Genomic DNA, 56,796 nt, shown 5'->3' on the forward strand with positions numbered 1-56,796 from the left:
GCCCCCCCGCCCCCCCCCGCCCCCCGCCCCCCGCGCCGCCCCCCCCCCCCCCCCCCCCCCCCCCCCCCCCCCCCCCCCCCCCCCCCCCCCCCCCCCCCCCCCCCCCCCCCCCCCCCCCCCCCTGCACCGGGACTTCATCCTTGACGATCACGTGCAGACAGATCGTTGGCTTCACGGGTACCGTCCAACTCCACGACAGCAAATGACCGATGAGTGATGGCACGCAGTCACTTGAGGTCACACAAAGAAGCCGGACCGAAGCCGCCGTATTTCTCGCTCTGAAGAACCGGCCGCGGCAGCGGACCTATCAGCAGAAGAGCTAGCCGAAGAACCACCCAATGACCTGATGAGCACGCCGGGTTCGCGGGGTCGCTTCCGCGAGGCACCCTCCTGGTTACGTGCATTCGAGTGGTCTGCTGTCCCCAAGCGCCTGCCGAACGGTGGCGTCGTCGAGGTGTCCTCGTAACGTCGGGGGAAATAAGGGTGTTTCGGACTCGGGTACCTCCGGCACCGGCATATTCTTTTCGGTGTCAGCCACTTGAGATCGTCCGCACCCGCGTGTCCTCACCACTCCGACGAGATGTGACCAAGTGAAACGTAGGAAATTGTGGGCAGGGTTCGCCGGACTGGCGGCCGTATTCACCGGGGTGACCACCTGGGCGATTGCATCCCGGTCGGCGGAGCCCCCTTCGGATTCCAAGTCGTCGTCAGCGATGCGGCCGAACGAAGACCCCGATGTGCTTCTGCAGACGGCCCTGGTGGAGATCCAACAGTTCCACGACTCACAGGGGGCCTCCCGTACCTACAGGCACATTCTGAAGCTGGACCCTCACAACAAGGTCGCCTGGTACAACCTGGGGGTCATCGCGCAGCAGGACGACAGGAAGTCCGATGCCCGTGAGGCCTACGAAAAGGCTCTCAAGATCGACCCACAGTACGAGTCGGCTCTCTTCAACGAGGCGATTCTGCTGAGGCCGAGCGAGCCCGACCGGGCCATGGGACTGCTGAAGCGTGTCATCGCCGTTGACCCGAAAGCGGGCACCGCCCATCTGAATCTCGGACACATCCTGGCGGACAAGCACCAGGTCGATGGTGCGAAGGAGGAGTTCCGCCGTGCCGTCGAGATCGATCCCTCGCTGCGTTCCTCAGTACCGGACCGCTTCCAGGGTTCCATCAGCCCCTCCTCGGCATCGGACCAAGCAGGGAGCACGAGATGACGTCGCCTGCGACACCGAGATGCTCCATGTTCACCCCGAGCCACCAGCCTCGCTTTCTCGATGAGTGCCTGGCGTCCCTGCAGGCGCAGACCTGTTCGGACTGGGAGTGGATCGTCCTGCTCAACATCGCGATGAAGGAGGGCGCTGCGAGGTGCGGAGGACCGTTGCTGGTGTAGGCCCCAGGAGGCGCCGTGCAGGACCGCCGCGAGGTCCCGCACGGCGCCTCCTGCGTGCGCCGGGTCGCCGCGTGCTCGTCCGTCTCACCGACCCCGGCCGAAGCGCGCGCCGCTCACGTCGGCCCCGCACCACCACCGCATCCGCGGCGCCCAGGCCTGCCGCATGCCCGCCCCGCCTCCGCAGGAGCACGCCACGTGACCACGCTCATCAGCGCCCCCGAGTCCCAGAAAGCCGGCGGGAAGGAGGTGTGCGCGTCGGACGTTGCGAAGGCGCCCGGCCGGATGCGTCGTGTCCTCGCCCACGAGTGGACCCTTGCGGCCACCGGCAGCGTGCTGCTGGCGGTCCTGCTGACCTGGCCGACCGCCCGGTACCTCACCACCACGATCCCGCAGGACGTCTATGACCCGCTGCTGCAGGCGTGGCAGCTCGCATGGGGAGGCCACGCTCTCACCACCGACCCGGCCGCCGTCTGGGACACCAACGCGTTCTTCCCCGAGCGGCTGAGCCTGGCGTACTCGGACAGCCTCCTCGGCTACGCCCCCTTGGGGATGGTCGGCTCCGGCGCGACAGCCGCCGTGGCCCGCTACAACCTGCTCTACGTCCTCGTGCACGCGCTGGCCTTCTTCGGCGCGTACGCACTGACCCGGCAACTGGGCTCACGCATCCCCGGTGCGCTGGTGGCCGGAACGGCATTCGCCTACGCCCCCTGGCGCCTGGCCCATGGCGGGCACTTGAACATCCTGTCCACCGGCGGGATCGCGCTCGCCCTGGCCATGCTGACGCGGGGGCACGGATTCAGTCTCCGCGACGGCTACCGGGCCGGGCGCGCCAGGCCCGGCTGGATCCTCGCCGGCTGGGCCGTCGCCGCCTGGCAGATCACCCTCGGCTTCGGGCTCGGCATCGCCTTCGGGTATGTCCTCCTGGTCATTGGGGTGATCATGGCGATCGCCCGGCTGCGCGGACACCGGCCGGACGCGCCGCGCCGGGTGCTGATCGGCGACCTGGCGGGCGGCGCACTGTTCACCGTGACCACCGCGCTGATGGCCCGGCCGTACCTGCACCTGGCGGAGATCTACCCGACCGCGCGGCGCACCGTGACCGACCTCGCCTTCTATTCGCCCCCGCTCCGCGGCATGCTGACCGCCCCGGCCGAGTCCTGGCTCTGGGGCCACTCCCACCAGGAGGTCCGGGCCACGCTGGCCGCCCCGGCGGAGATGACGTTGCTGCCGGGCTTCTTCCTCATCGGTGCGGCGGTGGTGGGCCTGGGCCTGTCCGTCTGGCGCCCGCGCACCCGGCTGTGGCTGGCCGGAGCGACCGTGCTCGCCGGATACCTGGCGCTGGGTACCCAGGCCTGGGGCCAGGGGGAGTACGGCTATGTGTTCCTCTTCCGGCACCTGCCCGGACTGGACGCGATCCGCACCCCCGGCCGACTGGTGGTCTGGGTGACCCTGCTGCTGGCCGTCCAGGCCGCTGGTGCGGTCAGTGCCTTCTGCGACCGGATGGACGCGGTCGCCAGGAGGGAGCGCGGCAGCGGACGGAACATCCTCGTACGACTGGCCATGCTCGCCCCGGCGTTGCTCGTCGCCGTCGAATGCTTCAACGTCACCCCGCACCCCCGCGTGCCGACCGCCCCGGCCGCCCTGCTCGGTGCCCGAGGGCCGGTGCTGGTACTGCCCAGTGACCTGATGACCGACCCTGCGGTCATGCTGTGGTCGACGAACGGCTTCCCGCAGATCGCCAACGGCAGCAGCGGTTACTCCCCCGCGAGCCAGGAGCAGACCCGGGCCGTCACCGCGGGGTTCCCCGGTGCGGAAAGCATCGCCTACTTGCGCACGATCGGAGTGAGGACCGTGGTCGTGTTGCGTGACCGCATTCCCGGCACCCGGTGGCAGTACGCACTCGGCGAGCCGGGGGCCGGGTCCGGCGTCAGTCGGCGGGACGTCGGCCCGGCCACGGTCTTCACCTGGTGAGTTCCCCGGGCCGCGCCGCGGTGGCCAGCGCGGCGAGGGCAGGGGTCTTCAGGGCCGCGACGAGCTGGTCGTCCCACTGTGGGAGGGGCACAAGACCGGCCCGCGACCAGTTGTCGTGCCCGAGTACACCGAACGCCGGGCGGGCGGCAGGACGCGGGAACCTCTCCGAGCCGACCGGGCGGATCCGCTCGGGATCGAGGCCGCTGAGACGGAAGGTCTCACGGGCCAGGCCGCACCACGTGGTGCGGCCGGCTGCCGTGCCGTGGTAGATGCCCGCGGGTGCCCGCCCGGCCAGCGCGGCACGGCCGAGGGCCCGCAGTTGCCCTGCGAGCGCCCGGGACCAGGTCGGCTGGCCGTGCTGGTCGGCCACGACGTCCAAGGTCTCGCGCCGCGAGGCGAGTTGCAGCATGGTGCCCACGAAGCTGGGGCCGTGCTCGCCGTAGAGCCAGGCGGTGCGCACGATGTAACCGGTGCGCGGCAGTAGCTCGACGACCGCCCGCTCCCCTGCCAGCTTGCTCCGCCCGTACGCGTTGACCGGACCTGTCGGAGCATCTTCGGGATACGGCCGACGGGCGTCACCCGGGAACACGTAGTCGGTGGAGACATGAAGCAGGATCGCGCCGCTGTCCGCGCAGGCACGCGAGAGGTGGCGGACTCCGTGGCCGTTCACGGCTGTGGCCGCCGCCTCGGAGCGCTCGGCGCCGTCGACGTCCGTCCAGGCGGCGCAATTGACGACCACCTGGTGCCCGTCGACGGCCGCGCCCACGGCGGTCGGGTCGGTGATGTCGAGCTGATCACGAGTCAGTCCCGTCACCCGCGCGTCCGGATCACCGGCCAGCTCTGCCAGCACGTCCTGGCCGAGGAGCCCGCGTGCGCCGGTCACCAGCCAACTCGTGGTCATCGCAACTCGGCCCTCTTCTTGAGCGGCTCCCACCAGGAGCGGTGGGTGCGGTACCAGTCGACCGTGGCGGCCAGGCCCTCCGTGAAGGGCACCTGTGGTGTGTAGCCGAGCTGTTCGCGGATCTTGCTGTCGTCCAGCGAGTAGCGCAGGTCGTGACCCTTTCGGTCGGGCACGTGTTCGACGCGATCCCAGTCCGCCCCGGCCGCGTCCAGCAGCAGGCCGGTGAGTTTGTGGTTGCTCAGCTCGGTCCCGCCACCGATGTGGTAGACCTCCCCTGCCCTGCCGCCGTGCAGGACCAGCTCGATACCCCGGCAGTGGTCGGAGACGTGCAGCCAGTCGCGGATGTTGCGGCCGTCCCCGTACAGGGGAACCGTCCTTCCGTCGAGCAGGTTGGTGATGAAGAGCGGGATGACCTTCTCGGGGAACTGGTACGGCCCGTAGTTGTTGGAGCACCGGGTGACCACGACGTCCAGGCCGTGGGTGCGGTGGTAGGCGAGCGCCAGCAGATCGGAGCCGGCCTTCGACGCCGAGTACGGGGAGTTCGGCGAGAGCGGCCACCCCTCGGTCCATGAGCCTTCGCCGATCGAGCCGTACACCTCGTCGGTGGACACGTGGACGAAGCGGCCGACGCCGTGTCGATGGGCCGCGTCCAGAAGTACCTGCGTGCCCATCACATTGGTGCGGACGAACGGCTCGGCTCCGTCGATCGACCGGTCCACGTGCGACTCGGCGGCGAAGTGCACCACCGCGTCCTGGCCCGCCATCACCTGGTCGACCACGTCCGGGTCACAGATGTCGCCCTGGACGAATGTGTGGTCCGGATACTCCGCCACCGGGGCCAGATTGGCCTCGACCCCCGAGTAGGTGAGTTTGTCGAGGACGGTGATCCGCGCTGACGGATCCGAGCTCAGCCGTCGGCGGACGTACTCCGAGCCGATGAATCCGGCGCCGCCGGTCACGAGGATGCGCATGGTTCTCCAATTTCCTGCTGCCGGGGTTCAGCACCGGGGCTTTGCCTTCCGGCCCCGGGTTCGCGGGTGCCTGGACATGCGGACGGTGCCCGCAAGGCCGAAGCCTCGGGGGCACCGTCGCTTGTTCTCAGGTGGAGCGGGCGGCCCGCACATCACCGCCGCTCGCGTGGGAGTCAGGTCTTGGCGCAGACCACGTAGGCAGTGATCGTGGCGCTGCCAACAGGCGTGCCCACGGTGGCCGGGGTTCCAGCCTGCCACCCGTGGGGGATGACTCCATCGGGGCTGAAGGGGAGGGGCCTGTTGATCGAGATCTGGGCGCCCCCGGGCTCGGTCTCGTATCCGCCCCCGGTGGCGACGTCGCCGGTGTCGCAGAAGACTTCCGCGTGGTGCACGTTTTGGTCGACAGTACTGCTCACGACGTACGTGTGGACGCCGGTGCCGCCCTGCGCACCCTGACTACCCTGCGCGCCCTGCGCGCCCTGGGCACCCTGCGCGCCCTGCGCGCCCTGGGCACCCTGCGCGCCCTGCGCGCCCTGCGGGCCCTGGAAGCCCTGGAAGCCCTGGAAACCTTGTGCGCCCTGCGCGCCCTGAGCACCCTGGAAGCCCTGTGCGCCTTGCACGCCCTGGAATCCTCGGGGGCCTCGCGGACCCTGCGGACCCTGCGGACCCTGCGGACCCTGCGGGCCCTGGAAGCCCTGGGCGCCCTGGAAGCCCTGGGCGCCCTGGAAGCCCTGGGGGCCCCGAGGACCTTGGGGGCCCTGCGGACCCTGAGGGCCACGCTTGCACTTCTCGTGCCTGTCGTCCCTATCGCACTTGTCGCCCTTGTCGCCCCGGCCATGGCCACCCCCGCTCATGGCGCCCTTCGGGCCAGGCAGTGCCGCAGCGCTGTCACCGCCCGACCTGTTGATCGCGTCGGCGATGGCCGTCGTGCTCGGGGCCAGGTTGAGCGCTACGGCGAGCGCGCTGGCCGACACCAGGGTGGCGGACCTGACGCGCGAACTTCGCATCGTTCTACGGCTCACAGAGAACCTTCCTCATGGACTTTGAGGGATCGGACCGCAAGTGCGCACATTCGGTGCGCTTTCATCGCATGCGTGTCACGTCACCTTCGGCTACGACAACGCAAGTCTTAACACTCTGCGATTGAATGAAAGCGATTCGGTCCGTGTCATAGGCGAAGATCACCCGAGCGGCCTCCATGCGCTTTCCCCGGCCCCCTTACAGGTGCATTTCAGAGGCGGCCAGGCTTGCGTTCCTACGCAGCAACGAGTTTCTTGACGCGCCGTCATGAAGGCTTGATGTCTCGGATGGGCGGCCCCACTCCCGCCGTCCGGCCGACGGTTCTCTCTCGATGTCCACGAACGCCGAGAAGTCCCGCCGCGCAGGCTGCGCTCCAGCAGAGGCCGGCCATCTCAGTTACTGCTCACCAGACTTCTGCGATACACGGCGCAGTCCTCGAAGGAAGGCAACAGGCCTTCCCGTCCGGCTTCCTGCAGCGTGGGCGCCGTCGCGTCTTTGTCGGAAAGGCACGGCGCGAGATCCTCGGGCCAGGCGATGGCCAACTCGGGGTCGAGCGGGTTGATCCCGAACTCTCGGTGCGGCGCGTATCCCTGCGAACACAGGTAGACGACGGTGGAGTTGTCCTCCAATGCCATGAAGGCGTGGCCCAGCCCTTCCGACAGATAGACGCTGCGATGCGTCCTGTCGTCGAGCTGAACCGCCTCCCACTTTCCGAAGGTTGGGGATCCGGCGCGGATGTCGACCACCACGTCGAGAACGGCGCCGCCGACGCACGTGACGTACTTGGCCTGGCCCGGCGGGACCGACGCGTAGTGGATTCCACGGAGCGTACCGCGGACGGAGCGGGAGCAGTTGGCCTGCTCGAGTCGAAATCCCTGACCGAGGGAATCGTGGAACCTGTCATTTTTGAACCACTCGTGAAACCGTCCCCTGTTGTCGGCGAATACCTTGGGCATATCCACCCAGGCCCCTTCGATGCCAAGTGGCTGCACGCGATCACTCCCTTCCACGAGGCTGATTGTTTTTCCGTTCGCCAAGCATGGTCATTACGCGGGACACCGCTCTTCGACGCCCGGAAAGGCAGCAACAGCCGAACGCAGAATGTCCGTCGCGGAACGGCCCCGCATGATCGACTGCCCGGCTCGGGCTCGTGCTCGACGCTCATGGTCACGACCGACGTAGTAACGGCAGATGTCGGCGATCTCGCAGTACTCACCGAAGACCAGCCCTGGGGCGAACAAGGCTTCCTCTTCGGGGCAGCAGCCGCGCTCGGACACGACGAACCTACTGTTGGCCAGAAGGTAGGACACCCTCACGGCCTCGAACACCTTCGCTCGGTAGAAGTGGATGTTCAGCACGATCTTCGCCCTGGCGATCAGAGCATCGCGGTCCTCTCCGTAGACGCCGAAGCGCGCCACGGCGTTGAGGCCGATCGAGTCGAGTTGCCGGATCACCTCGAGACGACGCTCGTTCAATGAGCCGACGAGCAGCACGTCGATGTCTTCTTCGGGTGACTGCTGAATCACTTCCAGCTCGGGAACGTGACCGATCGGGACGTGATGGACGCTGTCCACACCCATGCGGCGGAGTTCGAGAACATTGCGAGCGCTGTAGTCCCAAACCGTATACCGCCGAAAGAGGTTCAGCAGTTCTTCACCGACCCAGACCGAATCTCCCGAGACCTGCTCAAGATTATACAGAATGGAATCTTCCGGAATATCGAAAGGGGACGACGGAAGCAGGTTGCATCCGAAGACGATGTGCCTGCGTCCGGCGAGTCGGGGTTCATGCGTCAGCACACTGTCATGACCGAGGCGCAGCAGTGCGAGGTGCACCGTCGCGGCGACCTCCCTGAACGCCTGCCAGTGCTGATAGCCGGGAGGGCGGAGGATGGTGACCGCGAATCGCATGACTGTCCCTCCTGTAATCCGATGGAAGTCCTACACAGAAGCGTCCGGCGCCGAATGCAACAGTTTTTCGCGATCCGGTCCGGGGCCCCTCTGCGGCATGACGAGGCACCGGGAATCCTCCAGCAGCCCCAGCAGATAGTGGCCGTATCCGCTCTTGAGCAGCGGTTGGGCCAGTTCACGGAGGCGGTCGTCGTCGATCAGGCCTGCCCGCCAGACCGCCTCCTCGACGCAGCCCACCTTGAGGCCCTGACGCTCCTCGATCACCCGGACGAACTCCGAAGCCTCCACCATGGAGGTAAAGGTTCCGGTGTCCAGCCACGCGGTACCCCTGTCCAGCCGGGTGACGTGCAGCGCCCCGGCTTCCAGATAGACGCGGTTGAGGTCGGTGATCTCCAACTCACCCCTCGGGCTCGGTCGCAGACCGCGAGCGATGTCCACGACGTGGTTGTCGTAGAAGTACAGGCCGGGCACGGCGTACTTGGACCTGGGCCGGGCCGGCTTCTCCTCGATGGACAGCGCCTGGCCCTGATCGTCGAACTCCACCACGCCATAGGCCGATGGATCGGCGACCTGGTAGGCGAACACCCGGCCGCCCTTCGTATCCTCGTGAGCGGCCAGCCGTCTCCCCAGGCCGCTTCCGTGCAAGATGTTGTCGCCCAGGATCAGGGCGACGGACTCCTTGCCGATGAAGTCGGCCCCGAGCACAAACGCCTGGGCAATGCCCTCCGGGCGCTCCTGCACCATGTACCTGAGACGCAGGCCCCATTGACTGCCGTCTCCGAGCAGACGGCGGAACTGGCTCTGGTCCTCATGTGTGGTGATGATCAGGATCTCTCGAACTCCGGCCATCACCAGCGTGGAAAGCGGGTAATAGACCATGGGCTTGTCGAAGACCGGCAGCAGTTGTTTCGACACCGACCGGGTCAACGGCCACAGCCGCGAGCCGGTACCCCCGGCCAACAGGATTCCGCGCATGACTGCACCATAGGCGGATTTCCCTTGAATGCCGCATTTCCCGGTGCTCGCGGCGCGTGCGGGACAGGCGTGCGGCCATTCGGTGGATTCTGACCACACGGGAGTTTGGTCGCGGTCGAATACGGCTCGTTGCTGGCATCTTGATGGCCGCAAGTCCCCGGTTTCCCGAAGGGCTCTCGATGCAAGCACTGCCCGTCACAGGCGCAACCGTCCCTGCACAACAAGCGGCTTCCGAGAAAGAGGCGGTGACGGCGCCGCCGCGCAACGGTCGCTTCGACGGTACATGGTGGATCTGGGCCATGGCCGCAGCGTTGTTCCTGATGTACGCGGCAGTTTCGCTGCGTCTCCACCAACGCTTGCTCACGAGCAGCTACGACCTGGGAATCTTCGATCAGGTCGTCCGCTCGTACGCGGAAGGGCATCTGCCCGTCTCCGAGGTGAAGGGACGCGATTTCCCTGTCCTGGGAGATCACTTCTCTCCCATCCTGGCGCTCGCGGCGCCCTTCTATTGGGTGTGGCGGGGAGCCGAGACACTCCTCGTCGTACAGGCTGCGCTCCTCGCCGTGAGCGTCGTCCCGCTGACCCTCTGGGCGCGCCGCGCCCTGGGCGGCCCGGCCGGTGCGGTCATCGGCGCCTGCTACGGGCTCTCCTGGGGAATTGCGAGTGGCGTCGGCTACGACTTCCACGAAGTGGCGTTCGCCGTTCCCCTCCTGGCGTTCTCACTGACCGCCCTCGGGAACGACCGGCTGATCGCCGCGGCGTGCTGGGCTCTGCCGCTGCTGCTCGTGAAGGAGGACCTCGGACTGACGGTCGCCGTCATCGGTCTCGTCATCGCCTGGCGAGGTGACCGCGCGCTCGGGGTGCTGACAGCCGTATCCGGTCTCGTCGGAGCGGCGTTGACGGTGCTCGTGATTCTGCCGGCCTTCAGCCCGAGTGGATCCTTCGCCTATTGGTTCCTGGTGGAGACGCCTCAGGGAGCGCCTCGAGTCCCGGGTGATCCGGGAACGACCGGCGGCAGTGCGGGCAGTCTGCTGGACATGCTCTATCGAGGCACGATCGGTCTTGTCACCCCCCAGCTCAAGGTGACGACCTTCGCACTCACGCTGGCGCCCAGCGTGTTCCTGGCCCTGCGCTCCCCCTTGCTGTGGGTCGCCCTGCCGACCCTGGTGTGGCGCTTCATGTCGAACAACGGGCTGCACTGGGGGACCGCCTACCACTACTCGCTCGTCCTGATGCCGATCGTCTTCGCGGCCTTCATCGACGCCTTGGTGCGACGTGGGACGAGCGGGCGCAGTCTGCGCCGTTACCTCGCCGGCTGCGCCGCGATCGCCCTAGTGATCCTGCCGAGCTTCCCTCTGTTCCAGTTGGTCCAGCCGGAGACCTGGCAGACCGAGCCTCGCGTCGCCGTCGCCCAGCGTCTGATGGACAAGATCCCCGACGGTGTCACGGTCCAGGCGTCCAACTCGCTGGTGCCTCACCTGACCGGTCGTGACAGCGTCAGCCTGTACGGAGCGCCCGACAGCCGCCCCGACCCCCAGTGGATCATGGTGGAGACCTCGGTGCCGGACAACTCGCGATGGTGGCCTGGCGAGCCGTTGAGCGCCGAAGTGGAAGGGCAGCGTCTGGCGGAGGACCGCCGTAACGGGTACGAACTGGTGGCGGATCAAGAGGGCTTCGTGCTGCTGCACCGCCAGAGGTGAGCACCGCGTCCCTGCGCGAGACGGAGGCGCGTCGGCAGGAGACCCACACGAGTTGTCCGGAGGACCGCTCCCCCGTGAGCGTATGGGCCAGGCCCCGCACGCCATTGTGCGGGGCCCGGCCCGTGTGGTGCTGGCACCGCGGCCGGCCTTCGTGACGACTTCGCAGGTCAGGGCTAGTCGGACCGGCCGCGGAGTTCTTGGGGGGCTCAGCCCAGGCGCTGCACCAGCGCGCGGTACTGGTCCCACAGCTCCTTCGGCGTGTGGTCGCCGAAGGTGTTGAGGTGCTCGGGCACCAGCGCCGCTTCCTCACGCCACACGTCCTTGTCGACGGTGAGCAGGAAGTCGAGGTCGGACTCCGACAGCTCCAGGCCGTGCGTGTCCAGCGCCTCCTTCGTCGGCAGGATGCCGATCGGGGTCTCGACGCCCTCGGCCTTGCCCGCCAGGCGCTCGACGATCCACTTCAGGACGCGGCTGTTCTCACCGAAGCCGGGCCAGACGAACTTGCCCTCGTCGTTCTTGCGGAACCAGTTGACGTAGTAGATCTTCGGCAGCTTGGCCTGGTCCTTGCCCTTGGCCACATCGACCCAGTGGCCCATGTAGTCGCCCATGTTGTAGCCGCAGAACGGCAGCATGGCAAACGGGTCGCGGCGCAGCTCGCCGACCTTGCCCTCGGCCGCGGCGGTCTTCTCGGAGGCGACGTTCGCACCGAGGAACACACCGTGGTTCCAGTCGAAGGACTCCGTCACCAGCGGCACCGCGCTGGCGCGGCGGCCACCGAAGAGGATCGCCGAGATCGGCACGCCCTTCGGGTCCTCCCACTCCGGCGCGATGATCGGGCACTGCGAGGCGGGGACGGTGAATCGGGCGTTGGGGTGGGCGGCCGGGGTCCCGGACTCCGGCGTCCAGTCGTTGCCCTTCCAGTCGGTGAGGTGGGCCGGAGTCTCCTCCGTCATGCCCTCCCACCAGATGTCGTTGTCGTCGGTCAGGGCGACGTTGGTGAAGACGGAGTTGCCCCACAGCGTCTTCATCGCGTTGGCGTTGGTGTGCTCGCCGGTGCCGGGCGCGACACCGAAGAAACCGGCCTCGGGGTTGATCGCGTACAGCCGGCCGTCCTCGCCGAACCGCATCCACGCGATGTCGTCGCCGATCGTCTCGACCGTCCAGCCGGAGATCGTCGGCTCCAGCATGGCGAGGTTCGTCTTGCCGCAGGCGCTCGGGAAGGCCGCCGCGACGTACTTCGACTCGCCCTGCGGGGGCGTCAGTTTGAGGATCAGCATGTGCTCGGCGAGCCAGCCCTCGTCGCGCGCCATCACGGAGGCGATGCGCAGCGCGTAGCACTTCTTGCCCAGCAGCGCGTTGCCGCCGTAGCCGGAGCCGTAGGACCAGATCTCACGGGTCTCGGGGAAGTGCGAGATGTACTTGGTCTGGTTGCAGGGCCAGGGGACGTCCTCCTGGCCGGGCTCCAGCGGGGCACCCAGGGTGTGCACGGCCTTGACGAAGAAGCCCTCGGTGCCGAGTTCGTCGAGGACCGCCTGCCCCATACGCGTCATCGTGCGCATGGAGACGGCCACATACGCGGAGTCCGTGATCTCGACGCCGATCGCGGAGAGCGGCGAGCCCAGCGGGCCCATGCAGAACGGCACGACGTACATCGTGCGGCCGCGCATGGAACCGCGGAACAGGCCCTTCTCGCCCTGGAAGATCTCCCGCATCTCGGCGGGCGCCTTCCAGTGGTTGGTCGGGCCGGCGTCCTGCTCGCGCTCGGAGCATATGAAGGTCCGGTCCTCGACCCGGGCGACATCGGTCGGGTCGGAGGCCGCGTAGTAGGAGTTCGGGCGCTTGATCGGGTCGAGCTTCTTGAACGTGCCCTTGTCGACCAGTTCCTCGCACAGGCGCTCGTATTCGGCCTCGGAGCCGTCACACCAGACCACGTTGTCCGGCTGCGTCAGTTCGACGATCTCGTTGACCCACGAGATCAGGTCCTTGTGCTCGGTGGGGACGGTTGAGGGAGCCGCGATGTCGCGCGCCACGATCGCTCCTAGATGAGGGGTTTTCTGTTGGTTGCCCCGTGGGGGCTGCGACCCGGATGCTTCGTAGCCGCTCATCCGGTGCCGACCGCACTCATTTGATCATCCGACGAGATTGCGCATCTGTCCAGAGGGCGTCACAGCTGAGCGGAGTGAGGATCGCCACGTGCCCCCGCGTTTCTTCGCGTGCACGCAGGATTCGGCAAAAGGATTTTTTGCGTTGGCGCGGCTTCCGCACAGGGCGGGCAGCCCGGGTGATAACGGTCGCACTTTGATCCGCAACTTACGGTTCCGTAGGTACGATGCCGCGCATGACTGCGTCCGTCCCCGACGCGCCCACGGACTCGCCGGCAGCCGGCCGCGGTCCCGTCGCGCTATCCCTGCCCCATCCGGTCAAGCCGAAGCTGCGCGGGTGGCTGCACCTCGGAATGTTCCCGGCCGTTCTCATCGCGGGCCTGGTGCTCACGGCCCTCGCGGACTCGACCCGCGGCCGAATCGCCTGTGGCATCTACGTTCTGACGGCCTGTCTGCTCTTCGGCGTCAGCGCGCTCTACCACCGCGGCAACTGGAGCCCACGCATGGACGGCGTACTGCGCCGGCTCGACCATGCCAACATCTTCCTGATCATCGCGGGCACCTACACCCCCCTGACCATGCTGCTTCTGCCGGGCGCCAAGGGTCAGTGGCTGCTGTGGGGCATCTGGGCCGCGGCGGCGGCCGGCATCGTCTTCCGCGTCTTCTGGGTCGGCGCCCCCCGCTGGCTCTACACCCCCTGCTACATCGCGATGGGCTGGGCCGCGGTGTTCTTCCTCCCCGACTTCATGCGCACGGGCGGGATCGCCGTCCTGGTACTGGTGATCGTCGGCGGACTGCTCTACAGCGCGGGCGGTGTGATCTACGGCATCAAGCGACCGAACCCGTCGCCCCGCTGGTTCGGCTTCCACGAGGTCTTCCACTCGTTCACCCTCGCGGCGTTCGTCGTGCACTACGTGGGGATCTCCCTGGTGGCGTACCAGCACGCGTAACCCTCCCCCTCAGCCTGTTCCCCAAGGCCGCGGCTCCAGAGCCGCGGCCTTTCGTCATGTCCGGGGCCGGTCGGCCTTCGGGCCTGAACGCTCCCCTCCATTTATTGGCAGTCACCATTTATTGACTAACACCGTCTTTTGAGAGTTACTTTCATTTCATGGTTACTGCCACTCAAGACGAAGAGGTGCGGCGAGACCCTCGCCGCTGGTGGGCCCTCGGGGCGCTGGTCGCGAGCATGCTCGTGCTCGGTTTCGACATGACGATCCTCAACGTGGCGCTGCCGACGATGGCCCGGGATCTCGGCGCATCCACCGGCCAGCAGCAGTGGATGGCGGACGCGTACGTCGTCGTCTTCGCCTCGCTGATGCTCCCGGCCGGCCTGCTCGGCGACCGGTTCGGGCGCCGCCGGATGCTGATCGCGGGCCTCACGGTGTTCCTGGCCGGTTCGCTGGTCGGGGCGCTGGTCGACGACGTGACGCCGGTGATCCTCGCCCGCGCGGTCATGGGCGTCGGAGGAGCACTGGTGATGCCGCTCGCGATGGCCGTGCTGCCCTCGCTGTTCGGGCCCGACGAGCGCACCAAGGCGGTCGGCGCGGTCTCGGCGGCGTCCGCGCTGGGCCTGCCCCTCGGGCCGATCACCGGCGGCTGGCTGCTGGACCACTTCTGGTGGGGCTCGGTCTTCCTGATCAACGTGCCGATGGCCGCGATCGGCATCACCGCCTGCGTCTTCCTGCTGCCCGAGACCCGCGACCCCGCCTCCCCCAGGGTCGACGCCGTCTCCACGGCGCTCACCGCGGCCGGGCTCGCCATCCTGATCTACGCGATCATCGAGGCCCCCGACCGCGGCTGGGGCGACCCGCTGATCCTGGGCCTCTTCGCCGCCTCCGCCGTACTCATCGCGCTGCTCGTCGTGCGGGAACGCCGCAGTGCCCGCCCGATGTTGGACCTCTCGCTGCTCGCCCAGCGGGGCTTCCTGCTCAACACGCTCGCCGCGACCCTCGTGATGTTCGTGCTGTCCGGACTCATGTTCGTGCTGCCGCAGTATCTGCAGGCGGTGCTCGGACACGACGCGTTCGCCACCGGGGTGCGGATGCTGCCGATGATGGGCGGACTGCTGGTCGCGGCGCGCGGTGCGGCGCCGGTGGCCGCGAGGTTCGGAGCACGCGCGGTGATCAGCTCGGGGCTCGTGGTCCTCGCCTTCGCCGCGCTCCTCGGCAGCCGTACGAGCGTCCACGACGGGTACGGCTTCACCGCGCTGTGGCTGTCGATCGCGGGTGTCGGCTTCGGTTTCGCGGTGGTCCCGGCGATGGACGCGGCGCTCGGCGCGCTGCCCAGGGACCGGGCGGGCAGCGGCTCCGGGCTGCTGATGACGGTCCGCCAGGTGGGCGGCGCCGTCGGTATCGCCCTGCTCGGCTCGCTGCTGGCGAGCGCGTACTCCGGCAGGCTCGACACCTCCGCCCTGCCGCACGCGGCGGCACGGGCCGCATCCGACTCGGTGGTGGGCGCCCATGTGGTCGCCGAGCGGCTCGGCGACCAGGCGCTCGCCGTGTCCGCGAACGCCGCGTACATCCACGGCATGGGCTCGGTACTGCTGGTCAGCGGTATCGCCGCGCTGCTCACGGCACTGCTCGCGGCGGTCCTCCTGCCGAGCCCGAAGGCCGCGGGGACCCTGCCCGAGGAGAACCCCGGCATGGTCTCCGCCCGGGAGAATGCCCGACAATGACGACCATGGCCGCCCGCACCGCAAACAGCCCGACCCCCGCCGCCGAACCCCGTCTGGGGCTCCGCGAGCGGAAGAAGATCAAGACTCGTACGGCGATCCGCAAGGCGACGTACCGGCTGGTCCAAGAACAGGGGTACGACGCCACCACCATCGAGCAGATCGCGGAAGCGGCCGAGGTCTCCCCCTCCACGGTGTTCCGGTACTTCCCCACCAAGGAGGACATCGTCATCACCGACGAGTACGACCCGATCCTGGAGGAGGAGCTGCGCGCGCGGCCCGCGGACGAGCCGCTGACGCGGTCGCTGCGGCACGTGGTGGCCATCGCCGTCGAGCGGAGCATGTCGGGCGAGTACGAGACGGCCGACGAGATGCGGCTGCGTGGGCGCCTCATGGTCGAGGTACCCGCGGTCCGCTCCCGGATGAACGAGAGCATGTCCGTGACCGGTCAGATGATGTGCCGGGTGGTGGCCGAACGCACCGGGCGCGACCCCGGCGACCTGGAAGTACGCGTGTACTGCATGGCGGTGGTCGGCGCGCTGATGGAGGCCTCCCGCTACTGGGCCGAGCGCGAACAGCGGGGCGACCTCGCCGAGTACGTCGCACGCGCCCTGGACGTGCTGGAGCACGGTCTCGAGCGCCGGAAATCCGAGGCCCCCTGACCCTTCCCCGTGCCATCCTGGCCAGGTGAACGGACCCGAGATCCACATCGCGTTCGCCCCCGAACTGGGGCTCTTCGTCCCGCATGCGCGGCGCGGACGCGCCACCGCGGTCGTCACCGACGGGGCCTCCACACTCGGCCATGTCGTCGAGTCGCTGGGCGTGCCGCTGACCGAGGTCGGGGCGCTCCTCGTGGACGGCCGCACCTCGCCCTTCTCCCACGTCCCGGCGGCCGGCGAGCGGGTCGAGGTGTGCCCCGTGGAGCGGCCCCAGCAGGTGCCCGGGGCCCCGCTCCGCTTCCTCCTGGACGTCCACCTCGGAACCCTGGCCCGCCGGCTGCGGCTGCTCGGCGTGGACGCGGCCTACGAGTCGACGGACATCGGCGACCCGGCCCTCGCCGCCCGCTCGGCGGCCGAGCAGCGCGTCATGCTCAGCCGCGACCGGGGGCTGCTGCGCCGCCGCGAGCTGTGGGCGGGCGCGTTCGTCTACAGCACCCGGCCGGACGACCAACTCCGTGACGTGCTCGCCCGGTTCGCGCCCGCGCTGCGGCCGTGGACACGGTGCACCGCCTGCAACGGCCTGCTCCGCGACGCCACCAAGGAGGAGGTCGCCGACCAGCTCCACCACGGCACGCGCCGCTCGTACGACGTCTTCGCGCGCTGCCGCACCTGTGGCCGCGCGTACTGGAAGGGCGCGCACCACGACCAGCTGGAGGCCATCGTGGAGCGCGCCCTGACCGAGTTCCCGAGCCGGGCCTAGGTCCCGGGGCTACCGGAAGGCCGCGACGTTGCGCCGGGCCCAGTCGGCGTAGCCGCGGGCCGGGCGGCCGAGGATCCGCTCGACGTCGGGGCTGACGCGCTGCTCGGCGGGGGTGGGCCGGCCCAGGATGTCCAGCGTGGTGTCCACCACCGGCTCGGGCATGAACCGCAGCATCTGCGCGCGGGCCTCGTCGCGGGTCTGCTCGACGAAGGCGACGGGCTCTCCCAGCGCCTCCCCGAGCGCCGCCGCACACTGCCGGGGTGTGACGGGCGCCGCCCCGGTCAGCTCGTGGATCCGGCCCGTGTGACCGTCCTCGCGCAGGGTCGCGGCGGCGACCTCGGCGATGTCGTCCGGGTCGATCAGGGGCAGCCCCACATCGCCGAAGGGTGCCTCGACGGTCCGCCGGGCACGCACCCCGTCGGCCCAGGCGTAGGTGTTGGAGTGGAAACCGCCCGGCCGCAGGATCGTCCAGTCCAGGCCCGACTGCCGTACGGCGTCCTCGATGGCGAGGCCGATCGCCCCGTGCGAGGCCGACTCCGGCCGGGTCGCGACCCCTTGCGAGGACAGCAGCACGACCCGTTCGACTCCGGCGGCCTTGGCGACATCGAGGATGTCCCCCGGGTTCAGCAGATGCGCGGCGGCGCCCCCGTTCTGCAGGAAGAGCGCCTCGGCGCCGTCGAACACGGGCCGCAGGCTCTCCGCGTCGGCCAGGTCGGCCCGCCGCTGCCGGACACCCTCCGGCACGTCCGCCTCCGAGATCCCCCGGGAGGTCGCGGTGACCTGTCCACCGGCCGCCGCGAGGGTCCGTACCAGCGATCGGCCGACCTTGCCGGTCGCCCCCGTTACTACGATCATCAGTAACTCCCTGTCATACACGCGTGGTTGTGGATGCCCGAGTGGGCGAGAGCGCCTCGGAGAACTGCTCTCCGGGGCGACACAGGGACGCTAACACCGCGGGTATAGTAGGTACCTACAGGAAAGTGGCTCTCCCGGAGGGATGCACATGGCCGGTGAAGCGACCCGGACGGCGCCCGCCGCGACCGACCCTGAGGCCGCCTGTCCCATCAGCCCCGTCGTGGACATCGTGTTCAGCCGCTGGACCACACCGATCCTGTGGTCCCTCCACACCCACGGCCGCCGGCGCTTCGTCGAGCTGGAACGCGGGATCGCCCGGATCACCCCGAAGGTGCTGACCCAGCGGCTGCGGCAACTGGAACGGGACGGGCTGATCGTGCGCACGTACCACCCGGAGGTGCCGCCCCGGGTCGAGTACGAGATCAGCGAACTCGGCCGCAGCCTCGCCCCGCTCTTCGCCCACCTCGCGGAGTGGGCCACCGACAACCTGGACCAGGTGGAGCGGTCCCGGCAGGACTACGACGCCGTGCCGCCCCGCTGACGCGACCCTGCCGCCTCGGGGACTCCGCTCCCCTGCCACCGAGAAAGGCCCGCCGACCCCCCTCGTGAAGGTCGAAGGGCCGATTCCCGATTCCGCACCGTCTAGGGAGTGTTGCACCCTAGGTGTGCTGTCCCAGGACGTTGGTGACACGCGGACTGGGTGCTTGAAGACGTAGGCACACGCTGGGAGTTCAGCAGCCTGGTGTGCGGGGGACAGGAAGAGCGGGGTGTCCTTCCGGCGTAGTAGCTTCGGGCGGAAGTGGCGCAGGACGCGTGAGGTCGTCGGCACGCCCGAGGGCTTCCGGTTCTACGACGTCCGGCACACCGGTCACACCCTGTCGACGCGCTCCGGGGCCACGCTCAAGGACACCACGGTCCGAGCCGGGCAGTCGTCCGAGATGGCCGTGCTGATTTATCAGCGCTCCGACGAGGAGCGACAGGAAGAGGTCGCCGCGGGCCTGGACGACATTGTGTGGAAGGCTCGCGGCGAGAACGATGGCCTTCACGGCACTCTGCGCGCCAAGGAGTGATTCGTCGCAGCATCCCAGGTTGCTCGCCGGGTGGCTACATCTGCCCGGCGAGTATCTGTCGCGGCCACAGCTGCTCGCCCTCGCCGACCGTGCCAGTCGCCCGCGCCGACTGCAAGACCACGTTCGAGGCCGTCAGTCACGGTCGACACCAGCGGTGCCACGTTCACCGTATCCGCCGATCCGGCGTGACCGATCGCGATCTCGGCACGATGCGCGCGCGTCAGCGCCCGAGCGCGGAGGCCCCGCCATGATTTGGCCCCAAGACCTCACCCGAGGCGTCCATTGATCACGACTCAATACGCACCCTAGCGGAGCACTAGGGTGTGCCTTCAAATGATCTTGAGTGGTAGATCACGGTCGGGCGATTCGTCTACATGAACTGTCCGATGCCAAGTGGGAGTTCGTCCGTGTGCTGCTGCCCACGTCCCTGCGGGGGACGGAAGCGGTTGGACGATCGAAGGGGCCTCAACGGGATCGCGATCCGGAGTGACTGCGGCGGGCGCAGGCGCGTACAACGGCACGAGCAGGACCTCTTGATGCGGCTGGGCGTAGACACCCCCGCTGTTGTCAGTCCTGCTCGTGCGGGTCATTTCGCGCGCTCCTGCCCCACCGCCCAATCGCTCAGTTCACTGACAGGCACTCAGACGTCGATGTCGAAGAAGAAGAGCTGTACCAGACGGTGGGTGCCGTGCTCGTCGGCGAAGTGCTCGTAGGAGGTGGCCGAGTGGATGAGCTTCGCGTCCCAGATCACCAGCCGGTTGTACTGGCCGGAGATCGACTCGACCAGCTCCCAGTTGTCCTCGTGCACGAAGTTGTACGGGGCGTAGACCGCGGAGTTCGCGGCTTCCACGGCCTCCGGGCTGCCCAGGCGGGCCCGCTCCTTCGGATGGCTGGGGGCGCGCCGGCAGCCGTGGGCCCGGTCGCGCCAGAAGCTGGTGCCTGCATCGGCAGGCGGGTTCGGATTCAGGTAGATCGCGGCGGCGTAGCTCTGCGAGTCGTGGTGCCAGACCAGCGGATCGTCGTGCGCCGTCTGCTGGAAGACACCGTTGGCGTTGTGGCCGAGCCACTCCGTGACCGGGGTGCCCAGCAGCCGCGAGAACTCCTCGCGCAGACCGGGCCAGAGGTACTGGTGGTCGCTGCGCAGCCCTTTGAAGTGCTCCGGATTGGTGTGGTACCCCGCGCTCAGCGCGATCTCGCGCACCTCATCCGGGTCGTCGAGGAAGTCGTCCACGGAGAGCAGATGCGGCACACTCGGGGTGAACAGCCTCTTGGCGGCCGGTCGACGTCGCGCGTTCTCGAGGGAGTGGCGAGGGACCACGATCGACAGGCGCGCGGGACCGCTGGAGATCAGGTAGCCGTTGTCACCACGGTCCTCCAGCACCACGGCGGTTTCACCGCCGAAATTGACCTGCTCCCCCGGATGAAATGGCATGGACAGACTTCTTTCGCCGCGCACTGACTGACGCCCGGAGAATATCAACCAAACTCCCACAATTGGGGAATTCCGCCACGCAGTTACCTATATCGGCGCAGTCGTCGAGCTTCGGCCGTCGGCGGTACGGACCGGGAGAGCGAGAAGCCCACGGCGCCTGAGCTGGTCAAGGCCGTGGACTTCCGCCTGACCACCTTGTTCGCGGCGTTCGACGTCGCCACCGGCGGGGTGATCAGTGCCCTGCACCGCCGGCATCGGGCAGCGGAGTTCAAGAGGTTCCTGACCAGGATCGACAAGGAAGTTCCCGCACATCTGCAGATCCATCTGATCTGCGACAACTACGGCACCCACAAGACACCCGCCATCAGGACATGGCCGGCCAGACACCCCCGGTTCCACATGCGCTTCACCCCGACCGGCTCCTCCTGGACCAACCGGGTCGAGCGGTGGTTCGGCATCCTGGCCGAGCAGAAGATCCGCCGCGGCGCGCACAAGAACGTCCAGCCCCTCGAAGCCGACATCCGTGCGTGGGTCAAGAACTGGAACGAAGACCCCAGGCCGTTCATCTGGACCAAGTCAGCCGAAGAGATGCTCGACTCCCTAGCTCACTTCTGCCGACGGATCTCTGGCGCAGGACACTAGCGGCCGTTATTCACCTCGCCTTTCCCGCAGGCCACCCCGTCCCTGTCCGGGTCGAGGCCGAGGGGGTCGTCCTTGCCGTTGACCTCGAGACGGCCGTAGTCGTTGCGTGCGAGCCAGGCGCAGCGCGCGGCCGTCGTCCGCTTCACCCCGGGCGGAAACACGGTGGGCACGCACACATTGGCCGAGCCGTAGTGCCGGTCGCAGCCGGAGATCGTCGGACTGACCTTCTGCGACGTGCGCTTCGGGCCGGCGCCGGTGGTCCTGCCCGCCGGGGCGTCGGCGAAGGAGTGGACATGGGCCGAGGGAGTGTCCGCGCTCAGGGCCGCCGGGCCCTGCAGATGGACCCACCGGGCCACCGAAGGGACGCCGTTCGCGTCGACCGCGAAGAGCATGTACCAGCCGGGCGGCGCCAGATCGGGGTTGCTCGTCACGTTCAGGTCGACGTTGTCGCCGTCCACCGACAGCGGCAGGTCCACGAACCGCTGGTTGGGGTCGGAGGAGTGGGTGACCGCCGCAGGGCGGATCAGTTCCGCCTTCGCGACGGGCCGGTCGACCGTGATGCGCTGTGTGGTGCCGTAGGTCCACTCGTTGTCGATCACCGAGGTGATCGTCGGGCGGGTGCCCTTGAACAGATACGGCGGCGAGTAGATCGACACGTTGTGGTTCCAGGTGCCGTTGCCCGGGTTGTCTCCGGTCGCCATCACCCGGCCGTCCGGCAGCAGGAAGGCCGAGGAGTGGTAGCCACGGGCCTCGGGGTCGGCGGCCACCGGGTCGAAGGCGGAGGTGTCCGGGTCGAAGAGCGAGGATTCGTACACCGGGTTCGCGCGGTTGTGCAGGGCGCCGCCCGTCTCCAGCACCTTGCCGTCCGGCAGCAGGACCGCCGAGACGTACATCTTGCCCTGGTTGCCGGTCTCGGCGACCGGACCGTTGCCGAGGTCGACCGTGCCCTGCGGGATCGGCGGCCCGGCGACGTACTGCGGGCTCGCCTGCTTGAGGTCGATGATGTCCGTCAGCCGGTTCGCGTCCGGGTTGGAGTCGATGTTGCCGCCACCGATGGTCAGCACCTTCTGGTCCTGGGCCGGAGGCAGCAGCACGCTCGCCGACTGGTCGCGCTCGTCCTTGTTCTGGAGCCCCGGGATCTGCGTGATCGTGTTGGCACCGTAGTCGTAGATCGCCGATCCCGTACCCGGGATGTTGTTGCCGAAGACATGGCTGCCCGAGTAGAAGAGCCGGCCGTCCTGCATCAGGATCATCGACGGGTACAGGCCCCAGTACGACCAGGTCTGGTTGACCTTCCACAGCGGCAGCCACTGCTGGTCCTTGTCCGACCAGTACTCCGTCGTCACCGAGCCGGTGGAGTCCTCGCGCAGCCCGCCGAAGGAGATGACGTCACCGTTGCCGAGTTCGGTCGCCGACGGGTACCAGTGGCCGTCGTTGAGATCGTTCGTCTTCGTGTACGTCTCCGTCGCCGGATCGAAGATGTACGAGTCCTTGAACCCCTCGTAGCCGTGTCCGCCCACGACGGGGTACGCCTTGTTGCCGCTCAGCACGAGCACCCGCCCGTCCTGGAGTTGTACGTGCCCCGCGCAGAACATGTCCTTCGGAGTGGGGATCACCTTGTACGAGCCGTTCGCGGGGTCGTAGACCGCGCTGGTGAACGTGCCCGCGTCGAAGTTCTCCTCGCTGTTGCCGGAACCCGCGATCAGCAGCACCTTGCCGTTGTCGAGGACGACGGAGTGCATGGAGCGGACGGGGTTCTGCGTGGGCAGCACCGACCAACTGCCGTCGGCGCACTGGGCCGTGGTGCCCGTGCACCGCGGGGGCGGCAGCGGATCGGCGACCTGGTCCATCGTGTAGTCGTCGGTGGTCACGGATCCCGTGCCGTACACCGAGACACCCCAGGTGATCATGTCGGTCCCGGTCGGCACCTCGGGTGTGCGGACGCCCGCCTGGGCCCAGTCCGGACTCATGTCCAGCGTCTTGAGGTCGGTCCAGTACTGCCAGCCAGCCGTCGTGTCGTGCCGGAACAGGGTGACCGAGGTGTCGGGGGTGGTCGACTTGTACCAGAGCGAGAGGTCGTACTGCTTGCCCGGCGTGACCACGGGCGCGCAGCTCGCCGACTCGGTGATCAGTGCCTTGCGGTCGCCGTCGACGCGGCGGGTCAGCTCGACCTTCATGGCCTGGCTGCCCGTGTGGGCGTCGGCGGTGGTGGTGAAGGTGAAGTCGTTGTCGCCCCAGCCGGACTTCTCCCAGCAGTACGGCATCCCGTCGGTGCCTGCGGTCTCGAAGCCGGGGTTCTTGACGAGGTTGGCGGCGGACGCGGGCTGCGGCGAGGTGAGCAGCAGCCCCATGGTCAGGCCGGAGACGGCCAGCAGCGCGGTGCCGCGACCGCGCAGCACGCGCAGGGTGCGGAGTCTTCGTACGGTCGTCACGCGGTTCTCCTCGCTGTGCGGCTCCCGGTCCCGGCGGGGTTCGGCTCGTCGGCGCCCCGGGCGCCCCGGCCTGCGGCGCCCCTGCTCCGGCGCGGCAGATAGACCAGCGCCTCGGTCCCCACGAAGCGCAGCAGGAACGTCATCACCAGCGCCAGCGCGGTGGCCGGCAGCGCCCCCACCCCGAACTCGCGCACGAGCAACGCGATCAGCGGGATGCGCAGCACCAGATCGGCGTTGGCGAGCAGCGCGAACCGGCCCATCCGGTCCCACCAGTGGCGGTGGCGGCGGCGCTCGCGGAACAGCAGATGCTCCAGAAGCAGGAAGTTCCAGGCCACACCGAGCTGGTTGGCGAGGATCTCCGCCGGCACGTAGTGCACACCGAGCCGGGTGAGCGCCCACAGGCCCACCAGGTTCGGTACGAAACCGGAGGCGCCGATCAGTCCGAAGGCGACCATGCGCGCGAGCGGCGAGGCGGTGCGCAGCCCGGCCAGATGGCGCAGGAAGCGCATGCCCTCCGCCGCGGTCGACTTGGACTCGCCCGCGAACCGGTCCTGGAAGACGAACGGCACCTCGGTGACCGTGCGCGGCCTGCCGCGCACGGCCAGCTCCAGCAGGATCTTGTAGCCGAGGGGCTGGAGGACCTCCGCGGCGACCGCGCTGCGGCGGACGGCGAAGAAACCGCTCATCGGGTCGCTGATACCGCGCAGACTGCGCGGGAACAGCGACTTGGTGAGCCAGGTCGCGGCGCGGGAGACGGCGATGCGGTAGCCGCCCGCGAGCCCGGCTCGGCTGCCGCCCTTCATATAGCGGGAGGCGACGACGAGTTGGGCGCCCGCCCGCTCCCCGGTGCCGACCAGTTCCGGCACCAGGGACGGCGGATGCTGCAGATCGCCGTCCATGACGACGATCCAGTCGGAGCCGGCCGCCCGGATGCCCTCCACCACGGCCCCGCCGAGCCCGCCGGCCGGTTCGTCCCGGTGCAGCACGGTGACCGGGAACGGGCAGTCCTGCGCGGCCCGGAAGATCACGTCGGGGGTGTCGTCGGTGGAGTCGTCGACGAAGACGACCTCGCAGGGCAGCCTGGCCGGCACCGACTCGGTGATCCGGTGCAGCAGTTCACGGATGTTGGCCGACTCGTTGAAGGTCGGTACGACGATGGTGACGGCGCCCGGCTCGGGCACCTCCGCCGCGCGGACGACCGGATCGTCCCGCTCGCCGGGGACGGTGGACTCTTGGCTCATCGCTCGCCTCCCGCGGCCCGGCCCACCTTGCGGATCTCGATCCGGTCGGGTCCGGTGCCGAAGGTGGCGACCGGCGTGGAGTGCTCGATCGCGGCCATCACGCCCGGCAGGTCGACCGCGTCGCGCCGGACCGTCGGGGAGGCGACCACATAGTCCAGGTCGCGCCAGCCGTGCGGCATGGTTCTGGTCACCGCGGGGTCCAGGTCGGCTTTGTAGAACCAGATGACGCCGAGTCCCGGCCGGTACCCGGCGTGCACGAGGTCCAGCCAGAGCGCGTCGTCGACGAGCACCCGGGTGTCCTTCGGGTCCGTCACCTCGTGGGTGAGCCAGTGCGAGGCCCCCCGGTAGGGGGCGTTGGCGTCGGCGGTCACGGCGGTGCGGTCCCCGTCGTACCAGCGGGGCACCACATACGCCCCGGCGGCGGCCACGAGCAGCGCCGCCACGGCGTACCGCACCCAGGTGACGTAGGAGCGCTCGCTCCCGCCGCGTCGCCGCCGCAGCACCGCGTGGGCGACGCTCGCGGCGGCGCCCGCCAGGACCAGGGCGAGGAACGGCAGGGCCTGGATGACGTACATCGCGGGCAGATAGCCGTTCGGCCGCATCGCGACCAGGGTGAGGATCGCGACGGCGAGCGCGGGTCCGGCCAGCGCCCGTGCGGTGACCGACCAGCGCCAGGTGAGCAGGAGCAGCAGCGCTCCGGCCAGACCGCCGAGCGGCAGCACCCGGTCGTAGTACAGCCAGGAGTGCAGCACACCGTACGAGCCGGAGCCCGCATCGAGGATGAATCCGGAACCGGGGCGGCTCATCTGGTAGGTGATGCCGTCCCACAGGGAGACATGGCCGGATCCCGGCAGCAACTCGCCCTTGAGCAGGGCGAAGAGCGGATACGCCAGCCCGATCAGGACGCACGCCGTGACGGCTCCGGTGAGCGCGAACTTCCGGGTGTCACGGTGGCTGTGCCGCCACATGGTCAGGAAGACGGCGGGCAGGACGACGAGCATCGTCTCCTTGGTGAGGACACCGGCCGCGGCGGCGAGTCCCGCGCCGAAGTGGTGCCAGAGGTGACGGCTCGGGGACGCGGCGAGGGTGAACGCGAGGAGCGTCCACATCACCGCGATGTTGTCGAGGAAGATCTCCCGCTGGAGCACCACCGACAGCGGCGACAGCCCGAACAGGACCATGGCGAGCCCCGCGGCCCAGGCCGGCAGCCGCAGCCGCCGGGCGAGGACGTATACGAGGACCGCGCTGACCCCGCTCACCACCAGCATCGCCGGCCGCATGGCGCCGACCGTCATCAGCGAGGGGTCGATACGGGCGGGGAGCCAGGTCAGCAGGGCGATCTGGATCCAGCCGAGCGGCGGGTGGTCGTACCAGTAGGTGTAGTGGGCGAGCCCGTGGCCGTTCTGCACGGCCCATGCCTGGGCGAGATAGGTGCCCTCGTCGTCGCTGAGGGTGGGGTAGTCGGCGATGTTCCAGCCCTGCACGGTGAGGATCGCCGTGAGGAGCAGCCCGCACAGCACCAGATCCGGGCGGGAGCTGCGGAAACGGAACGCGGGACGGGGGCCGGGAGCGGATTCGGGGACACGGATGTCCTGCGCGGGGACCTCGGTGCCGGTCACCGCGGGAAGAGTGGAGGTCACGCGGGAACGTCCTCTCGCGACTCGCGGACCGGGCCGGCCGCGGTCAGATGCGCGCCGACATGGCTGGTCAGCTCCCAGTCGTTGCGGCCGCGCTGCTCGCGCCAGACGGCACGGAGGGCGGCGCCGGCCAGGAGCACCTGGTAGAAGGGACCGCCCACGATGAGCTTGACGTAGTGGACGAAGCGGACACGCAGCCCGTACTGCGTGCCGAAGTCGTGCAGCCCGACGACCTCGAAGACGAAGGTCACCGCGGCGGTGACCAGCGGCAGGAAGGTGAGGAAGGCGACCCCGACCGGGACGTCGAGGAAGAGCGCGATCGCGGCGTTGAGCGGGATGACGACACCGGAGAAGGCCTGTAGGAACGGCGTCATCAGGGTGTAGCGGGCGAGCATCCGCCGGCCGAGGCCGGGCAGCTGCTTCCAGTCCTTCTTGCGGTAGACCTGTAAGAAGCCCTGGTTCCAGCGGGTGCGCTGCTTGAGCAGCGACATCAGCGAGCCGGGGGTCTCCTCCCGGGTCACCATGTCGGAGTCGTAGGCGACGACGACCTTCTTGCCGACGCTGGACAGCCGCACCCCGAGGTCGCAGTCCTCCGCCAGACAGTCGGGATCCCATCCCCCGGCCTCCCGCAGCACGTCCGTCCGTACGAAGACGGTGTTGCCGCCGAGCGGGATGAACCCCTTCTGCGCGTGCAGATGCAGCCGGGAGCGGAACCAGAAGAAGTACTCCAGGCAGTTGCGCAGGCTGTACCAGCTGGAGTGGAAGTTGATGAGCTGCACCCCGCCCTGCACGACGTCCGCGCCCGTGGTGCGGAACGCGTGGTCGACATGGGCGAGCAGCTCCGGATGCACCTGGTCCTCGGCGTCGAAGACCCCGACGACATCGCCGCGGCAGTGCGGCAGCGCCGTGTTCATGGCCTTCGGCTTGTTCTTCTTCTCGTGGTGGTCGACGACGACACGGACGCGCCCGTCGCGGGCCGCGGCCCTGCGGGCGACCTCGGTGGTCTCCGGGTCGTCGTGCCCCACGATCACGATGATCTCGAAGTCGGCGTGACCGGACTCCAGCAATCGCTGGATGGTGTGGTCCAGCACGGCCTGTTCATGTCTCGCGGGCAGCAGCAGCGAGAACGACAGATGCTCGGCGCCCTCCGGACTGCCGAACCGGGTGGAGGCCAGCACTTCGGGCGTACGCCACGCGTGCATCTGCCACCACAGGGTGAAGGCCGCCATCCAGAACAGTGCCAGTGAGACGGCAGCGATGAAGACAGACGTCAGCAAGGAAAGATCCCCCCAGATCCCCAGAACCCCCCTGTCGCGACAGCGCGTCACTCCTGTCGCTCAACCGTGGAGAGACTAGGCGGGGACTGTGAAGTCCGGCGACTCTTCCGATAAACAGCTTGTTTCGGAACGGTCCCCTCCTACAGGGACCTACCCGAACACCCACCCAATTCCGACGTCTTGAACGATCCGCTCCGCAAGAGCGTCTCAGCCGCTCAGCGCCCTGCGCAGCAGCTCGGGATCCGTGGTCGGTGCATCACAGGTGAAGTTGCGGCATACATACGCGGTGGGTTTCCCACCGACCAGCACCCGGTCGACGAGAAGCGGGAACTCCTCACCCCCCGGAGTGCCCACGGCCACCACCGCGCCCGCGGCGGTGCCCAGGAGCGCCGTGCGGTGCAGGGCCCTGGTCCCCGGGTCGTCGAGGGCCGGACCGGCGATCGCGACCTCGCGCGGTCCGTCGAGCAGCGCCTCCGCGACGGCGAGCCCCCAGCCGACGAACCGCGGCACCCGCGGACCGAGCGCCCTGACCACACCCAACGCCCGCTCCGCCGCGAGGCGATGGGGTTCGGAGCCGGTCTGGGCGGCGTACGACAGCAGGGCGCCGGCGGCGGCGGTCCAGCCGGACGGGGCGGCGTTGTCGGTGGGGTCCTGGGGGCGGCGGATCAGCTTCTCGGCGTCGGCGGCGGTGTCGTAGAGCGCCCCGCTCCCATCGGTGAACTGCGTCAGCACCTGGCCGAGCAGCAGTCCGGCGAACTCCAGCCAGACGCCCTCGCCGGTGACGGAGGCCAGCGCGAGGAAGCCCTCGGCGACATCGGCGTAGTCCTCCAGCACACCCGCATTGGCCCCCGCCCGGCCGTCCTTCGACGTACGGGCGAGCCGGGCGTGCTCGTCCATGTGCAGCCGTACCAGAAGGTCGGCCGCGCCGATCGCGGCGTCCACCAGGTCCGGGCGATCGAAGTACGCGCCGGTCTCCGCGAGGGCGGCCACGGCCAGCCCGTTCCAGGCGGCGACCACCTTGTCGTCGTGGCCCGGGGCCGGCCGCCCGGCCCGCGCCTCGAACAGGCGGCGTCTGATCGACTCGACCCTCTCCGCGTCGAACACGCCCTCGCTCTGCGGCAGTTGGAGCACCGAGGCGCCCTCCTCGAAGGTGCCCTCCTCCGTCACACCGAAGTACTGGGCCGCGAGTTCGGCGTCGTCCTGGCCGAGGACCTCGGCGAGCTGCGCGGGCGTCCACACATAGAAGGCGCCCTCCACGTGACGACCGCTTCCGTCGTCGCTGTCGGCGTCGAGCGCGGAGGCGAACCCGCCCTCCGCGGTGCGCAGCTCGCGCACCAGGAAGTCGGCGGTCTCCAGGGCGACCCGGCGGGCGAGATCGGATCCGGTGGCACGCCACAGGTGCGCGTACACCCGGCACAGCAGGGCGTTGTCGTAGAGCATCTTCTCGAAGTGCGGCACGACCCAGTCACGGTCCACGGAGTAGCGGGCGAAGCCGCCGCCGAGCTGGTCGTAGATGCCGCCGCGCGCCATGCGCTCACAGGTGTCCTGGGCCATCTGGAGGGCGCCCTCGGAGCCGGTGCGGGCATGGTGGCGCAGCAGGAACTCCAGGACCATGGACGGCGGGAACTTGGGGGCGCCGCCGAAGCCGCCGCGCTGCGGGTCGTACTCCCGGGTGAGGCCCAGCAGGGCCTGGGTCTGCTCCTCCTGGCCGGGCGCCTCGGTGTCGCCGTACGCGAACTCCCGCCCGGCGAGGTCCCGCACGATCTTCCCGGCGACCTCGGCCACCTCCTCCCGGCGGTCGTCCCACGCCTGCCGGACGCCCTGGAGGACCTGCCGGAAGGAGGGCATGCCGTGCCGGGGGGCGGGCGGGAAGTACGTGCCGAAGTAGAACGGCTCGGCGTCCGGGGTGAGGAAGACCGTCATGGGCCAGCCGCCCTGGCCGGTGGCCGCCTGGACGGCCTCCATGTAGACGGCGTCGACGTCGGGGCGCTCCTCGCGGTCGACCTTGACGCTGACGAAGTGCTCGTTGAGGTAGTCGGCGGTCTCCGCGTCCTCGAAGGACTCGTGCGCCATGACATGGCACCAGTGGCAGCTGCTGTAGCCGACGCTCAGCAGGACGGGCACATTGCGCTTGCGCGCCTCGTGGAAGGCCTCGTCCGACCAGGGCCACCAGTCGACGGGGTTGTCTGCGTGCTGGAGCAGGTACGGGGACGTCTCATGGGCCAGTCGGTTCACTCCCCCACTCTCCCACGAGGCCCGGCGGCGCGGAGAGACGCCGAGCGAACGGGCGCGCCCCGGCATGCCGAAGGGGCCCGGCGGTGCCGACGGCACTAGGTTTGACGACAGGGCCTAGAACCGTTCACGGCACCGCGGGCCGGGGAGGGACGCGGATCAGCCCTGCTGGGTCTTGGGCGCGCCCTTGACCACGCCCTGGCCCCTCGTCGCGGCGCCCTCGCCGGAGGCGTCGTCCGCCTCCTTGAAGTCGACCTTGCCCATGTGCTTGCTCATGGACTTCATCAGACCCCACACGGCCAGCGCCATCGCCGCGAAGACGATGAAGCCGAGGACGCCGGGGGTGACCTTGTTCTGGTCCACCTCGGCGAGGGGCACCAGATGCGTCACTGCCAGGCTCACGCTTGCGCTCATGACAGGCATTGTCCCTCAGGGCTACCGGACGCCCGCAAAGAGGTCGTCCTCCGGGAGGGAGGTGTCCACGAGCGACTTCGCCAGCTCGTACTCCTCCGTCGGCCAGACCTCCTTCTGCAGCTCCATCGGGACGCGGAACCAGCCGCCGTCCGGGTCGATCTGCGTGGCATGCGCGATCAGCGCCTTGTCACGGATCTCGAAGAAGTCGGCGCAGGGGATGTGGGTGGTCAGGGTGCGCTCGGCGCGCTGGATCTCGTCCCACCGCTTCAGCCAGTCCCCGTAGGGCGACTCCAGGCCGCGGTCCAGCATCGCGTGGTGCAGCGCCTCGGTGCGCGGACGGTTGAAGCCCTGGTTGTAGTAGAGCTTCAGCGGCAGCCACGCCTGGCCGAACTCCGCCTCCGGGTACTTCTCGGTGTCCGCCGCGCCCTCGAACGCCACCATCGAGATCTTGTGGGTCATGATGTGGTCGGGGTGGGGATAACCACCGTTCTCGTCGTAGGTGGTGATCACCTGCGGACGGAACGCGCGGATCTTGCGGACCAGCTCACCGGCCGCCTTGTCGACGTCCTCCAGGGCGAAGCAGCCCTCGGGCAGCGGGGGCAGCGGGTCGCCCTCCGGCAGGCCGGAGTCGACGAAACCGAGCCACTCCTGCTTGACGCCGAGGATCTCCCGGGCCTCGTCCATCTCCTTCTTCCGCACCTCGTGGATGTGCTCCTCGATGTACGTGTCGCCCTGGAGCTTCGGGTTGAGGATGGAGCCGCGTTCCCCGCCCGTGCAGGTCACCACCAGCACGTCCACCCCCTCGGACACGTACTTCGCCATGGTGGCCGCGCCCTTGCTCGACTCGTCGTCGGGGTGGGCGTGGACGGCCATCAGTCGCAGTTCGTCAGTCAAGACTCGATCCTCAGTAAGTCGGCAAGTCGGCGCCCGTGTGAATCGGCGCTTTGGGCGGCTTCTATAGTGACCGAATCAGGGGGCGAATAATTCCGGGTCCGGTCCCGGAGAGCCCCTTCCGGGAGGTATGTCCCGGTTCCTGCCGAGAGGACGGTCATGAGTACGGCGAGCACCCGGCTGCCCGAGGGCCGCTACGGCCGCTCAGCGGACGAGCGCGCCGACCGCACGCTCAAGATCGTCGGCAGCGCGCTGGGCGCGCTGCTGCTCGTGCTCGTCGGCTGGTTCGGCTACCACTACGTCGTCGAGAACAAGATCAGCGCCGAGGTCATCACGTTCGATGCCTCACACGACGCAGTCAAGATCCATCTCGAGGTCCGCAAGGACGCGAACACCAACGGTTACTGCACCCTGCGCTCCCAGTCGGCGGACGGCACCGAGGTGGGCCGCGCGGACTTCCGGTTCGGCGGACACGCCACGCGCATCGACCAGGTGCTCACGCTCCGCACCACGGCCCCGGGCACCACGGCCGAGCTGCTCGGCTGTCACGCCGACTGACACCCCGGCCACACACCCGCTGACCTGCCTTGTCGTAATTCTGATGGCTTATGTCCTCCCCCTTTTGCCGCTGAATTGTTAGGCTCGTGGTTTCGCCCACCCATGAAGGAACATTCTTCTGGGTAGGGCGATGCTTTGTATTTCCCAGTACCGACGAGGAGCACCTGTGACCCAGACCAGCGAGAACGTCACCTGGCTGACCCAGGAGGCGTACAACCAGCTCAAGGCCGAGCTGGAGTACCTTTCTGGTCCCGCGCGCACGGAGATCGCCGCCAAGATCGCCGCCGCACGCGAGGAGGGCGACCTGCGCGAGAACGGCGGGTACCACGCGGCCAAGGAGGAGCAGGGCAAGCAGGAGCTCCGCGTGCGCCAGCTGACCCAGCTCCTGGAGAACGCCAAGGTCGGCGAAGCCCCGGCGGCCGACGGCGCCGTCGCGCCCGGCATGGTCGTCACCATCGCCTTCGACGGCGACGAGGACGACACCCTGAGCTTCCTGCTGGCGTCCCGCGAGTACGCGAGCGCCGACATCGAGACCTACTCGCCGCAGTCCCCGCTGGGGACGGGAGTGATCGGCAAGAAGGTCGGCGACGACGCCGAGTACGAGCTGCCCAATGGCAAGAAGGCCATGGTGAAGATCCTGAAGGCCGAGCCGTACTCCGGCTGAGACCAGAACACGAGGAGACCCCGGCGCCATGGCGGCGCCGGGGTCCCGTTCATGCGGCGGCCGGCCGCGTCCGGACGACGAGGGTCGTCCGCCTCACTACTTGCACTCGAGGAAGACCCCGCCGGTGTCCTTCGTGTCACTGTGGCCGTTCGGCCTGGTCGCGTTCACCCAGGTCCTGAACGATCCGTACGTGGGGCACTTGACCGTGGCGACCACGGTTCCCACGGAGTTCGGCGAGACATTGACGCAGTTGCTCTTGAGCTCGACCCAGCCCTCGAACGCCTCACCCAGGAGAGAGACGCAGACCCTCTTGTAGCCCGCGTAGTGGGCTATGGCGGAGATCGAGTGGGTGTAGACCTTCGGCGTGTACGCGTCCAGCTCGTACGCCTGAGTCGCGGCCATCGCCTGGGGCACCCCGGTGAACAGCGCTCCCGCCGCGACCGCCGTGGCGACAGCACCCATGCGTAGCTTGAACATCGCTTTCCCCCTGTTTCACATCGGTACCGGAGGCAACTCTGAGCCCCCGGGTTGCTCCGGCATCATCCATGCGCGGCGGGATGCCTCGACATCCCCCGCTCAGGGGGTCATTCCCATACGCGCTCATAGCAGGTGGAGGCACATACCGGACCAGGCGGTCACCCCACGGGCGCCCCGGTCGGTCAGTTCACCGAATCATCACCTCCCCTTGGAGGCCCACCCCCTACAGTCGTGATCCGGACGCACGCCTGACCCGCGTGCACGGGTGACCGCGCGACACGTGGCGCGGCATGCTTCCAACAGGGGGAATCGCGTGAGCTATGCCAGAAGAGAGGCGTTCGGGACCCTACGGCACATCGCGGACGGCTGTCGCCGGGGTGCCGTCGGTGTCCGCCCCTCCGCGTCGTGCGGGTGCCTCGAACGGACCGAGGCCCAGGCCGCACTGGGCGCGCTCTCGGCGCGGGAGCTGGAGGTGCTCGCGCTCGCCGGGGACGGCCTGTCCAACCAGGAGATCGCGAAGGTCCTGACCATCAGTCGCGAGACGGCCAAGGACCATCTGCACAGCATCTACGGCAAGCTCAAGGTGCGCAGCCGTATCCAGGCCGCCAAGATCGCCTGGCAGGCGGGCCTCAGTCGATGACCGTGTAGCCGGCGTCACGCAGGGCCCGGCCGACCTCCGCGCAGTGCGCCGGGCCCTTCGTCTCCAGATGCAGCTCGACCTCCGCCTCCGTGATCCGGAGCCGGGGGTCGGTCCGCACATGGCTCACGTCGAGGACGTTGGCGTCCGCCGCCGACAGCACCCCGAGCAGTGTGGCCAGGACCCCCGGCCGGTCGGTCAGCCGCAGCCGGACGGCCAGATAGCGGCCCTGCGCGGCCATGCCGTGCCGCAGGACGCGCTGGAGCAGCACCGGGTCGACGTTGCCGCCGGACAACACCGCCACCACCGGGCCGTCGAGGTCGCCCAGCCCGCTCAGCAGCGCCGCGACCGGGCTCGCGCCGGCCGGCTCGACGACCAGCTTGGCCCGCTCCAGGCACAGCAGCAGCGCGGCGGACAGCTGGTCCTCGGTGACCGTGCGGACCTCGTCCACCAGCTCGCGGACGATCCCGAACGGCACCTCACCTGGCCGGCCGACCTTGATGCCGTCCGCCATCGTGTCCGGGGTCTCGATCGCGACGGGACGGCCGGCCGCCAGCGAGGGCGGATACGCCGCCGAGCCCTCCGCCTGCACACCGATGATCCGTACGTCCGGCCTGAGCGCCTTCACCGCGACCGCGATACCGGCCGCGAGCCCGCCGCCGCCGATCCCGACGAGGATCGTGCGCACCTCCGGGCACTGCTCCAGGATCTCCAGGCCGACCGTGCCCTGGCCCGCGATGACGTCGGGGTGGTCGAAGGGGTGGATGAACACCGCGCCCGTCCCGGCCGCGTACTCCTGGGCCGCGGCCAGCGTCTCGTCGACCACCTGGCCGTGCAGCCGCACCTCGGCGCCGTAGTCCTGGGTGGCGCTGATCTTGGGCAGCGGGGCGCCCTTCGGCATGAACACCGTGGCGTGCACGCCGAGCAGCGCGGACGCGAGGGCGACGCCCTGTGCGTGGTTCCCGGCGCTCGCGGCCACCACCCCGGCGGCCCGCTCCTCGGGCAGCAGCCCCGCGATCCGTACATACGCGCCGCGCAGCTTGAACGAGCCCGTCCGCTGGAGGTTCTCGCACTTGAGATGCACCGGCGCGCCGACCAGCTGGGACAGATGCCTGCTGCCCTCCATGGCGGTCACGCGTGCCACGCCCGAGAGCATCTTCTGGGCTCCCCGGACGTCGTCCAGCGTCACCGTCGGCGAGGAAGCGGCCGTGCTGTAGCTCATGGTCACCAGTCTCGCAGTTCATACGCGTCAGGAGCGGGTGTGACCAAGCCGCGAAACGGGTTTGCGCAGCGCTGGTACGGCCCGCGCCCCGGCCGCGTACCCTGTCCCCCAACCCAGCTCCCCACGCATGAAGTGAGCCCCCGGCCATGCCCACAACACCTGATATGTCGATGGACATGACGACCGTCGGTGATCCCGGTCTTCTGGACACGCTGCAGCACGAGGTCGCGGTGTTCGCACGCCGTGCCGAACAGACGCGGCTCGGCGGGGTGGGGCAGGTGCGCAACTCCATGGACCGCGCCGCGTACCTGCTGCTCAACCGCCTCGACAAGGAGGGGCCGATGGGCGTCAAGGCGCTCGCGGCGAGCATGGGCATCGACTCCTCGACGGTCACCCGGCAGGTGGCCCCGCTGGTCGACACCGGTCTGGTCAAGCGCACCTCGCACCCGGAGGACGGTCGCGCGGTCGTGCTCCAGCTCTCCCCGCGCGGGCTGTCGCGCCTGGAGGAAGTGCGCTCCTCCAGGCGCCAGTTGATGGCCGAACTGACGCACGACTGGACACCGGAGGAGCGCGAGGCGTTCTGCGGCCTCCTCACCCGGTTCAACGTCGCCCTCTCCGCCCGGCAGTCCACCCAGGGGGTCCCGGTGGCGGAGTCACGGGCGACGTCCTGAGCCTTCGGGGCACGCATTACGTCATCACGGCGACACGCGCGCGTACGGGCGCGCCCGGGCTCTTGACCCGGGCGCACGGCCGGTTTCATATGAGATCGGGTCCCTGCCGTACGCGGTTCCGCGCGCCGTTCACGCCCCCTGGTCGTGCGCGGGCGAGCGCTTCCGTACGCGGCCGGGTGTCCTTTCCCATCAGGGTCGCCCTCAGGCGGGAGGCGCGGTGCGAGAACGGCATGAGTCCCAAGGCGCCCGCCGGGAGCGGGAGTTCGAGGCGTTCGTCGCGGGCGCGTCCGGACGGCTGCTGCACACTGCCACCCTGCTGACCGCCGAGGCCCCGGACGCCAATCCCCGCGCCCGGCGGCTGCTGACCCTGGCCCTCGCCGAGACGTACGCCTCCTGGGACCGGCTGCGCGGCGAGGACCCCTACGACCGGGCCCGCCGCCGGCTGGCCACCCGCTTCGCGCACAGCGCATGGCACCGGTACGGGCCGCTCGGCCGGCACCGGCCGGACGCGGGGAGCGCGCTCGCGGCCCTGAGCCCGCAGGAACGGCTGATCCTCGTGCTCAGGCTCTACGAGGGTGTCGCCGAGGAGCAGACGGCCGCGCAGCTGGGGCTGCCCGCCGAACGGGTCCGGATGATCTGCCACCGGGCGACGACGACCCTGCTGCACCCACCGCAGGAACCGGCACCGGCGCCGCTGGCGGCTCCGTCGTGAGGCGCGCGGTGGTGCGGACGTACGAGAAGCGCCCGGCAGCGCGGACGTACGGGGAGGGCCCGGCAGCGCGGACGTACGGGGAGGGCCCGGCAGCGCGGACGTACGGGGAGGGCCCGGCAGCGCGGATGCGCCGGGAGCGGGACGGAGGTGGCCGGTGAATCTGTCCGAGCGGGAGGCCGCGGTGCGGCGGCTGCTGGAGAGCACTTCGCCCCTGGTACCGCCCGACCTCCACGCGGAGGCGGTCCGGCGCGGCAGCCGAATGCTGCGCCGCCGGACCGCGGCCCGCCGTCTGCTGTGGCTGGCCCTGCTCGCCGCGGCCGTCGCCTTCCTCGTCTGGGCGTCGATGGCGCGCCCCTGGGTGGAGCCGCCCTCGACGACGACTCCACCGATCAGCGACTGGTGAGACCGGTGCCCGGCGAGCGGACCGGCCGGGCTGCGGACTAGCCGAGGGCCTGCTGGAGGTCCTCCATGAGGTCGTCCGCGTTCTCGATGCCGACGGACAGGCGGACCAGGTCGCCGGGCACCTCCAGGGCCGAGCCGGCCGCGGACGCGTGCGTCATGCGCCCCGGGTGCTCGATCAGCGACTCGACGCCGCCGAGGGACTCGCCGAGGGTGAACACCTTGGCGCGGTTGCAGACCTCGACGGCCGCCTCCTCGCCGCCCTGGACCCGGAACGAGACCATGCCGCCGAACCGCCTCATCTGCTTGGCGGCCACCTCGTGACCGGGGTGCTCCGGCAGGCCCGGGTAGAGCACGCTCGTCACGCGCGCGTGCCGGGTGAGCATGTCGGCGATCTTCGTCGCGTTCTCGCTGTGCCGGTCCATGCGGACGGCCAGCGTCTTGGTGCCGCGCAGCACCAGCCAGGAGTCGAAGGGACCGGCCACCGCGCCCATCGCGTTCTGGTGGTAGGCCAGCTGCTCGCCCAGCTCCTGGTCGTTCACGATCAGCGCACCGCCGACGACGTCGGAGTGGCCGCCCATGTACTTGGTCAGGGAGTGCACGACGACGTCCGCGCCGAGCGACAGCGGCAGCTGGAGGTAGGGGGTCGCGAACGTGTTGTCGACGACGAGCCGGGCGCCCGCGTCATGGGCGATCTGGGCGACGGCGGCGATGTCGGTGATGCCGAGCAGCGGGTTGGACGGGGTCTCCACCCACACGACCTTGGTCTTCGGGGTGAGGGCGGCTCGTACGGCGGACGGATCGCTGGTGTCGGCAACCGACCATTCCACGCCCCACCGGGAGACCACCTTGGCGAAGAGACGGAACGTGCCGCCGTACGCGTCGTTCGGGATGACCACGTGGTCGCCGGGGCTGAGCAGCGTACGCAGCAGGCAGTCCTCGGCCGCCAGTCCGGACGCGAACGCGAGGCCGCGGCGGCCGCCCTCCAGGGCGGCGAGGTTCTCCTCCAGGGCGGTCCTGGTGGGGTTGGCGCTGCGGCTGTACTCGTAGCCGCCGCGCAGTCCGCCGACACCGTCCTGCTTGTAGGTGGAGACCTGGTAGATCGGCGGGACGACCGCGCCGGTCAGGGGGTCGGCTGTGTTCCCCGCGTGAATGGCGAGGGTCTCGAAATGTTCGCTGATGTGCCTGTCACTCATGAACACCGAGGGTAGTGCGCCCGCAGCCGGGACGGGACGACGGGCGCGGCGCCAGACGGCAGGCGGTGCGGTCGGTTTTCCACAGGCCCCGCGACCGGGTTGGCACGGTGTCCGGCCCGTCTGGTTCGCTTGGCCCATGGTGATTCTCTGGGTCCTGATGGCGCTGGCTCTCTTCAGCATGGTTCTGCTGCCCGTCCTTAGGCGCGGGCGCTCGGGCATCCAGCAGGTCACGCCGGGCGACCCGGACGCCGCGGACCCGGCGAACTACGGCTTCGCGCGCCAGGAGGAGCTGGACATCCGGATGCCGGGCCCCGACCAGGACCTGCTGGACGTCCTGGACGTCGTGCAGCGCACCCAGGACTACCGCGCGGCCGCGCAGCTCCTGGCCGGCACGGAGACGGAGGGCGAGACCCGCTGGCAGCGGGTGCAGGCCTTCGCGGGAGCCGCCTCCCTGGAGCTCCAGCAGCGGCCCGGCGGGGTGAGCGAGACGCCGGGCGGCCAGTGGCTGCGGGTGTGGCGGGCCGAGGCGCCCAAGGACGCGGGCGGCGCGGCGGTGCACGCGGAGTTCCTGGTGCAGCAGGCATGGCGTACGGCGACACCGGGGACGGACGAGTTCCGGATCATCATGGAGGAGGCGCGAGCAGCGTGCGCGGAGGCGGCGCTGCTGGCCCCCGGTGACCCCGTCCCGTACATCGTCGAGCTCTCGGTCGCCCGGGGGCTGGCCTATCCGCAGCCGGAGTTCGAGCAGCTGTGGCTGAGGATCCTGGACCGCGCGCCCGCCCACATGGGAGCGCATCTGGCGGCCCTGCACTACTGGTGCGAGAAGTGGCACGGCTCGCGGGAGCTGGCGTACTCATTCGCGGAGGCGGCCGCGGCCCGGGCGCCGCACGGCTCACTGCTGGCCGCGATGCCGCTCTTCGCGGTCTTCGAGCACCTCCCCGAGGTCAACCTGGTCCGCAGCTTCTACCAGAGCGAGGTCGTGACGAAGGCGGTGCACGGCGCGCTCTACGCGGTCCAGTCGGCCCGCCCCGACGACCCGATGCTCTCCCATGTCCGCCATCTCCTGGTCTTCTTCCTGGTCCGCAGCGAGCGCTGGGCGGAGGCGATGGCCCAACTGGTCCATGTCGACGGCCACGTGGGCGCGCTCCCCTGGACCCTGACCACGGACCCGGCCGGGGAGTACGCGGTGTACCGCGCACTGGCGGTGGCGGGCTTCGAGGCGAACGGAGGCAGCCCGGCAACGCTGCCCCACTGAGCCGGGAGCCCTCACACGGCACCCGCGGAGACCTGAGCGTGCCGCCCCTCACCGTGAGGGCGAGACCAGGCCGGTCTCGTAGGCGAGGATGACGAGGTGGACCCGGTCGCGTGCGTCGAGCTTGGTGAAGAGCCGTGCGAGGTGCGCCTTGGCGGTGGCCACGCTGATGAAGAGCTCCTGAGCGATCTCGGTGTTGGACAGGCCGCGGCCGACGAGGGTCAGGACCTCGCGTTCCCGGGAGGTGATGCCGTCGACCAGCACCTGGCGGGCGGCGGCGGGTTCGGGCCGCGCGGCGAACTCCTCGATGAGGCGGCGCGTGACACTCGGGGCTATGAGAGCGTCTCCGGCGGCGACGACCCTGATCCCGTCGAGGATGGTCTCCAGCGGCATGTCCTTGACAAGGAAGCCGCTCGCTCCGGCGCGCAGCGCGCCGTAGACGTAGTCGTCGTCGACCTGATCGAGGGCGGCCGGACCAGGGGTCTGGTCGAATGGCACGGACTCCATGTCACCCTGCCGCAGTGCGCCGAGCATCCGCCGCAGGCCGGCGAGGGTCTCCCTGCTGGTGGCTCGCCGCCTGGCGTCCGAAGGCCGCACCGTGTTCGTCTCCAGCCACATGATGGCCGAGATGCAGCACACCGCTGACCAGCTCACCGTGATCGGCCAGGGCCGGCTGATCGCCGGCCAGAGCCTGGAGGACTTCGCGGCCCGCGACGCTTTCCTGAGCGTGACCGTGCGCACGCCCGACCTGGCCGCGCTGGCGGACGTGCTTTCGGCACAGGGCGCATCGGTGCAGCGGAAGAGCGACGAGACGGGCCGGGTCACTGGCCTGATCGCGGCCCGGATCGGAGAACTCGCACACCGGCACCGCATCGTGCTGCACGAACTCACCCCCCAGACCTCCTCCCTGGGGTCGGTGTTCATGTCCCTCCCCGCTGACAGCATCGAATACCTCGCAGGAGATGACCGATGAGCACACCGACGTTGTCCGGCGCAAGGCCGTCCGAGCGTGCGGCCGAACCCGCGCCGCGGTTCGTGGACCTGCTCACCGCCGAGTGGATCAAGATGCGATCGCTCCGGTCGACGTACTGGGTGCTCGCCCTCAGCTCCCTCGTCGCCATCGCCGTCAAAGTGAACGCCGTCCACTCCGACCTGACGTACATCGACCATCCGCATCCCGCGATACCCGGCCTCCCGACCTACAAGTACGACCCGCTGTGGCACGGCCTCAACGCAATCGCCGCCGACCTCACGGCGCTGGCGGCGGCCAGCTTCGGCGGCATCGCGGTCTTCGGCGAGTACGGGACCGGAATGATCCGCACCACGCTCGCCGCCGTCCCCGACCGCCGCGCGGTGATCACGGCCAAGGTGACCGTCGTCACCGCGATCACGCTCGTCCTCGGTGTGATCGTCTCCACGACGTCGTTCTTCACCACCAACGCGATGCTGGCCTCCCGACACATCGGACTTTCGATCAACGACCCCGGCTGTCTGCGGGCCGTCGCGGCCTACGCGCTCATCGTTCCGGTCTGCGCGCTCATCGGCATGGCGTTCGGCGCCGTCCTGCGACACGCCACCGCCTCGATCGTCGCAGTCGTGGGGTTGCTGTTCATCGTGCCTCTGCTCTTCGGCGGCGACCGGTACAAACTCCTCAAGAAGATCGGCAACTATCTTCCCCTCCACGCCGAGAGCCGACTGACTCTCAACCCGAACTCCTATACCAGCCTGGGCAAGTATCCGGGAACGATCACTGGCTCGTGGATCGCGCTCGCGGCCTGGACCCTCGTTTCGATGATCGTCGCCGTGGTTGTCGTGCGGCGCCGGGACGTGTGAAGCCGGCTCTGTGCAGACGGCACCCGCACCAGCAGCCGATGGCCAGGCCGTAGCACTCCGTCGTCCAGGTCGGTTCCACAAGAGGTCACCCGGGCCCGGACGGTAAAGAGGTCTATGAACTCGGCTCGACGTGGATCATCAGGAACTGATCTGCCGGGTCAACGAGGGATGCCCGCGTCGTCCAGGTATCGGTGCATGACTTCCGTGGGGAGGCTCGGGTTGCCGAGGGCGTGGGCGGAGGTCTCCGGATTCCCGCAGCTCTGGAGGATGAGATCGACTGGCAGCGCGGGGTGCGCGGCTGCCATGGCACGTACACGATCGTCGGGGTCGGCAAGCAACCGGACCACGGCGTTGACGGGCGCGTCGGCGTCGAGCCCCACGAGCCATCGTTTCTCCGGATCCGGGTCGTCGGCGAAGCGTTCTCCGGCGCCTGCGCTCGGGAAGTTCGGGTGGTCCAGCAGAAAACCCTTGGTGATGGCCTTGCAGTCCAGATACGTCTGCAGCACCACTTCGCCGTCGACGGTCGGTTGGTTCTCACAGAGCAGCAGTCGCACGGCGTAGTCGTCGTCCCTGGAGAGCAGGTCGACGGCGTCGGCAGGCAGGTGCCGGCTGAAGGCGGCGCTGCGCCGCAGCAGGATGTTGGCCGACTCGGCGCATCGGCCCAAGACGTCGGGATCGGCGCAGAGGCGAACCCATTCGACGGGATGGAGCCGGTCGGACGGGCTGATGGTGACGTCGATGGCGGCACGTTCGGCCTCCGTCAGCTCGGGTCGTACCGATATCGCCAGCCGGACGCTGTGCGCGTTGTCGTTCGCCAACGTCCGGACGATGTCGGCGGGAACGTTGAGGTTGGCCGCCAGCTCGAGCCGGTCCTCCTCCTCGGGGCTTGCAGCGAGCCGTTCGGCGGTCGCCGTGCTCATGGCGCCGTACCTGATCACATCCCGCCTGTCGAAGCAGCCGAGTCCTGCGTCGAGAAGAAGGTTCGTGTAGCCCGCGTCATCGTGGCAGGCCTGCATCATGGCTGCCTTACGTACTCTGTCGTCGGCGTCGCGGAGCAGACGGCTTCGGGTGTCCTCAGAAAGCAAGGCCCATCGGCTGCAGGCCGCCTGCCGAAGGTCCGCGTCCTGGTGGTCGGCGAGCGCGGCGACCAGGCTTGGAGCTGTGTGGCGGGAGAGGGCTGCGCTTCGGCGGACCCGCGGTTCCGGATCGGTGAGCAGGCGCTGCTGAGCGGACAGGGGCAGTGGCTGCACCGGGGTGCGGAACCCGTCGGGCCCGACTGCCAGAGCATGGCGGACACGGGGATCGGGATCGTCCACGAGCCGGGCGCGTTGCTCCTCCGTCACCGCGGGGTTCGCAGCGAACGCTGTCCGCAGCCTGCGGTCGGGATGCGTGACGATGGCGTCGACCACCTCGTCAGGCAGAGCGCGCCAGGTGATCCAGTCCCAGGCCGCAATGGCTTCCTCGCTCAGCAGCCTGCTCAAGACCTCGGTCGGCGCCGCAGAATTTCGCGCGATCGCGACAATGGTCTCGCGGTGACCGCGATCTCCCCGCATGGTGCCCCTCCCCCGTGTTCACCGGCTGCCCTCGCAGGCCCGCGGATTGTGGGCATGCCGCGTGTACAAGGTCAACTGCTCGCCGCCGAGTCGGCGGACGAGACCGGTCCTGCCGCGTCCCGCTGACGCCCGGGTGCCGTCGGCCGATGCGCTGCGGACGGGCTTCGCCGTCTCGCCGAGCGGTCGAAGTCCGTCCGGGTGAAGGACGGACGGCGCGCAGCCGCCGGTCGGGTGACCCGCCGGATTCGGCGATCACCGGGCGAGGCGCCGATCAGCGTGCGTGCCGGCGGGGTCCCACCCATCCGGTGCGCGGCAGTGCGGTTGCCGACCCGAGGAGACCGGAAGGGGGCCATCGTGACCCAGCAGAAGGTGACCCGCTCCGGAGGCGGCATCGTGCGGCCGGTGTCCTCGGACGCATCGCCCACGGCCGGTCGGAGAGCCACGTCGAGCGGCCGCCGACGTGATGCTCGAGCAGCGGCGCACACTGGTCCTGTGTCTTCGGGAGGCGTTGTCGAACCTCATCCACCTGCGCAACGTGGTCGCCGTCAGCGACACCGCGGCACGGCGCGAGCGCACCCGGGCGCGGTGACACCCGGACGCGGCTGACGGAACGCGGCCACCGGATCCGGGGGCGGACGGAGGCGGACGGAGAGAAAACAGGGGCCGATCATGGATCTCGGATTGCAGGACCGGGTGTACATCGTCACCGGCGGTACCCGCGGGCTGGGGCTGGCGGCCGCGCGTGCACTGGTCGCGGACGGTGCGAAGGTGGTCGTCAGCGGCCGGAACGAGCAGTCGGTGACCGGCGCGGAAGCGAGCCTGGGCGGCCCGGGGCACGCGGTCGGTGTCGTCGCCGACAACGCCGACGCCGACACCCCCGACCGGCTGATCGACGCGGCGCGCAACGCCTTCCAGCGGCTGGACGGCGTGCTCATCAGCGTGGGCGGACCGCCGCCGGGCACGTCGGACACCATGGGCGACGACCAGTGGAACGCCTCCTTCGAGTCGGTCTTCCTGGGCGCGGTGCGGCTGTCCCGTGCTGTCGCCGCGGAACTGGACGAGGGCGGGGCGATCGGCTTCGTCCTCTCCACCTCGGTGTACGAGCCGATCCACGGGCTCGCCATCTCCAACGCCTTCCGCCCGGGTCTGGCCGGCTACGCCAAGAACCTGGCCGACGAACTGGGCCCCCGCGGCATTCGGGTCGTCGGCTTCCTCCCCGCCTACATCGAGACCGACCGGGTCCGCGAGATCAACGCGCTGACGGGGGACGCCGACCGCGCCCGTGCCCGCGCCGCCGCCACCGTCCCGTTGCGCCGCATCGGTGCCCCCGAGGAGTTCGGCAGGGCCGCGGCCTTCATGCTGTCGCCCGCCGCCTCCTATCTCACCGGCGTGATGCTCTCGATCGACGGCGGTGTGCGAAGCGGTTTCTAGCCGCTCCGCGTCCGGCCCCGCGCGCACGGCAGGAAATGCTATTCACCGAAATATATGCTTGGACGCCTATGCGGAATTACACGGGCGAGTACGGTCATCCGACTAGATGAACGTTTCTTCATGGATTCATTCCCCCGAATGCCCGATACCTGGGGCCGGTAGGTGCTCGTTAGGTGATCGTGACTTGGAACGAACCGGAAGATCAGATCCTCGCCCGGACCGGAGCCGTGTGGCACGACCCGGTGATCGGCGACCTGCGCGTCAAGGGCTGTTCGGACCTTCTTGAAGACTTCCTCAAGGAAATCGGTCAGATGGAAAGCGAATACATGCGCGCTTTCAACGGAACCGCCTGAGCGAGGGGCGCGGAGGAGCTAGAGAATGGACAGGCTTCAAGGCGAGCCGAACCTCTACGACATTCAGTTCGCCCTGAGAACGGAATACGACCCGCTCGGCCAGCCCTCCTACGACGTCGACCCCCTCGACGCGCATGCCGTCTGGAGCGCTCCCGGCCCGGACATCGCGCCGAACGGCTGGGACCCCGACGAGGAGCTGGCCCGGATGCTGTCCACCGTGACCGCCGCGGAACCGGTCCCGGTCGCGCTGGACGGACAGCATCGCCACCGGAGCGAGCGACGGCGGCCCCGCCCGGCGCCCCATGTCCTCGACAGCGGCCAGCCGGTCACCCCGATCACGATCCTGGTCGCCACGATCGCCGCGTGTTCCGTAGCCATGCTGGGGTGGTCCACCGCCTATTCGTACGGTCAGCTGCGGGCCATCGCCTCGACGGTCCTGCCCTCGCCCCTGGCGCAGTGGTGGCCGCTGACGGTGTACGGGCCGTGGTTCGTGGCGGCCCTGTCCATTCTGCGCGCGGCCATCCAGCACCGGACCGCCCGGCGGTCCTGGGGGGTCATCCTCGTCGCCTCGGCCACCGCGGTGGCTCTCTGCGTCAGCCACTCCGCGCACTCCACGCTCTCGATGGTGATCGTCGGCATTCCGCCGATCACGGCTCTGGTGTGTTTCCGGGAACTCGTCGGTCAGGTCTCTTCCAAGTACCGCCCGCGCCACGCGGCGCACGGCAAGGAGCCGTCCAACGGCAGCTGACCCCCGCGCCCGGCCCGCCGGAGGAGACTCCTGCGGGCCGGGCGCATCCGGTTCGTTCTAGTCCGCAGCCTCCCGGCAGTCGGGGACCTCGACGGGCAGGCGGTACGCCGCCAGGGCGGCGGTGTCGTCGTCGAGGGTGCCGCCGCTGAAGGCGATCAGGTCCCGGTGCAGATGCGCGAGGAGTTCCTGGGGAGGCAACGGACCCCAGGAACGGACGCGTTCGAGGAGCGGGTAGAAGGTCCCGTCGGGAGCGCGGGTCTCGGTTACGCCGTCGGTGTAGAGCAGCAGCTGGTCGCCGGGGCCGAACGGGGTCACATCCATGTGGTAGCCGTCCCCGACCATGACCCCGATGTTGATGGGCGGGGAGGGATCGGTCGGCTCCAGCTCGCTGACCTCGTCACCGCCGATGTGCAGGGGCGGCGGATGGCCGCAGTTGACGATACGGACCACAGGCTCGTGGTCGGGGATCTCGGCGAACACCGCGGTGACGAAGCGCTCCGCCACCTCATTGCCCTCCAGCTGCTCGGCCCTTCGGGTCATGCTCCGCTCCACCCGGCGCGCCACCCCGATCAGATCCGGTTCGTCGTGGGCGGCCTCGCGGAAGGCACCGAGCATCGTCGCGGCCGTCTCCACCGCGACCAGGCCCTTGCCCCGCACATCGCCGATGAGCAGGCGCACCCCGTAGTTCGTGGGCACGGCTTCGTAGAGGTCACCGCCGATGCGCGCCTCGGCGGCGGCGGACAGATAGAGCGTCTCGATGGACACCTGGCCCAGGCGTCGTGGCACCGGGCGCAGTAAAACCCTCTGGGCGGTCTCGGCCACGGAGCGCACGGTGGCGAGGGTGCGCTCCCGGCGCATACGGCTGGCGGCCAGGATCGTGCCGAGTACACCGACCAGCGCGGTGGAGATGTAGCTCGCCACGTAGTGGCGCTCCCCGATGTACCCGACCACGCGGCCCGCACAGCACGGGGTGCCGGCCAGGATGGCCTCGAACCCGACGGCGAAGACCGTGATGGCGCCGACGAAGGCGGGACCGTGGGCGTAGGCGGCGACCACGGGGAGGGCGATCAGCAGAAAGCTCACCGGCCACTGCACGGGAGTGATCGGTTCGAGAATCAGCAGCACCACGACGTAGATCGCCGGGAGCCAGCGCAGCCATCCGGGCGGTGCAGGCACTCGTAGACCCGTGCTGCTCACCCGGGGCATCCGGCGGCCGGCGGTCCCGTGGCGGCCGGGCCACCTCACGGTGCGCTCCGGCGGGGGCGGCTCGGCAATGGCCCCGGGGAGACGGACGGGCGGACGGTGGTGTGACCCGGGTCGGGTCGGACGTCCCGGCGGATCCACTCACACGGCCTGTGCACGAGAACTCCTGGCGAGGCTTGATCGCCGGCCGGGGGAGACCGGGGACGGCGAGTCCGGGCAGCGAGCGTGCGGTTGCGGCGGCCGCCGTCGGTTCGGGGGCCTGTGACCGTATCAGCGCATTCGTCCCGTCTCTGCCCGGACACGCGGTGGCAGGCCGAACGGCACCCGCCCCTCGGAGGCGGGTGCCGTTCGCGGACCCCGGTCGGGGGCGTTCCTAGCGCTGTCGCAGCACTAGCCGGCCATGGACACAGCAAAAGGCGACAGGACCGGGGCGAGCTGGGTGCCCGGGGTCAGGCCGAGTGCGACGAGGGCGTCGGGCAGGCCCCGCCCGACACGCGCCGCGTCGGCCGTGCCCGGCGCGGCCAACGGACGGCAGCTGGCCGCGATGATCTCGAAAAGATGCTGCACCCGGCCGGATCCGCGGGGCAGCAACTGGCCGTGGAAGTCCTCGTGATGGGCGAGGACGAGGGCGGCCAGGCCCACGACATGCGCCGAGGCCGCGCCGGTGCCGTCGAGGGCGCTGTATCCGCCCCGGGGCGCGCACGAGAGGACCGCCACCCCGGGGGCGGCCGCGTCGACCCCGACGCCGTAGGCGCTGAACGGCGCGGCGAACAGTCCTTCGGGAGTCAGCTGCGGTCCGCAGTGGGTGGCCTGGGAGGTGTCCTGCGGATACGAGCCGAAGGCGCCGAGCGCGCCCACGGCGAACACGGTGGGCAGCGAACCCGGGAAGGAGACCGGCCCGCCGGAATCACCCGCCGGGGCGACGCAGGCGATGCCGGCCGCGGTCGCGTCGGCCAGCTTCCGTGAGACCAGGGCCGACGGGTACGAGGTCGTCACGGCGATGTGCGCGATGTCCGCCTCGTTCTCGATGCAGTGGTCCAGAGCGGCGATCAGATCGCTGAACCGTCCGTCCGGCATCACCCGGCAGACCTCGATCTCGGCGTCGACCGCGATGCCGATGACGCCCTTGCCGGTGTCCGCGCCGGCGATGATGCCCGCCGCATGGGTGCCGGTGCCGATCCTGTCGTGGGCCCAGCCCCGCTCCTCGCCGCGCACGAAGTCGGCGCCGGAGCGCACCCGCTGCTTCAGATCGGGGTGCTCGGCACTGACGCCCGAGCCGATGAGCGCGATCCGGACGCCGAAGGCACGGAAGGTGGGGGGCAGCCGGTCCAACCGCATGGCCTGCTGGCCCCAGCCGTACTGCTGCCGTGTCTCCAACTCCGGGTACGCCTGCGCCAACGGGGTGAGGACGACGCGGTTCTCCTGGGTCGCCGACAGGTCCGGGCGGGGGATCCAGCGGTCCGTGTAACCGCCCGCTGGCCGGACGTAGAGGGACTGGACGGACTGGGCGGTCTCCGTCGACAGCGTGACGGTGACCGTGCCGTCGGCTCCGGTGACGCCCTGGGCCGGCCAGGCCGCCCCGATCAGGAACACCCCGGCGCCGGTCAGTGGTTCGTCCTGCGTGCCGCAGATCCGGAACGTGATGTCCACCGGCTGGTCCAACGGCATGACCAGGCCCGGATCGCGCAGGGGCAGCATCCCCGTGGCCGGTGCGGCGACGGGCCCGGCCCCGGCCAGGGGCAGGTCCGGCTCGATGTGCAGGTGCAGCGACCGCAACGCCGGTACCTGGGCCTCGGCCGCCTCGATCACCGCGATCTCCGGGCAGGAGGGGGTCATCCCGGCCGACTGGAGCCGCTGCGACGGCCGGAGTCTGCGGATCAGCTCGATCTCGGGCATCCGCTCCAGTTGGTCGCACACTGCGTCCATGCCGAGTTCGGGGACTCCCGGCGGCAGCAGATGCCGCGGCAGCGGTGTGACCATGTACCGCTCCCGGCGCGGCCGCACCGACAGCGGAGACTGCGCGTTCTTCCTGCGGGCACCGGTCTGGCTGCCCTCGGGTCCCGGCGCACCGGCCCCCGCGCCCTCGGCCCCGCCCTCGGGGTTGTTTCCGGGCCTTTCCTTGACCATTGCGTCCACCTTCACCACGCCTACGTCGTCCTTGTGCTTCCGGTCCGGCGGGGGCGGCCTGCGCTTCCACGGTGATGCGGTGTGCCCGGGAGCCGCTGCCGGGCACACCGCATCGCGCGCCGCCCTGGGATCAGCCGATGCCGAAGGGCTGACTCATCTGGCCGTAGCCGAAGCCGGGCTGCTGGAACGGCTGGGAGAACGACTGCTGGGCGCCGAACTGTCCAATGCCCTGCATGGACGGGAAGCCCTGCTGGCCCTGGATACCCTGCTGGCTCTGCTGCAGCATCGTCACGATGGCCATGGGCAGGGCCTGCTGCACCGACTGCTCCACCGCGTGCCGGATGCCCGCGTGCAGCGAGTGGTGCAGCGCGAGGGCGAGGTAGGGGTGCGCCTGCTGGGACATGCCCTGCTGGTGCAGCTGCTGCTGGACCTGCTGGATCTGCTGCAGCGTCTGCTGCATTCGCTGGGCGACCTGCTGGCTGGCCTGCTGACAGGCCTGCTGGATGGCCTGCTGGATCATCTGTGCGATCTGCGGCTGGGGGCCGCCGATCTGCTGGCCGTACTGCTGCAGGGGTTGGGTACCGGTCATCACCGACATGAACGCTCCATTCGATGGCACCACGAGGAAAGCCGACATAACGGTCTATGTGGGCTTTGTCGGGAGAATCCGACGCCCTGAAGCTAAGGTCGCGCCGCCTCGGCCGCAATCGGACGTCCGCCTCCGCCGGGCATCTGTCAAGATCGACACGCCGACGCGGACCACTCCCGTCGCGATCGCGATCGGCCCGCCGACAGCGAAAACGCCGTGAGGCGGCCACCAGGGCCGCCTCACGGCGTGATCACCGACCGAATGCTCAGATGGTGGCGGTGTCGATCACGAACCGGTACCGCACATCGCTGTTGAGCACGCGCTCGTACGCCTCGTTGATCTCGGACGCGCCGATCAGCTCGATCTCCGCGCCGATACCGTGCTCCGCACAGAAGTCCAGCATCTCCTGGGTCTCGCGGATGCCGCCGATCATGGAACCCGCGAGGGTCTTGCGGCCGCCGATCAGCGAGAACAGGTTGAGCGAGATGGGCTCCTCGGGCGCGCCCACGTTCGCCAGGGCACCGTCCACCTTCACCAGCGACAGGTACGCGCCGAAGTCCAGCGGCGCCGACACCGTCGAGACGATCAGGTCGAACGAGCCCTGCAGCTCCTCGAAGGTCTTCGGGTCGCTGGTGGCGTAGTAGTGGTCGGCGCCCAGCTTCAGCCCGTCGTCCTTCTTGCGCAGGGACTGGGAGAGCACGGTCACCTCGGCGCCCATCGCGTGCGCGATCTTGACGGCCATGTGGCCGAGGCCGCCCAGGCCGATGACCGCGACCTTCTTGCCGGGGCCGGCGTTCCAGTGGCGGAGCGGGGAGTACGTGGTGATGCCGGCGCACAGCAGCGGGGCGGCCACGTCGAGGGAGAGGCCGTCGGGGATACGGACGGTGTAGTTCTCGTCGACGACGATCTTCTCGGAGTAGCCGCCGTGGGTGGGCTCGCCGTCCTTGCCGATGGCGTTGTACGTGCCGACCATGCCCTTGAGGCAGTACTGCTCGAAGCCTGCCTTGCAGTTCTCGCACTCGCGGCAGGAGTCGACCATGCAGCCGACGCCCACGCGGTCGCCGACCTTGAACTTGGTGACGCCGGAACCTACCTCGGACACCACGCCCGCGATCTCGTGTCCCGGAACCATCGGGAAGATCGCCTCGCCCCAGCCCTCACGGGCCTGGTGGATGTCCGAGTGGCAGATGCCGGCGAACTTGATGTCGATCAGAACGTCGAACTCGCCGACCTCGCGGCGCTCGATCGTGGTGCGCTCGAGCGGAGCCTTGGCGGCGGGAGCGGCGTACGCAGCAACGGTGGTCATGCCGAAGTTCTCCTTGGGGGGTTCGCATACCCGGCTGCCTTCCGCCGGGCACGACATCGAGCCTGCCTGACCGCGCGGCATTCACCCAGGTCACAGCTCTGCCTACGCTCGGCGGTCCTACTACTGACCGGGTCAGGCTCAAGCGCGTACCACCGGGAATACTGGACGTATGGACGAACAGCTCGACCCCGTGCAGACACCCGGCGCGCAGGCCGCTCAGGCCTTGGACCGGCGCGCCGAGCTGAGCGAGTTCCTGCGCACGCGGCGGGCCCGGCTCCAGCCCGAGGACGTGGGACTGCCGGCCTTCGGACGGCACCGGAGGGTGCCGGGACTGCGGCGCGAGGAGCTGGCACAGCTGGCCGGGGTGTCCGTGGCGTACTACACACGCCTGGAACAGGGCAACGGACGGAACGTGTCCGCGGAGGTACTCGACGCGATCGCCCGCGCCCTGCGGCTGACGGACGCGGAGCACGCGCACCTGACGCATCTGGCCAAGCCGAAGGCACACAAGAAGAAGCCGTCGGCGCGGTCGCAGCACGTACGGGCGTCGCTGCGCCAGCTGCTGGACTCCTTCGACAGCGTCCCGGCGTACCTGGTGGGCAGGCGCGGGGAGGTCCTCGCGTGGAACACGATGGCGGCGGCCGTCTTCGGGGACTGGGGACAACTGCCGCAGCAGGAGCGGAACTGGGCGCGGATGATCTTCCTGCGACCCGAGTACCACGACCTGTTCCTGGACTGGGAGCAGAAGGCGATCGACATCGTGTGCCAGCTGCGGTACGAGGCGGGCTGCCACCCGGACGATCCCCGACTGGCGGCGCTGGTCGGGGAGTTGTCGGTGAAGAGCGAGGACTTCCGACGGCTGTGGGCCACGCACGACGTCAAGGAGAAGAGCCACGGGCTGAAGCATCTCCGGCATCCGCTGGTCGGCGATCTGGCCCTGCAGTTCGAGTCGTTCAGGCTGCCGGACGACAGTGAGATGGCGCTGGTGACGTACCACGCCGAGCCCGGATCCGCGTCGTCGGAGGCGCTGCGGCTGCTGGCGAGCTGGGGCGCGGACGCCACCCGCGCGGGCAGCACCGCGCACCGCCCCTGAACGCGCCCCGCCCCAGGGGTTCGCACAGACACGGACAGACACGGAACGGCCCGCCGGAAGAGATTCTTCCGGCGGGCCGTCCGCCATACCCTGTCGCTCAGCGGCTCAGCGGCTCACTCGCTCACTCGCCGTAGAACGCGTTGTAGATCGAGATCGTCGACTTGTTGCCCTTCTTGTCGGCGATCTTGGCGTGGAACGAGAGGCCCTGGCCCTTGGCCGGGTTCTTGTAGGTGATCGTGCCGTTCTTGACCGTCAGCTTCGTCCAGCTCTTGCCGTAGTCGTACGACACCCACACACCGAGGGACTGCAGATTGCGGCCCGCGGCCGAACCCTGCACGGTCACCGGGACGGTGACCTTCCGGCCAGCCGCGACCCGGCCGTCCAGACCGGTGGTCGCGCCGAAGCGGACCGAGGAGGCGGGCAGCTTGGCCTCGTCCGTCTTCTTGGACCGGAAGGTCCAGCTCGCGTCGATGCGGGTGGACGCGGCGGCGACCCTCACACTGCGGATGACCGAGGTCGTCAGCTTGTACGAGGCGTCACCGGACGGCACCGTGAAGTTCGCCGACCCGAACAGCGGGTCGGCGTTCGAGCCGACCTTGGTGCCGTTGCGGTACAGCGTCGTCCTGACGGACATGAAGTCCGAGGACCCGGCGTGGGCCTGGCCGTCGGCGAAGAGCGGCAGCAGACCGTAGATCCGGTTGCCCTCACGGAAGATGCCGTAGTCGGAGTCGATCTTCGGGCCGAAGACGGCGGTGTTGAAGGCCTTGGAGTAGCTGTGGCCCGCCTTGTAGGGCTGCGGGTCGCCCTCCGTGTAGTACGCCTCCGCGATCGGCAGGCCCTCGGGGTTCTTCTTGCCGCTGAACTGCGCGAAGTCCAGGGCCCACTGGACCTTCTCACCGGTCGACACATACAGCGTGCGGGTGCTGCGCAGCTTCTGCTCGACCGGGATGTTGCCGGCGAAGTCGTCCGGCAGTTCGGCGTAGGCGCCGACCGCACCGGTCTTGCCGCTGCTCGCGGAGCCCAGGCCGACCTTCAGCGTGGCCAGCTCACCGGCCGTGAAGTGGTGGACGTGCCCGCCGTCGAGCCTGGTGACATGGGCGCCGGTGAAGACGTCGTACTCGGCCGCGCCGCCCTTGGTCCACTGGCCGAACCAGCTCTGCCAGAGCCCGGTGGAAACCGCCGGGCCGACGTGAGCGATCCGCAGGTCCTGGAAGGACGGCGCGAAGAGGCTGGTGCCGGAGCCCATGTCCCCCGTCTCGTAGGTGTACGAGACCATCGCGGACGCCGGCTTGGCGGCGGCGTCCGGCACGGTGATGTCGGCGGCCTTGGCCGTGGTCAGGTCGAGGGTGACCGAGGTGTCCCTGGTGACGCTCAGCTTGGGCTGGACCAGCCAGTCCGCGCCGCCCTCGATCGAGTCCGGCTTCTTCAGCGAGAGCGAGTCGAGCAGGTACGTGCCCTTGGGCACGCGGAGCTTGACGGTGTCGTCGGAGCTCTGGGAGAAGTGGTCCCGCCCGTCGCCGGTGGGCGAGAGGTCCGACAGGGTGCTCAGGTGGACGGGGCTCCGGCCGTCACGGTCGACATACTTCAGGGTGACGTCGTACGACTCCGCCTCGCGCTCCACGGCCGCGGCCGTGCGTACGCTCTGGCCGCCGCCCGTCGCCGTGACATACGCCGAGTAGGCGCCGTCGGTGCCGCCGCCCAGCTTGGTGTCGGTGCTGACCGGGACCGAGGCGGTGCCGCCCGCCGGGACGGTGACCGTCTTCGCACCGAGCGTGAAGAAACCGGCCGGTGCCGCCTGGCCCTTGGGGTTGGTGGCGGTCAGGGAGAGCGACAGGGTGACGGCGGTCTTGCCGACGTTGCGGTACGTCAGCTCCTTGGTCACCGGCGTGTCGTCGGTGTGCGGCCACTGCGCGACGCCGAAGTTCACCGACGACGGGTCGGCGAGCACGGTCTGCTTGATGGCCCGGTCCACCGCGATCCGGCCGGACCCCTGCTCGAACGGGGTGTACGTGCCGCCCTTGGCGGAGCCCGTCAGCGCGGACTTCAGCTCGGCGAAGCCCCAGTCGGGGTGCTCCTGCTTGAGGATGGCGGCGGCACCCGCGACATGCGGGGTCGCCATCGACGTACCCGAGATGGTCAGATAGCCGGCCGGCTTCTCGCCGACCTCCTTGTCGATGAGGCTGCCGGGGGCCGCGGCGGCCGTGATGTCCACACCGGGAGCGGTGACATCGGGCTTGATCGCGCCGTCGAGGCCGGGGCCGCGGCTGGAGAAGGGCGCCAGCTTGTCGCTGCCGTCGACAGCGCCGACCGTGAGCGCGTCGGCCGCGCTGCCCGGGGAACCGATGGTCTGGCCGCCCAGCTCGCCGTCGTTGCCCGCGGCGACGGCGAACAGGATGCCCTTCTGCTCGGACAGCTTGTCGACCTCTGCCTCGAGCGGGTCGATCCCGGGGGTGTCCTGGCCGCCCAGGCTCAGGTTGACGATGCCGGCGCCCTGCTGGGCGGCCCACTCCATGCCGGCGAGGATGCCGGAGTCGTCGCCGTACCCGTCGTCGTCCAGGACCTTGCCGCTGAGGATCTTCGCGCCGGGCGCGACGCCCTTGTACAGGCCGTGCGACTTCGCGCCGGTGCCGGCCACGATGGACGCCACATGCGTGCCGTGGCCGACCTTGTCGGCGACGGTGGCGGCGGTGGAGAAGTTCTTGGCCGCGATCACCTGGCCCTTGAGGTCCGGGTGATCGGCATAGACGCCCGTGTCGAGCACGGCGACCTTGACGCCCTTGCCGTCGTAACCCGCGGCCCAGGCCGTCGGGGCGCCGATCTGCGGCACGGACTTGTCGAGGCTGGCCTTGCGGACGCCGTCGAGCCAGACATGTGCGATGCCGGAGGCGGCGCTGTCGCCGTCGGTGACGGCCTTCCACAGCTCGGCCGTGTCGCGCTGGGGCGTCTGGACCGCGTCCGCGTTCAGGGACGTCAGGGTCCGGCGGAGCGTGCCTGCCTCCCGCACGTCGGCCTTCGCGGTGCTCGCGGAGCCTCGGTAGCCGACGATGACCTTCAGGCCGTTCTTCTGGTCCTCGCGGGTCCGGGAGCTGTTGAGGCCGGTGACGTCGAACAGCCGGCGGTCGAGCTTCCCGGAGGCGATCATGGCGGCCGCGTCGGCCGGGACCACATAGGTGTGACCGGCGGTCCTGCGCACCTGGATCGGGACGTTCTCGCGGCCCTTGGCCCGCTCCAGGCCGACGACACGGCCCTTGGCGTCGACCACGACCCGGTCACCGGTGATCAGCGTGATGCGGTGCTTCGCCGCGAGACCCGCGGCGGCGGCCGGACGGGCAGCCGCCCCCGGCTTCGCCGACGCCGGGCTGGTCATGCCCGCCGCCAACGCCACGGCGGCCGCCGTGGCGACGGCCGCCGCGCATGCTCTTTTCACTTGTCTGCGCACAACTCCCCCTGGAGTGAGGTACCGAGCGAATTCCCCGTTCACCCGACTGGGGGAAGTGCCGAACGCATGCACGTCAACCCCCCGGACCACGCAGTATGCCCGGGGGGTGATCAACGCCTCAATAGCGCCAGGGATAACGAGTTGGAACGAGACACCGCCGTCCCGGCGGCTCCTACGAGGCGGCGTTCTCCTTGACCGTGATCTTGCCCTTGCGGATGGTCACGAGCCGCGGGGCCTTCTTGGCGAGCGCCGAGTCATGAGTGACCATCACAAAGGTGAGCCCGTGCTCCTTCCACAGGGCCTCCAGCACGTCCATGATCTCGTCCCGGGTGGATTCGTCCAGGTTTCCCGTGGGTTCGTCGGCGAGCAGCACCTTGGGCCGCTTCACCAGCGCGCGGGCGATGGCGACGCGCTGCTGCTGACCGCCGGACAGTTCGGCGGGCAGATGGCCGAGCCGCTCGCCGAGACCGACGGACTCCAGGGCCTGGGCGGCCCGTTCGCGGCGCTCGTTGCCCTTCACCCCGAGCGGCACCAGCGCGGTCTCGACGTTCTCCTGGGCGGTGAGCGTCGGGATGAGGTTGAAGCTCTGGAACACGAAGCCGATGTTCTCGCTGCGCACCTTGGTCAGGCGCGCCTCCGAGAGCTTGGCCAGATCGATGCCGTCGAGCTCCACGGAGCCGCCGGTCGGCTTGTCCAGCCCGCCGAGCATCTGCAACAGGGTGGACTTGCCGCCACCGGTGGGGCCCTGGATGACGAGACGGTCGCCGTCGCCGATCGTGAGGTCGACGCCGTCCAGGGCGTTGATGGTCTCCTTGCCCCGCGTGTAGCGCTTGGTGACGCCTCTGAGTTCGTACATGGTGCAACTCCTGGGATACGGAAGGGGGTGCTACTCGACGCGGCGCAGGGCGTCCGCGGGGCGCAGACGGGAGGCGCGCCAGCCGCCGAAGGCGCCGGCGATCAGACCGCCGGTGACGGCGAGGGCGACCGCGAGGGCGATGGTGGAGAGGCTGACGGGCGCGGTGAGCGCGACCTCCAGGGTCTTGGCGGCCCGGCGGCCACCGCCGAAGCCGCCGCCGCCTCCGCCGAAGCCGCCGCCACCGCCTCCACCGCCGAGCTGGGCCTGGAGCGTGGGGCTGATCGCCGTGACGGCGTAGGCGCCCGCGAGTCCCAGCGCGATGCCGAGGACACCGCCGACCAGTCCGTTGACCATGGCCTCACCGACGACCTGGCGGGTGACGCGGCCGGACTTCCAGCCGAGCGCCTTCAGGGTGCCGAACTCCCGTACCCGGCGCGAGACGGCCGAGGAGGTGAGCAGGCCCGCGACCAGGAACGCGGCCACGAGCACGACGAGGGACAGCCACTTGCCGACGTTGTCGGCGAGGCTCGCGGCGGTGGAGAGCGAACCGGAGACCGTGTTCGCGAGGTCCGCGGAGGTGGTGACCGTGGTCCCGGAGATGTTCTTCTGGATGGCCTGCTTGACGCTCGCGATCTGCTGGGAGTCACCGGCCTTGACGTAGATCGTGGTGACCTTGTTCTTCGCGTCCGCGAGCGTCTGCGCCTGCTGCAGCGGGATGTAGAGGTTGGCCGCGGAGTCGCCGCTGTCGGCGGTCGCGATGCCGATCACCTGGAACCTAACGCCCTTGATGGTGACGCTGCTGCTCGTGGTGAGCTTCTTCTCCTTGGCGTACGCCGAGTCCACGACGGCGACCTTGGCGTCGGTCTCCGAGGTCTTGAACGTACGGCCGCTGGTGATCTTCGAGGAGGTCAGCGGGCCCAGGGTGGGCTTGGTGACGTCGGTGCCGTAGACGGAGTAGTTGTTGACGTCGAAGTTGGCGCCGCCGCCCTCGACCTGGCCCCGGAGCCCGCCGCCGCCGTAGCCGCCCCGGCCGCCGCCCTGTCCGCCGCCGCTGCTCTGGTCCTGCTTGAACTGGCCCCGGGTGAACTGTCCGCTGATCTTGATGACCCGGAGGCTGAGTCCGCCCACCGCGTTGGAGACGCCGCTCTGCGAACCCACCTTGGTGACCGTGCTGTCGGCCAGGGTCTCGAAGCCCTGGACCATCACACGGTCGCTGCTCTGGGTGCCGCCGGAGTCGTTGTCCTGGGCGCCGAACTTGAAGCGCGGCCCCGGGGAGCCGTCGGAGGCGGGCGCCGCCGCCTTGGTGACGGTCATGTCGGTA

At 69.6% G+C, this 56,796-nt stretch carries 51 protein-coding genes and 2 pseudogenes (1 of these 53 only partly in view); 25 read left to right on the forward strand and 28 right to left on the reverse strand.

From position 1 onward, the window contains the following. The first annotated feature begins 647 nt into the window (after positions 1 to 647). The 3 genes from ACFYX0_RS00005 (at position 648) to ACFYX0_RS00015 (ending at position 3,364) form a co-directional block, all read left to right on the forward strand. Entirely contained in the window at positions 648 to 1,217 is a 570-nt protein-coding gene (locus ACFYX0_RS00005; protein ID WP_388964588.1) for a tetratricopeptide repeat protein, read from the forward strand. Further along, entirely contained in the window at positions 1,214 to 1,393 is a 180-nt protein-coding gene (locus tag ACFYX0_RS00010) for a hypothetical protein (RefSeq protein ID WP_388964590.1), read from the forward strand. The genes ACFYX0_RS00005 and ACFYX0_RS00010 overlap by 4 nt, the downstream gene beginning before the upstream one ends. A gap of 195 nt (positions 1,394 to 1,588) precedes the next feature. Beyond that, positions 1,589 to 3,364 (forward strand): hypothetical protein, encoded by a 1,776-nt coding sequence (locus ACFYX0_RS00015; protein ID WP_388964592.1) that lies wholly within the window; start codon positions 1,589 to 1,591, stop codon positions 3,362 to 3,364. On the opposite strand, the gene rfbD is transcribed toward ACFYX0_RS00015, so the two are convergent. The 6 genes from rfbD to rfbA form a co-directional block, all read right to left on the reverse strand. After that, complete coding sequence (rfbD, locus tag ACFYX0_RS00020; RefSeq protein WP_388964596.1) at positions 3,354 to 4,265, reverse strand: dTDP-4-dehydrorhamnose reductase; 912 nt, start codon at positions 4,263 to 4,265, stop codon at positions 3,354 to 3,356. The genes ACFYX0_RS00015 and rfbD overlap by 11 nt on opposite strands. Continuing rightward, complete coding sequence (rfbB, locus tag ACFYX0_RS00025) at positions 4,262 to 5,236, reverse strand: dTDP-glucose 4,6-dehydratase (RefSeq protein WP_388964599.1); 975 nt, start codon at positions 5,234 to 5,236, stop codon at positions 4,262 to 4,264. Before rfbB ends, rfbD begins: the two co-directional genes overlap by 4 nt. Positions 5,237 to 5,409: 173 nt before the next feature. Further along, positions 5,410 to 6,258: a hypothetical protein gene (locus tag ACFYX0_RS00030; protein WP_388964602.1), complete on the reverse strand. Its 849-nt coding sequence runs from the start codon at positions 6,256 to 6,258 to the stop codon at positions 5,410 to 5,412. A 390-nt stretch (positions 6,259 to 6,648) separates the two neighbouring features. Continuing rightward, complete coding sequence (locus ACFYX0_RS00035; protein ID WP_388964605.1) at positions 6,649 to 7,248, reverse strand: dTDP-4-dehydrorhamnose 3,5-epimerase family protein; 600 nt, start codon at positions 7,246 to 7,248, stop codon at positions 6,649 to 6,651. A gap of 54 nt (positions 7,249 to 7,302) precedes the next feature. Next, entirely contained in the window at positions 7,303 to 8,166 is an 864-nt protein-coding gene (locus ACFYX0_RS00040) for a hypothetical protein (protein ID WP_388964608.1), read from the reverse strand. A 30-nt stretch (positions 8,167 to 8,196) separates the two neighbouring features. After that, positions 8,197 to 9,141, reverse strand: a complete 945-nt coding sequence (gene rfbA / locus ACFYX0_RS00045; protein ID WP_388964611.1) for a glucose-1-phosphate thymidylyltransferase RfbA — start codon at positions 9,139 to 9,141, stop codon at positions 8,197 to 8,199. A gap of 299 nt (positions 9,142 to 9,440) precedes the next feature. Between rfbA and ACFYX0_RS00050 the strand changes: the two genes are divergently transcribed. Continuing rightward, positions 9,441 to 10,841, forward strand: coding sequence for a DUF2079 domain-containing protein (locus ACFYX0_RS00050; RefSeq protein WP_388964614.1), 1,401 nt, complete (start codon positions 9,441 to 9,443; stop codon positions 10,839 to 10,841). 206 nt (positions 10,842 to 11,047) lie between these two features. Here the strand turns inward: ACFYX0_RS00050 and ACFYX0_RS00055 are convergent, their stop codons facing one another. Further along, entirely contained in the window at positions 11,048 to 12,871 is a 1,824-nt protein-coding gene (locus ACFYX0_RS00055; protein ID WP_388964617.1) for a phosphoenolpyruvate carboxykinase (GTP), read from the reverse strand. A gap of 308 nt (positions 12,872 to 13,179) precedes the next feature. On the opposite strand from ACFYX0_RS00055, the gene ACFYX0_RS00060 reads away from it, so the two are divergent. From ACFYX0_RS00060 to ACFYX0_RS00075, 4 genes are all read left to right on the forward strand, one after another. Beyond that, positions 13,180 to 13,893 carry a hemolysin III family protein gene (locus ACFYX0_RS00060; RefSeq protein ID WP_311698496.1) on the forward strand — a complete coding sequence of 238 codons (714 nt, stop codon included), beginning with the start codon at positions 13,180 to 13,182 and terminating at the stop codon, positions 13,891 to 13,893. A gap of 158 nt (positions 13,894 to 14,051) precedes the next feature. Further along, entirely contained in the window at positions 14,052 to 15,617 is a 1,566-nt protein-coding gene (locus tag ACFYX0_RS00065) for an MFS transporter (protein ID WP_388964620.1), read from the forward strand. Then, positions 15,614 to 16,276: a TetR/AcrR family transcriptional regulator gene (locus tag ACFYX0_RS00070; protein ID WP_388964623.1), complete on the forward strand. Its 663-nt coding sequence runs from the start codon at positions 15,614 to 15,616 to the stop codon at positions 16,274 to 16,276. Before ACFYX0_RS00065 ends, ACFYX0_RS00070 begins: the two co-directional genes overlap by 4 nt. Positions 16,277 to 16,301: 25 nt before the next feature. Beyond that, positions 16,302 to 17,033: a Mut7-C RNAse domain-containing protein gene (locus ACFYX0_RS00075; protein WP_388964624.1), complete on the forward strand. Its 732-nt coding sequence runs from the start codon at positions 16,302 to 16,304 to the stop codon at positions 17,031 to 17,033. Between the two features lie 9 nt (positions 17,034 to 17,042). On the opposite strand, the gene ACFYX0_RS00080 is transcribed toward ACFYX0_RS00075, so the two are convergent. After that, on the reverse strand, positions 17,043 to 17,888 hold the full coding sequence (locus ACFYX0_RS00080; RefSeq protein ID WP_388964626.1) for an NAD(P)H-binding protein: 846 nt from the start codon (positions 17,886 to 17,888) through the stop codon (positions 17,043 to 17,045). Between the two features lie 142 nt (positions 17,889 to 18,030). Between ACFYX0_RS00080 and ACFYX0_RS00085 the strand changes: the two genes are divergently transcribed. Both ACFYX0_RS00085 and ACFYX0_RS00090 read left to right on the forward strand, forming a co-directional pair. Further along, positions 18,031 to 18,429, forward strand: coding sequence for a winged helix-turn-helix transcriptional regulator (locus ACFYX0_RS00085; protein WP_388964629.1), 399 nt, complete (start codon positions 18,031 to 18,033; stop codon positions 18,427 to 18,429). A gap of 217 nt (positions 18,430 to 18,646) precedes the next feature. Continuing rightward, positions 18,647 to 18,958 (forward strand): annotated as a pseudogene (locus ACFYX0_RS00090) (site-specific integrase); the annotation flags it as partial. A 640-nt stretch (positions 18,959 to 19,598) separates the two neighbouring features. On the opposite strand, the gene ACFYX0_RS00095 reads toward ACFYX0_RS00090, so the two are convergent. Further along, a complete protein-coding gene (locus ACFYX0_RS00095) occupies positions 19,599 to 20,390 on the reverse strand; it encodes a DUF6445 family protein (protein WP_388964631.1) in 792 nt (263 codons plus the stop codon). 189 nt (positions 20,391 to 20,579) lie between these two features. Between ACFYX0_RS00095 and ACFYX0_RS00100 the strand changes: the two are divergent. Further along, positions 20,580 to 21,032, forward strand: a pseudogene (locus ACFYX0_RS00100) (transposase); the annotation flags it as partial. Here the strand turns inward: ACFYX0_RS00100 and ACFYX0_RS00105 are convergent. The 7 genes from ACFYX0_RS00105 to mca form a co-directional block, all read right to left on the reverse strand. Continuing rightward, positions 21,029 to 23,383: a galactose oxidase-like domain-containing protein gene (locus ACFYX0_RS00105; RefSeq protein WP_388965289.1), complete on the reverse strand. Its 2,355-nt coding sequence runs from the start codon at positions 23,381 to 23,383 to the stop codon at positions 21,029 to 21,031. The pseudogene ACFYX0_RS00100 and the gene ACFYX0_RS00105 overlap by 4 nt on opposite strands. Before the next feature lie 77 nt (positions 23,384 to 23,460). Continuing rightward, positions 23,461 to 24,705, reverse strand: coding sequence for a glycosyltransferase (locus ACFYX0_RS00110; RefSeq protein WP_388964634.1), 1,245 nt, complete (start codon positions 24,703 to 24,705; stop codon positions 23,461 to 23,463). Next, a complete protein-coding gene (locus tag ACFYX0_RS00115; RefSeq protein ID WP_388964637.1) occupies positions 24,702 to 26,345 on the reverse strand; it encodes an ArnT family glycosyltransferase in 1,644 nt (547 codons plus the stop codon). The genes ACFYX0_RS00110 and ACFYX0_RS00115 overlap by 4 nt, the downstream gene beginning before the upstream one ends. Next, positions 26,342 to 27,619 carry a glycosyltransferase gene (locus ACFYX0_RS00120; RefSeq protein WP_388964640.1) on the reverse strand — a complete coding sequence of 426 codons (1,278 nt, stop codon included), beginning with the start codon at positions 27,617 to 27,619 and terminating at the stop codon, positions 26,342 to 26,344. The genes ACFYX0_RS00115 and ACFYX0_RS00120 overlap by 4 nt, the downstream gene beginning before the upstream one ends. A 207-nt stretch (positions 27,620 to 27,826) precedes the next feature. After that, a complete protein-coding gene (locus ACFYX0_RS00125) occupies positions 27,827 to 29,854 on the reverse strand; it encodes a thioredoxin domain-containing protein (RefSeq protein WP_388964643.1) in 2,028 nt (675 codons plus the stop codon). Positions 29,855 to 30,010: 156 nt separating this feature from the next. Beyond that, on the reverse strand, positions 30,011 to 30,274 hold the full coding sequence (locus tag ACFYX0_RS00130; protein WP_311698486.1) for a hypothetical protein: 264 nt from the start codon (positions 30,272 to 30,274) through the stop codon (positions 30,011 to 30,013). Between the two features lie 12 nt (positions 30,275 to 30,286). Beyond that, complete coding sequence (mca, locus tag ACFYX0_RS00135; RefSeq protein ID WP_388965292.1) at positions 30,287 to 31,138, reverse strand: mycothiol conjugate amidase Mca; 852 nt, start codon at positions 31,136 to 31,138, stop codon at positions 30,287 to 30,289. 177 nt (positions 31,139 to 31,315) lie between these two features. Here mca and ACFYX0_RS00140 point away from each other — a divergent pair, with 177 nt between their 5' ends. Continuing rightward, a complete protein-coding gene (locus tag ACFYX0_RS00140; protein ID WP_388964647.1) occupies positions 31,316 to 31,714 on the forward strand; it encodes a DUF4307 domain-containing protein in 399 nt (132 codons plus the stop codon). Between the two features lie 166 nt (positions 31,715 to 31,880). Then, on the forward strand, positions 31,881 to 32,378 hold the full coding sequence (greA, locus tag ACFYX0_RS00145; RefSeq protein WP_355919858.1) for a transcription elongation factor GreA: 498 nt from the start codon (positions 31,881 to 31,883) through the stop codon (positions 32,376 to 32,378). A 96-nt stretch (positions 32,379 to 32,474) separates the two neighbouring features. On the opposite strand, the gene ACFYX0_RS00150 is transcribed toward greA, so the two are convergent. Then, a complete protein-coding gene (locus tag ACFYX0_RS00150; RefSeq protein ID WP_355919861.1) occupies positions 32,475 to 32,855 on the reverse strand; it encodes a hypothetical protein in 381 nt (126 codons plus the stop codon). A 313-nt stretch (positions 32,856 to 33,168) separates the two neighbouring features. Between ACFYX0_RS00150 and ACFYX0_RS00155 the strand changes: the two genes are divergently transcribed. Then, positions 33,169 to 33,495, forward strand: a complete 327-nt coding sequence (locus tag ACFYX0_RS00155) for a response regulator transcription factor (RefSeq protein WP_388964649.1) — start codon at positions 33,169 to 33,171, stop codon at positions 33,493 to 33,495. Here ACFYX0_RS00155 and ilvA read toward each other — a convergent pair. Next, positions 33,485 to 34,714: a threonine ammonia-lyase gene (ilvA, locus tag ACFYX0_RS00160; protein ID WP_388964652.1), complete on the reverse strand. Its 1,230-nt coding sequence runs from the start codon at positions 34,712 to 34,714 to the stop codon at positions 33,485 to 33,487. The genes ACFYX0_RS00155 and ilvA overlap by 11 nt on opposite strands. 164 nt (positions 34,715 to 34,878) lie before the next feature. Here ilvA and ACFYX0_RS00165 point away from each other — a divergent pair, with 164 nt between their 5' ends. The 3 genes from ACFYX0_RS00165 (at position 34,879) to ACFYX0_RS00175 (ending at position 36,500) form a co-directional block, all read left to right on the forward strand. After that, entirely contained in the window at positions 34,879 to 35,385 is a 507-nt protein-coding gene (locus ACFYX0_RS00165; RefSeq protein WP_355919869.1) for a MarR family transcriptional regulator, read from the forward strand. Positions 35,386 to 35,602: 217 nt separating this feature from the next. Continuing rightward, complete coding sequence (locus ACFYX0_RS00170; protein WP_388964655.1) at positions 35,603 to 36,097, forward strand: sigma factor-like helix-turn-helix DNA-binding protein; 495 nt, start codon at positions 35,603 to 35,605, stop codon at positions 36,095 to 36,097. Between the two features lie 154 nt (positions 36,098 to 36,251). Next, positions 36,252 to 36,500 (forward strand): hypothetical protein, encoded by a 249-nt coding sequence (locus ACFYX0_RS00175; protein WP_355919875.1) that lies wholly within the window; start codon positions 36,252 to 36,254, stop codon positions 36,498 to 36,500. Positions 36,501 to 36,537: 37 nt separating this feature from the next. Here the strand turns inward: ACFYX0_RS00175 and ACFYX0_RS00180 are convergent, their stop codons facing one another. Next, complete coding sequence (locus tag ACFYX0_RS00180) at positions 36,538 to 37,692, reverse strand: cystathionine gamma-synthase (protein WP_388964657.1); 1,155 nt, start codon at positions 37,690 to 37,692, stop codon at positions 36,538 to 36,540. 136 nt (positions 37,693 to 37,828) lie between these two features. Here ACFYX0_RS00180 and ACFYX0_RS00185 point away from each other — a divergent pair, with 136 nt between their 5' ends. Then, the gene (locus ACFYX0_RS00185; RefSeq protein WP_388964660.1) at positions 37,829 to 38,947 is read left to right on the forward strand and encodes a hypothetical protein; all 1,119 of its coding nucleotides are present in this window, start codon (positions 37,829 to 37,831) and stop codon (positions 38,945 to 38,947) included. A gap of 48 nt (positions 38,948 to 38,995) precedes the next feature. Here ACFYX0_RS00185 and ACFYX0_RS00190 read toward each other — a convergent pair whose 3' ends face one another. After that, complete coding sequence (locus tag ACFYX0_RS00190) at positions 38,996 to 39,562, reverse strand: DNA-binding response regulator (protein WP_388964663.1); 567 nt, start codon at positions 39,560 to 39,562, stop codon at positions 38,996 to 38,998. A gap of 10 nt (positions 39,563 to 39,572) precedes the next feature. Here ACFYX0_RS00190 and ACFYX0_RS00195 point away from each other — a divergent pair, with 10 nt between their 5' ends. Both ACFYX0_RS00195 and ACFYX0_RS00200 read left to right on the forward strand, forming a co-directional pair. Beyond that, the gene (locus ACFYX0_RS00195) at positions 39,573 to 39,917 is read left to right on the forward strand and encodes a hypothetical protein (protein ID WP_388964666.1); all 345 of its coding nucleotides are present in this window, start codon (positions 39,573 to 39,575) and stop codon (positions 39,915 to 39,917) included. Next, positions 39,914 to 40,777, forward strand: coding sequence for an ABC transporter permease (locus ACFYX0_RS00200; RefSeq protein ID WP_388964669.1), 864 nt, complete (start codon positions 39,914 to 39,916; stop codon positions 40,775 to 40,777). Before ACFYX0_RS00195 ends, ACFYX0_RS00200 begins: the two co-directional genes overlap by 4 nt. A gap of 158 nt (positions 40,778 to 40,935) precedes the next feature. Here the strand turns inward: ACFYX0_RS00200 and ACFYX0_RS00205 are convergent, their stop codons facing one another. Continuing rightward, complete coding sequence (locus ACFYX0_RS00205) at positions 40,936 to 42,330, reverse strand: hypothetical protein (RefSeq protein ID WP_388964672.1); 1,395 nt, start codon at positions 42,328 to 42,330, stop codon at positions 40,936 to 40,938. Positions 42,331 to 42,793: 463 nt separating this feature from the next. Between ACFYX0_RS00205 and ACFYX0_RS00210 the strand changes: the two genes are divergently transcribed. The 4 genes from ACFYX0_RS00210 to ACFYX0_RS00225 all read left to right on the forward strand — a co-directional run bounded on the left by ACFYX0_RS00210 (position 42,794) and on the right by ACFYX0_RS00225 (position 44,862). After that, on the forward strand, positions 42,794 to 42,919 hold the full coding sequence (locus ACFYX0_RS00210) for a hypothetical protein (RefSeq protein WP_388964674.1): 126 nt from the start codon (positions 42,794 to 42,796) through the stop codon (positions 42,917 to 42,919). Between the two features lie 80 nt (positions 42,920 to 42,999). Further along, entirely contained in the window at positions 43,000 to 43,761 is a 762-nt protein-coding gene (locus ACFYX0_RS00215; protein ID WP_388964677.1) for an SDR family oxidoreductase, read from the forward strand. Positions 43,762 to 43,940: 179 nt separating this feature from the next. Further along, positions 43,941 to 44,114, forward strand: a complete 174-nt coding sequence (locus ACFYX0_RS00220) for a hypothetical protein (RefSeq protein WP_388964680.1) — start codon at positions 43,941 to 43,943, stop codon at positions 44,112 to 44,114. 25 nt (positions 44,115 to 44,139) lie between these two features. Further along, positions 44,140 to 44,862, forward strand: coding sequence for a DUF2637 domain-containing protein (locus ACFYX0_RS00225; protein ID WP_388964683.1), 723 nt, complete (start codon positions 44,140 to 44,142; stop codon positions 44,860 to 44,862). A gap of 57 nt (positions 44,863 to 44,919) precedes the next feature. Here ACFYX0_RS00225 and ACFYX0_RS00230 read toward each other — a convergent pair whose 3' ends face one another. The 4 genes from ACFYX0_RS00230 to ACFYX0_RS00245 all read right to left on the reverse strand — a co-directional run bounded on the left by ACFYX0_RS00230 (position 44,920) and on the right by ACFYX0_RS00245 (position 50,087). Next, a complete protein-coding gene (locus tag ACFYX0_RS00230) occupies positions 44,920 to 46,038 on the reverse strand; it encodes a PP2C family protein-serine/threonine phosphatase (protein ID WP_388964686.1) in 1,119 nt (372 codons plus the stop codon). A 417-nt stretch (positions 46,039 to 46,455) separates the two neighbouring features. Next, a complete protein-coding gene (locus tag ACFYX0_RS00235) occupies positions 46,456 to 48,192 on the reverse strand; it encodes a S8 family serine peptidase (RefSeq protein ID WP_388964689.1) in 1,737 nt (578 codons plus the stop codon). A gap of 130 nt (positions 48,193 to 48,322) precedes the next feature. Next, positions 48,323 to 48,781 (reverse strand): hypothetical protein, encoded by a 459-nt coding sequence (locus ACFYX0_RS00240; protein ID WP_388964692.1) that lies wholly within the window; start codon positions 48,779 to 48,781, stop codon positions 48,323 to 48,325. Between the two features lie 265 nt (positions 48,782 to 49,046). Further along, entirely contained in the window at positions 49,047 to 50,087 is a 1,041-nt protein-coding gene (locus tag ACFYX0_RS00245) for an NAD(P)-dependent alcohol dehydrogenase (protein WP_388964694.1), read from the reverse strand. A gap of 169 nt (positions 50,088 to 50,256) precedes the next feature. Between ACFYX0_RS00245 and ACFYX0_RS00250 the strand changes: the two genes are divergently transcribed. Next, a complete protein-coding gene (locus ACFYX0_RS00250) occupies positions 50,257 to 51,180 on the forward strand; it encodes a helix-turn-helix domain-containing protein (RefSeq protein ID WP_388964697.1) in 924 nt (307 codons plus the stop codon). Positions 51,181 to 51,301: 121 nt separating this feature from the next. Here ACFYX0_RS00250 and ACFYX0_RS00255 read toward each other — a convergent pair whose 3' ends face one another. The 3 genes from ACFYX0_RS00255 to ACFYX0_RS00265 all read right to left on the reverse strand — a co-directional run. Further along, entirely contained in the window at positions 51,302 to 54,607 is a 3,306-nt protein-coding gene (locus ACFYX0_RS00255; protein WP_388964700.1) for a S8 family serine peptidase, read from the reverse strand. 184 nt (positions 54,608 to 54,791) lie between these two features. Then, positions 54,792 to 55,475, reverse strand: coding sequence for an ABC transporter ATP-binding protein (locus tag ACFYX0_RS00260; protein WP_355919908.1), 684 nt, complete (start codon positions 55,473 to 55,475; stop codon positions 54,792 to 54,794). A gap of 30 nt (positions 55,476 to 55,505) precedes the next feature. Further along, positions 55,506 to 56,796: the 3' portion of an ABC transporter permease gene (locus ACFYX0_RS00265; RefSeq protein ID WP_388964702.1), read on the reverse strand. It continues 167 nt past the right edge of the window; the window shows 1,291 of its 1,458 coding nt (coding positions 168–1,458); its start codon lies off the right edge, out of view; the stop codon is at positions 55,506 to 55,508.

It is taken from the genome of Streptomyces sp. NPDC002573, from assembly GCF_042889625.1.
Lineage (GTDB): Bacteria > Actinomycetota > Actinomycetes > Streptomycetales > Streptomycetaceae > Streptomyces > Streptomyces gibsoniae.

Bases quoted from the DNA above. Each gene is read 5' to 3' on its own strand.
- ACFYX0_RS00010 (WP_388964590.1), top strand. From the start codon at position 1,214: ATGACGTCGCCTGCGACACCGAGATGCTCCATGTTCACCCCGAGCCAC.
- rfbD (WP_388964596.1), bottom strand. From the start codon at position 4,265: ATGACCACGAGTTGGCTGGTGACCGGCGCACGCGGGCTCCTCGGCCAG.
- rfbB (WP_388964599.1), bottom strand. From the start codon at position 5,236: ATGCGCATCCTCGTGACCGGCGGCGCCGGATTCATCGGCTCGGAGTAC.
- ACFYX0_RS00040 (WP_388964608.1), bottom strand. From the start codon at position 8,166: ATGCGATTCGCGGTCACCATCCTCCGCCCTCCCGGCTATCAGCACTGG.
- rfbA (WP_388964611.1), bottom strand. From the start codon at position 9,141: ATGCGCGGAATCCTGTTGGCCGGGGGTACCGGCTCGCGGCTGTGGCCG.
- ACFYX0_RS00050 (WP_388964614.1), top strand. From the start codon at position 9,441: ATGGCCGCAGCGTTGTTCCTGATGTACGCGGCAGTTTCGCTGCGTCTC.
- ACFYX0_RS00060 (WP_311698496.1), top strand. From the start codon at position 13,180: ATGACTGCGTCCGTCCCCGACGCGCCCACGGACTCGCCGGCAGCCGGC.
- ACFYX0_RS00065 (WP_388964620.1), top strand. From the start codon at position 14,052: ATGGTTACTGCCACTCAAGACGAAGAGGTGCGGCGAGACCCTCGCCGC.
- ACFYX0_RS00070 (WP_388964623.1), top strand. From the start codon at position 15,614: ATGACGACCATGGCCGCCCGCACCGCAAACAGCCCGACCCCCGCCGCC.
- ACFYX0_RS00080 (WP_388964626.1), bottom strand. From the start codon at position 17,888: ATGATCGTAGTAACGGGGGCGACCGGCAAGGTCGGCCGATCGCTGGTA.
- ACFYX0_RS00085 (WP_388964629.1), top strand. From the start codon at position 18,031: ATGCACATGGCCGGTGAAGCGACCCGGACGGCGCCCGCCGCGACCGAC.
- ACFYX0_RS00095 (WP_388964631.1), bottom strand. From the start codon at position 20,390: ATGCCATTTCATCCGGGGGAGCAGGTCAATTTCGGCGGTGAAACCGCC.
- ACFYX0_RS00105 (WP_388965289.1), bottom strand. From the start codon at position 23,383: ATGGGGCTGCTGCTCACCTCGCCGCAGCCCGCGTCCGCCGCCAACCTC.
- ACFYX0_RS00110 (WP_388964634.1), bottom strand. From the start codon at position 24,705: ATGAGCCAAGAGTCCACCGTCCCCGGCGAGCGGGACGATCCGGTCGTC.
- ACFYX0_RS00130 (WP_311698486.1), bottom strand. From the start codon at position 30,274: ATGCCTGTCATGAGCGCAAGCGTGAGCCTGGCAGTGACGCATCTGGTG.
- mca (WP_388965292.1), bottom strand. From the start codon at position 31,138: ATGGCCGTCCACGCCCACCCCGACGACGAGTCGAGCAAGGGCGCGGCC.
- ACFYX0_RS00140 (WP_388964647.1), top strand. From the start codon at position 31,316: ATGAGTACGGCGAGCACCCGGCTGCCCGAGGGCCGCTACGGCCGCTCA.
- ACFYX0_RS00150 (WP_355919861.1), bottom strand. From the start codon at position 32,855: ATGTTCAAGCTACGCATGGGTGCTGTCGCCACGGCGGTCGCGGCGGGA.
- ilvA (WP_388964652.1), bottom strand. From the start codon at position 34,714: ATGAGCTACAGCACGGCCGCTTCCTCGCCGACGGTGACGCTGGACGAC.
- ACFYX0_RS00165 (WP_355919869.1), top strand. From the start codon at position 34,879: ATGTCGATGGACATGACGACCGTCGGTGATCCCGGTCTTCTGGACACG.
- ACFYX0_RS00180 (WP_388964657.1), bottom strand. From the start codon at position 37,692: ATGAGTGACAGGCACATCAGCGAACATTTCGAGACCCTCGCCATTCAC.
- ACFYX0_RS00185 (WP_388964660.1), top strand. From the start codon at position 37,829: ATGGTGATTCTCTGGGTCCTGATGGCGCTGGCTCTCTTCAGCATGGTT.
- ACFYX0_RS00190 (WP_388964663.1), bottom strand. From the start codon at position 39,562: ATGTGGCTGGAGACGAACACGGTGCGGCCTTCGGACGCCAGGCGGCGA.
- ACFYX0_RS00195 (WP_388964666.1), top strand. From the start codon at position 39,573: ATGCAGCACACCGCTGACCAGCTCACCGTGATCGGCCAGGGCCGGCTG.
- ACFYX0_RS00200 (WP_388964669.1), top strand. From the start codon at position 39,914: ATGAGCACACCGACGTTGTCCGGCGCAAGGCCGTCCGAGCGTGCGGCC.
- ACFYX0_RS00205 (WP_388964672.1), bottom strand. From the start codon at position 42,330: ATGCGGGGAGATCGCGGTCACCGCGAGACCATTGTCGCGATCGCGCGA.
- ACFYX0_RS00210 (WP_388964674.1), top strand. From the start codon at position 42,794: ATGCTCGAGCAGCGGCGCACACTGGTCCTGTGTCTTCGGGAGGCGTTG.
- ACFYX0_RS00215 (WP_388964677.1), top strand. From the start codon at position 43,000: ATGGATCTCGGATTGCAGGACCGGGTGTACATCGTCACCGGCGGTACC.
- ACFYX0_RS00225 (WP_388964683.1), top strand. From the start codon at position 44,140: ATGGACAGGCTTCAAGGCGAGCCGAACCTCTACGACATTCAGTTCGCC.
- ACFYX0_RS00235 (WP_388964689.1), bottom strand. From the start codon at position 48,192: ATGGTCAAGGAAAGGCCCGGAAACAACCCCGAGGGCGGGGCCGAGGGC.
- ACFYX0_RS00240 (WP_388964692.1), bottom strand. From the start codon at position 48,781: ATGACCGGTACCCAACCCCTGCAGCAGTACGGCCAGCAGATCGGCGGC.
- ACFYX0_RS00245 (WP_388964694.1), bottom strand. From the start codon at position 50,087: ATGACCACCGTTGCTGCGTACGCCGCTCCCGCCGCCAAGGCTCCGCTC.
- ACFYX0_RS00250 (WP_388964697.1), top strand. From the start codon at position 50,257: ATGGACGAACAGCTCGACCCCGTGCAGACACCCGGCGCGCAGGCCGCT.
- ACFYX0_RS00260 (WP_355919908.1), bottom strand. From the start codon at position 55,475: ATGTACGAACTCAGAGGCGTCACCAAGCGCTACACGCGGGGCAAGGAG.